The 57,671-nt window shown below is 60.8% G+C and carries 48 protein-coding genes (1 of these 48 running past the window's edge); 27 read left to right on the forward strand and 21 right to left on the reverse strand.

Translation table 11 applies throughout. The features are described from left to right. On the forward strand, positions 1–158 hold the 3' end of the coding sequence (locus tag ACYU70_RS03970) for a competence/damage-inducible protein A (RefSeq protein WP_342296490.1). The gene continues 1,144 nt to the left of window position 1, outside the view; the window shows 158 of its 1,302 coding nt (coding positions 1,145–1,302); its start codon lies beyond the left edge, outside the window; the stop codon is at positions 156–158. A 183-nt stretch (positions 159–341) separates the two neighbouring features. Here ACYU70_RS03970 and ACYU70_RS03975 read toward each other — a convergent pair whose 3' ends face one another. From ACYU70_RS03975 to dnaG, 6 genes are all read right to left on the reverse strand, one after another. After that, a complete protein-coding gene (locus tag ACYU70_RS03975; protein WP_342296489.1) occupies positions 342–1,094 on the reverse strand; it encodes a hypothetical protein in 753 nt (250 codons plus the stop codon). A gap of 262 nt (positions 1,095–1,356) precedes the next feature. After that, on the reverse strand, positions 1,357–2,583 hold the full coding sequence (locus tag ACYU70_RS03980) for a bifunctional 3,4-dihydroxy-2-butanone-4-phosphate synthase/GTP cyclohydrolase II (protein WP_342296488.1): 1,227 nt from the start codon (positions 2,581–2,583) through the stop codon (positions 1,357–1,359). 44 nt (positions 2,584–2,627) lie between these two features. Then, positions 2,628–3,818: a glycosyltransferase gene (locus tag ACYU70_RS03985; protein ID WP_342296487.1), complete on the reverse strand. Its 1,191-nt coding sequence runs from the start codon at positions 3,816–3,818 to the stop codon at positions 2,628–2,630. Beyond that, a complete protein-coding gene (locus ACYU70_RS03990; protein WP_342296486.1) occupies positions 3,815–5,071 on the reverse strand; it encodes a glycosyltransferase family 4 protein in 1,257 nt (418 codons plus the stop codon). Before ACYU70_RS03990 ends, ACYU70_RS03985 begins: the two co-directional genes overlap by 4 nt. A gap of 98 nt (positions 5,072–5,169) precedes the next feature. Next, complete coding sequence (locus ACYU70_RS03995) at positions 5,170–6,225, reverse strand: potassium channel family protein (RefSeq protein WP_342296485.1); 1,056 nt, start codon at positions 6,223–6,225, stop codon at positions 5,170–5,172. Between the two features lie 153 nt (positions 6,226–6,378). Then, positions 6,379–8,469: a DNA primase gene (dnaG, locus tag ACYU70_RS04000; protein ID WP_342296484.1), complete on the reverse strand. Its 2,091-nt coding sequence runs from the start codon at positions 8,467–8,469 to the stop codon at positions 6,379–6,381. Positions 8,470–8,714: 245 nt separating this feature from the next. Here dnaG and ACYU70_RS04005 point away from each other — a divergent pair, with 245 nt between their 5' ends. The 3 genes from ACYU70_RS04005 (at position 8,715) to ACYU70_RS04015 (ending at position 16,309) form a co-directional block, all read left to right on the forward strand. Next, positions 8,715–11,708, forward strand: a complete 2,994-nt coding sequence (locus ACYU70_RS04005; RefSeq protein ID WP_342296483.1) for a leucine--tRNA ligase — start codon at positions 8,715–8,717, stop codon at positions 11,706–11,708. 165 nt (positions 11,709–11,873) lie between these two features. Next, complete coding sequence (locus ACYU70_RS04010) at positions 11,874–13,532, forward strand: T9SS type A sorting domain-containing protein (protein WP_342296482.1); 1,659 nt, start codon at positions 11,874–11,876, stop codon at positions 13,530–13,532. A 161-nt stretch (positions 13,533–13,693) separates the two neighbouring features. Beyond that, complete coding sequence (locus ACYU70_RS04015) at positions 13,694–16,309, forward strand: M14 family metallopeptidase (RefSeq protein WP_342296481.1); 2,616 nt, start codon at positions 13,694–13,696, stop codon at positions 16,307–16,309. A gap of 116 nt (positions 16,310–16,425) precedes the next feature. Here ACYU70_RS04015 and ACYU70_RS04020 read toward each other — a convergent pair whose 3' ends face one another. Next, positions 16,426–16,776, reverse strand: coding sequence for an MmcQ/YjbR family DNA-binding protein (locus ACYU70_RS04020; RefSeq protein WP_342296480.1), 351 nt, complete (start codon positions 16,774–16,776; stop codon positions 16,426–16,428). A gap of 11 nt (positions 16,777–16,787) precedes the next feature. Further along, a complete protein-coding gene (locus ACYU70_RS04025) occupies positions 16,788–16,961 on the reverse strand; it encodes a DUF6728 family protein (RefSeq protein WP_198068543.1) in 174 nt (57 codons plus the stop codon). Positions 16,962–17,067: 106 nt separating this feature from the next. Here ACYU70_RS04025 and ACYU70_RS04030 point away from each other — a divergent pair, with 106 nt between their 5' ends. After that, positions 17,068–17,529, forward strand: a complete 462-nt coding sequence (locus ACYU70_RS04030; protein WP_342296479.1) for a YybH family protein — start codon at positions 17,068–17,070, stop codon at positions 17,527–17,529. A 34-nt stretch (positions 17,530–17,563) separates the two neighbouring features. Here ACYU70_RS04030 and ACYU70_RS04035 read toward each other — a convergent pair whose 3' ends face one another. After that, complete coding sequence (locus tag ACYU70_RS04035; protein WP_342296478.1) at positions 17,564–17,881, reverse strand: hypothetical protein; 318 nt, start codon at positions 17,879–17,881, stop codon at positions 17,564–17,566. Positions 17,882–17,895: 14 nt separating this feature from the next. Further along, on the reverse strand, positions 17,896–19,884 hold the full coding sequence (ispG, locus tag ACYU70_RS04040) for a (E)-4-hydroxy-3-methylbut-2-enyl-diphosphate synthase (protein WP_342296477.1): 1,989 nt from the start codon (positions 19,882–19,884) through the stop codon (positions 17,896–17,898). Between the two features lie 324 nt (positions 19,885–20,208). On the opposite strand from ispG, the gene ACYU70_RS04045 reads away from it, so the two are divergent. The 4 genes from ACYU70_RS04045 (at position 20,209) to ACYU70_RS04060 (ending at position 24,429) form a co-directional block, all read left to right on the forward strand. Next, positions 20,209–21,732 (forward strand): lipase maturation factor family protein, encoded by a 1,524-nt coding sequence (locus ACYU70_RS04045; RefSeq protein WP_342296476.1) that lies wholly within the window; start codon positions 20,209–20,211, stop codon positions 21,730–21,732. A gap of 47 nt (positions 21,733–21,779) precedes the next feature. Continuing rightward, entirely contained in the window at positions 21,780–23,228 is a 1,449-nt protein-coding gene (locus ACYU70_RS04050; protein ID WP_342296475.1) for a phytoene desaturase family protein, read from the forward strand. Positions 23,229–23,298: 70 nt separating this feature from the next. Next, positions 23,299–23,787: a TlpA family protein disulfide reductase gene (locus ACYU70_RS04055; RefSeq protein WP_342296474.1), complete on the forward strand. Its 489-nt coding sequence runs from the start codon at positions 23,299–23,301 to the stop codon at positions 23,785–23,787. A gap of 36 nt (positions 23,788–23,823) precedes the next feature. Then, positions 23,824–24,429 carry a thioredoxin family protein gene (locus ACYU70_RS04060; RefSeq protein WP_342296473.1) on the forward strand — a complete coding sequence of 202 codons (606 nt, stop codon included), beginning with the start codon at positions 23,824–23,826 and terminating at the stop codon, positions 24,427–24,429. A 68-nt stretch (positions 24,430–24,497) separates the two neighbouring features. On the opposite strand, the gene ACYU70_RS04065 is transcribed toward ACYU70_RS04060, so the two are convergent. From ACYU70_RS04065 to ACYU70_RS04075, 3 genes are all read right to left on the reverse strand, one after another. After that, a complete protein-coding gene (locus ACYU70_RS04065) occupies positions 24,498–25,472 on the reverse strand; it encodes an NAD(P)H-quinone oxidoreductase (RefSeq protein WP_342296472.1) in 975 nt (324 codons plus the stop codon). A gap of 112 nt (positions 25,473–25,584) precedes the next feature. Beyond that, entirely contained in the window at positions 25,585–26,112 is a 528-nt protein-coding gene (locus ACYU70_RS04070) for a PAS domain-containing protein (protein WP_342296471.1), read from the reverse strand. Positions 26,113–26,149: 37 nt separating this feature from the next. Further along, positions 26,150–26,515, reverse strand: a complete 366-nt coding sequence (locus ACYU70_RS04075) for a hypothetical protein (protein WP_342296470.1) — start codon at positions 26,513–26,515, stop codon at positions 26,150–26,152. A gap of 187 nt (positions 26,516–26,702) precedes the next feature. On the opposite strand from ACYU70_RS04075, the gene ACYU70_RS04080 reads away from it, so the two are divergent. Next, positions 26,703–27,275, forward strand: coding sequence for a hypothetical protein (locus ACYU70_RS04080; RefSeq protein WP_342296469.1), 573 nt, complete (start codon positions 26,703–26,705; stop codon positions 27,273–27,275). A 136-nt stretch (positions 27,276–27,411) separates the two neighbouring features. Here the strand turns inward: ACYU70_RS04080 and ACYU70_RS04085 are convergent, their stop codons facing one another. Beyond that, on the reverse strand, positions 27,412–29,601 hold the full coding sequence (locus tag ACYU70_RS04085; RefSeq protein ID WP_342296468.1) for a glutamine synthetase III family protein: 2,190 nt from the start codon (positions 29,599–29,601) through the stop codon (positions 27,412–27,414). A gap of 249 nt (positions 29,602–29,850) precedes the next feature. Here ACYU70_RS04085 and ACYU70_RS04090 point away from each other — a divergent pair, with 249 nt between their 5' ends. Both ACYU70_RS04090 and mtaB read left to right on the forward strand, forming a co-directional pair. Next, complete coding sequence (locus ACYU70_RS04090; protein ID WP_342296467.1) at positions 29,851–31,713, forward strand: LTA synthase family protein; 1,863 nt, start codon at positions 29,851–29,853, stop codon at positions 31,711–31,713. Positions 31,714–31,743: 30 nt separating this feature from the next. After that, complete coding sequence (gene mtaB / locus ACYU70_RS04095; protein WP_342296466.1) at positions 31,744–33,078, forward strand: tRNA (N(6)-L-threonylcarbamoyladenosine(37)-C(2))-methylthiotransferase MtaB; 1,335 nt, start codon at positions 31,744–31,746, stop codon at positions 33,076–33,078. Between the two features lie 195 nt (positions 33,079–33,273). On the opposite strand, the gene ACYU70_RS04100 is transcribed toward mtaB, so the two are convergent. From ACYU70_RS04100 to ACYU70_RS04110, 3 genes are all read right to left on the reverse strand, one after another. Further along, positions 33,274–34,104: a hypothetical protein gene (locus ACYU70_RS04100; protein WP_342296465.1), complete on the reverse strand. Its 831-nt coding sequence runs from the start codon at positions 34,102–34,104 to the stop codon at positions 33,274–33,276. Between the two features lie 49 nt (positions 34,105–34,153). Beyond that, complete coding sequence (locus ACYU70_RS04105) at positions 34,154–34,933, reverse strand: hypothetical protein (RefSeq protein ID WP_460615896.1); 780 nt, start codon at positions 34,931–34,933, stop codon at positions 34,154–34,156. 88 nt (positions 34,934–35,021) lie between these two features. Continuing rightward, positions 35,022–36,263 (reverse strand): ABC transporter permease, encoded by a 1,242-nt coding sequence (locus ACYU70_RS04110; protein WP_342296463.1) that lies wholly within the window; start codon positions 36,261–36,263, stop codon positions 35,022–35,024. Positions 36,264–36,440: 177 nt separating this feature from the next. Between ACYU70_RS04110 and ACYU70_RS04115 the strand changes: the two genes are divergently transcribed. Then, positions 36,441–37,706 carry an asparagine synthetase B gene (locus tag ACYU70_RS04115; RefSeq protein WP_342296462.1) on the forward strand — a complete coding sequence of 422 codons (1,266 nt, stop codon included), beginning with the start codon at positions 36,441–36,443 and terminating at the stop codon, positions 37,704–37,706. 227 nt (positions 37,707–37,933) lie between these two features. Beyond that, on the forward strand, positions 37,934–38,731 hold the full coding sequence (locus ACYU70_RS04120; protein WP_342296461.1) for a phosphatase PAP2 family protein: 798 nt from the start codon (positions 37,934–37,936) through the stop codon (positions 38,729–38,731). 192 nt (positions 38,732–38,923) lie between these two features. On the opposite strand, the gene ACYU70_RS04125 is transcribed toward ACYU70_RS04120, so the two are convergent. Further along, positions 38,924–39,232 (reverse strand): hypothetical protein, encoded by a 309-nt coding sequence (locus ACYU70_RS04125; protein WP_342296460.1) that lies wholly within the window; start codon positions 39,230–39,232, stop codon positions 38,924–38,926. 252 nt (positions 39,233–39,484) lie between these two features. On the opposite strand from ACYU70_RS04125, the gene ACYU70_RS04130 reads away from it, so the two are divergent. From ACYU70_RS04130 to fahA, 3 genes are all read left to right on the forward strand, one after another. Then, a complete protein-coding gene (locus ACYU70_RS04130; protein ID WP_342296459.1) occupies positions 39,485–40,588 on the forward strand; it encodes an Mrp/NBP35 family ATP-binding protein in 1,104 nt (367 codons plus the stop codon). Between the two features lie 48 nt (positions 40,589–40,636). Continuing rightward, positions 40,637–40,852 (forward strand): NifU family protein, encoded by a 216-nt coding sequence (locus ACYU70_RS04135; protein ID WP_198069023.1) that lies wholly within the window; start codon positions 40,637–40,639, stop codon positions 40,850–40,852. A 188-nt stretch (positions 40,853–41,040) separates the two neighbouring features. Beyond that, entirely contained in the window at positions 41,041–42,333 is a 1,293-nt protein-coding gene (gene fahA / locus ACYU70_RS04140) for a fumarylacetoacetase (RefSeq protein WP_342296458.1), read from the forward strand. A gap of 175 nt (positions 42,334–42,508) precedes the next feature. Here the strand turns inward: fahA and ACYU70_RS04145 are convergent, their stop codons facing one another. The 3 genes from ACYU70_RS04145 to lpxK all read right to left on the reverse strand — a co-directional run bounded on the left by ACYU70_RS04145 (position 42,509) and on the right by lpxK (position 46,283). Continuing rightward, positions 42,509–43,108: a MiaE family protein gene (locus ACYU70_RS04145; protein WP_425293317.1), complete on the reverse strand. Its 600-nt coding sequence runs from the start codon at positions 43,106–43,108 to the stop codon at positions 42,509–42,511. 7 nt (positions 43,109–43,115) lie between these two features. Beyond that, positions 43,116–45,089 (reverse strand): putative porin, encoded by a 1,974-nt coding sequence (locus ACYU70_RS04150; RefSeq protein WP_342296456.1) that lies wholly within the window; start codon positions 45,087–45,089, stop codon positions 43,116–43,118. Positions 45,090–45,212: 123 nt separating this feature from the next. Continuing rightward, on the reverse strand, positions 45,213–46,283 hold the full coding sequence (lpxK, locus tag ACYU70_RS04155; protein ID WP_342296455.1) for a tetraacyldisaccharide 4'-kinase: 1,071 nt from the start codon (positions 46,281–46,283) through the stop codon (positions 45,213–45,215). 90 nt (positions 46,284–46,373) lie between these two features. On the opposite strand from lpxK, the gene ACYU70_RS04160 reads away from it, so the two are divergent. The 10 genes from ACYU70_RS04160 (at position 46,374) to secG (ending at position 57,666) form a co-directional block, all read left to right on the forward strand. Beyond that, positions 46,374–47,063 (forward strand): uracil-DNA glycosylase family protein, encoded by a 690-nt coding sequence (locus ACYU70_RS04160; protein WP_342296454.1) that lies wholly within the window; start codon positions 46,374–46,376, stop codon positions 47,061–47,063. Between the two features lie 25 nt (positions 47,064–47,088). Further along, a complete protein-coding gene (locus tag ACYU70_RS04165) occupies positions 47,089–48,210 on the forward strand; it encodes a Nif3-like dinuclear metal center hexameric protein (RefSeq protein ID WP_342296453.1) in 1,122 nt (373 codons plus the stop codon). Continuing rightward, on the forward strand, positions 48,200–48,961 hold the full coding sequence (locus tag ACYU70_RS04170) for a zinc ribbon domain-containing protein (protein ID WP_342296452.1): 762 nt from the start codon (positions 48,200–48,202) through the stop codon (positions 48,959–48,961). The genes ACYU70_RS04165 and ACYU70_RS04170 overlap by 11 nt, the downstream gene beginning before the upstream one ends. Positions 48,962–49,067: 106 nt before the next feature. Next, positions 49,068–50,621, forward strand: a complete 1,554-nt coding sequence (locus ACYU70_RS04175) for a DUF3808 domain-containing protein (protein WP_342296451.1) — start codon at positions 49,068–49,070, stop codon at positions 50,619–50,621. A 57-nt stretch (positions 50,622–50,678) separates the two neighbouring features. Further along, positions 50,679–51,953 carry an anthranilate synthase component I family protein gene (locus ACYU70_RS04180; RefSeq protein WP_342296450.1) on the forward strand — a complete coding sequence of 425 codons (1,275 nt, stop codon included), beginning with the start codon at positions 50,679–50,681 and terminating at the stop codon, positions 51,951–51,953. A 155-nt stretch (positions 51,954–52,108) separates the two neighbouring features. Then, positions 52,109–53,545 carry a tRNA (N6-isopentenyl adenosine(37)-C2)-methylthiotransferase MiaB gene (gene miaB / locus ACYU70_RS04185; protein ID WP_342296449.1) on the forward strand — a complete coding sequence of 479 codons (1,437 nt, stop codon included), beginning with the start codon at positions 52,109–52,111 and terminating at the stop codon, positions 53,543–53,545. Positions 53,546–53,604: 59 nt separating this feature from the next. Beyond that, the gene (locus ACYU70_RS04190; protein ID WP_342296448.1) at positions 53,605–54,897 is read left to right on the forward strand and encodes a sigma-54 interaction domain-containing protein; all 1,293 of its coding nucleotides are present in this window, start codon (positions 53,605–53,607) and stop codon (positions 54,895–54,897) included. 31 nt (positions 54,898–54,928) lie between these two features. Continuing rightward, entirely contained in the window at positions 54,929–55,414 is a 486-nt protein-coding gene (locus tag ACYU70_RS04195; protein ID WP_342296447.1) for an LptE family protein, read from the forward strand. A gap of 215 nt (positions 55,415–55,629) precedes the next feature. Further along, positions 55,630–57,240 carry a hypothetical protein gene (locus ACYU70_RS04200; protein ID WP_342296446.1) on the forward strand — a complete coding sequence of 537 codons (1,611 nt, stop codon included), beginning with the start codon at positions 55,630–55,632 and terminating at the stop codon, positions 57,238–57,240. 27 nt (positions 57,241–57,267) lie between these two features. Beyond that, positions 57,268–57,666: a preprotein translocase subunit SecG gene (secG, locus tag ACYU70_RS04205; protein WP_342296445.1), complete on the forward strand. Its 399-nt coding sequence runs from the start codon at positions 57,268–57,270 to the stop codon at positions 57,664–57,666. Positions 57,667–57,671 lie beyond the last annotated feature (5 nt).

The raw sequence follows: 57,671 nt of genomic DNA on the forward strand, positions 1-57,671 counted from the left end.
CCGAAACCAAGAAAGTGGGGACCGTGTGCCTCGCCTACGCCGACGCCACCCACACCATCAGCCGCGAGTACGTGCTGGACCGGGGCCGCGCCCTGAACACGGAATACGCCGCCCAATCGATGCTCACGATGCTGCGGCAGCAGCTGGCGCTGGGGTAGCGGTTGTCATTGCGAGGAGGCACGACGAAGCAATCCGTCCTGTTCTCAGTGACCAGCCCTGAGATGAGACAAGCCCCGGCACCGCAATGGTGCCGGGGCTTGTCTCATTTTACACTTGCCGGGCCTTTGTAACGACTTGTTGCCAGCGCCCGGCCAGCGCCCGCCGGGCCGGGCGGCCACCACCTACGGCTTCGCCGCACTGGCCAACGAATTGGCGTAGCTCACCAGCTCATGCAGCTCCCGGGCGGTGGCAAACCCCAGGCCCTGCGCCCGGGCGTAGGCCTGTAGCTGCTGCGCCTGCTCGGGGAAAGCCGCCAGCAGGTCTTTCCGGGGGTTGCGCAGCGCCCTGATTTCGCCGGTGGGCCAGGCCAGGTAAAAAACATCCTGCAGCTCGTTCACCGTGCGGAACTGCACCGGCGCGATGTCCACCACGGGCAGCTTGCCCGGGGCCACGGGCAGGCTCCGGCTCAGGCCGCCGCCGTGCGCCGGCCCGGCCATATTCAGGGCCACTTGGCGCGGCACCAGAAACTGCCGCCGCAACAGCAGCACGGGGCCTTCGGCCAGCTGCTCGAAGAAGTAGGGCTCCGGCCGCTGGTCCGGGTGCTCGCCGTTCCAGGGCAGGGTGCGAAACAGCCGCAGCACCGTGGGGTCGGCGGCCCGGGCCACCCGGTAGCGCCCCTGCCCCGTGGCAAACTTTTCGCCCTGCACCGCAAAGGCCGCCACCATGCCGGGCACCAGGTTGCGCACCGTGCCATCGGGCTGCGCCAGATACAGCACATCGGTCGCGTAGTGCATCGCCACCGGCCCCGCCAACGTGTCGCCGTTGGCCAGCACAATGCGGCTGAACTGAAAATCCAACCGCACTCCGGTGTTGGCTTGGCCGTGCGCCGTGCCCCGCGCCAAAAGCAGCAGGTAGGCTAAAAACCGAATGTTCATCGTGTTTAGAGGAGGGGTGAATCCAATGACGCACAAGGTATCAAATCCTGCTGATTCCTATTTGTAAATGATAAAGGCGGGCTTTTTTGAGAATGATGTCGGGGCGGGGCTGGCCCCTGTCTGGATGTTCGCACAAAACCACCGATTCCGTTCAACGACCGGGCGGGGGCCAGCCCCGCCCCTACAGCATTCACCGACCCCGCTTCCACCAAAAAAGGCCAGCCCGGTGGGCTGGCCTTTTTGGCAAACAGGCGCTGGAGGCTTACGCCGCCGGCGTTTCCGCCGGCACCACGTTCATGATGGTATGCCCCATTTTGTCGCGCTTGGTAGTCAAATACGCCTCATTGTGAGGGTTCGAGTCGATTTCGATGGGCAGCGTGTCCACGATTTCGAGGCCGTAGCCGATGAGGCCGGTGCGCTTGCGGGGGTTGTTGGTGAGCAGGCGCATCTGGCGCACCCCGAGGTCGCGCAGGATGCTGGCGCCCACACCGTAGTCGCGCTCGTCGCCCTTAAAGCCCAGGTCTTCGTTGGCCTGCACCGTGTCGCGGCCCTGCTCCTGGAGCTTGTAGGCCTTGAGCTTGTTGAGCAGGCCGATGCCCCGGCCCTCCTGGTTCATATAAACGATAACGCCGCGGCCTTCGCGCTCAATCTGGCGCATGGCCTGGCGCAGCTGCGGGCCGCAGTCGCAGCGGCACGAGCCGAAGATGTCGCCCGTCACGCAGGAGCTGTGCACGCGCACCAGCACCGGCTCGGGGCCGCTGATGTCGCCCTTCACCAGGGCCAGGTGCTTGGCCCCGTTCGAGTTTTGGGTGAAGGCGTAGAGGTCGAAATCCCCGTCCTCAGTGGGCATCCGCACCGAGATTTCGCGGGTAATCAGGCTTTCCGTGGCGAGGCGGTACTTGATGAGGTCCTGCACCGAAACCAGCTTCAGGCCCCACTTTTTGGCCACGATTTCGAGGTCGGGCAGGCGGGCCATTTCGCCGTCTTCCTTCAGGATTTCGACCAGCACCCCGGCCGGGGCCAGCCCCGCCAGGCGGGCCAAATCCACGGCCGCTTCGGTGTGGCCGGCGCGGCGCAGCACGCCTTCCTTGCGGGCCTTGAGGGGGAAAATGTGGCCGGGCTTGCCCAGTTCCTCGGGCTTGGTGGTGGGGTCGATGAGGGCCAGAATGGTCTTGCTGCGGTCGGAGGCCGAGATGCCGGTGGTCACGCCGTTCTTCAGCAAATCGACCGACACCGTGAACGGTGTGGCGTGCAGGGCCGTGTTGTGGCCCACCATCAGGTCGAGGCCCAGGGCCTCACAACGCTCCTCGGGCAGCGAGGCACACACCAGCCCCCGGCCGTGGGTGGCCATGAAGTTGATGATTTCGGGGGTGGCGCAGGCGGCGGCGCAGATAAAGTCGCCCTCGTTTTCACGGTCTTCGTCGTCAACGACGATGACCACTTTGCCAGCCCGGATGTCGGCAATGGCGGATTCGATGGAGTCAAGCATGGGGTGGAGTATTTCGGCCCATAACAACGAGGGCGAGCGCAAAGTTAGCGCCGGCTGGCCGCGCCCTCCCCAAACCGCGCTTCGAGCCGCGCCGTGGCCCCGGCCCAGGTGTAGCGCGCCGTCACAAAGGCCTGTCCGCGCGCGGCCAGCGCCCGGGCCTCAGCCTCATCTTCCAGCAGGTGGCTGATGGCCTGGGCCAGCTCGGCCGCCGTGCCGGCCACACGCACCTGTTCGCCGTCGGTAGCGCCCAGGGCATTGTTGGCCAGCGGCGTGGTCACGCAGGGCAGCGCCATGGCCATGGCCTCCAGCAGCTTGTTTTGCAGGCCCGTGCCCACCCGCATGGGCGCGGCAAACACCCGCGCCGACGCATACGCCGCCCGGATATCCGGCACCCAGCCGCTGATTTCGACGTGGGCCGAAGCCAGCGCCTGCACCCGGGGCGCGGGCGTAGTGCCCGCCACCAGCAGGCGGGCCGTAGGGTGCCGCTGGCGCACCAAGGGCATTATTTCTTCGGCCAGAAAGCAGGCGGCATCCACGTTGGGGTGGTAGCTCATGTTGCCGCAAAACAGCACGTCGCAGGTCTTGGCGGCCTCGGGCCGGGGCTGAAAAAAATCGGTATCGATGCCATTGAGCACGATATCAATCTCGGCCCGCCGGGGGTGCTGGATGAGCTGCCGGTCCTGGTCGCTGATAATGGTGTGGTGCTGAAACCAGTCGAAAGCCGCCGCTTCGTAGGCCAACAGGCGCTGGGCTTCGAGAGCCAGCACGGACCGCTGCCAGCGCGGAGCCTGCGTGGCCCGCCGCGCCACCCCGGCCGAAAACACGTCCATATAATCGAGCGTCATCGGCACGCGCCCGGCGTGGGGCCGCAGGTATTCGGCCATGCGGATGAGCTGGCAATACACGTGGTCGGGCCGAAAATCGCGCAGCAACTCATCCACCAGGCGCTGGGCGGCCGGGTCGTAGAAATAGCCCACTTGCAAGGGCCTGCCGGTGGCCAGCGCCCAGGTCATGTTGCGGGCAATGCCGGGCCGACGCAGGCGGCGGACCACCAGGCCGCCACGGCACAGCGGGCGCACTGCCGCATAGGCTTCGTCCGAAACATCCTCATCAGAAAGGGCAAACAGGCAGATTTCATGATGCCCCGCCAGGTAGCGGAGCTGGTGGAAGGCGCGCAGCTTGTCGCCCTTATCGAGCGGGTACGGGAAGCGCGAGAGCAGAACGAGCAGCTTCATGCGGGCGGCGAATGAGCGGGCGTGCCGGCCGGCGCGGGCACGAGTAATTGGGCATACAAATCGACGAAGCGCTGCACCACCCGGCGGTTGTCGTAGAGGTCGGAGGCGGTGCGGGCGGCTTCGGCCCCGAGCCGGGACGTGGGCAAGGTGCCCCGGGCCCAGGCGCGCAGGGCCTCCAGCCAGGCGGCGGGCGTATCGCGCAGCACAATGTCGTGGCCGTCGCGCACGGCAATGCCCTCGGCCCCGAGACTGGTGCTGAGAATGGCCTTGCCCAGGGCCATGCCCTCAATGATTTTCACGCGCATGCCGCCGCCGCTGAGCAGCGGCACCAGCATCAAATCATACGCCTGCATAAACGCCGGGGCCGACTCCACGAAGCCGTGCATAAACACGTTGTCGGCCCGCAGATTGAGCAGGTGCGCGGGGGCGTTGCGCCCGGCAATGTGCAGCTCCACATCGGGGAATTCGGCGTGAAAAGTGGGCCACACCTCGCGCAGCAGCCACTCCACCCCTTCCTGGTTAGGCAGCCAGTCGAGCGAGCCAATCATGAACAAAGTGCGCGGCTTGGGCTGAATTTCCGGATTGGCCTGCACGCGGTCCAGCTCCACCCCGGCCGGGATGAACACCACCGGCTCGGGGCAATGCAAGGCCCGCAGACGGTCGGCATCGGCCTCGGTGATGGCCGCCACGGCATCGAACTGCCGCAGGTAGCGCCGCTCGAATTTCTCCAGGCGGCGGGCCATGGTTTGCAGAAATACGCGCTTGAGCGGGTTGCCCTCGCGGCGGGCCAGCATGTGCCAGATGGTGTTTTCGAGGTTGTGCGCCCGCAGCACCAGCGGCGGCACCCGGAAATCCTGGCGGTGCTGGCGGCCCAGCAGTTCGGCGTACCAGGCCACGAAGGTGCCCTCCATCTGCACGATATCGACCTGCTCAGTGCGCAGGATTTCGAGCAGTTTCTCGCCCACCGCCGGGCTGATGAACCGCTCCACATTATAAGGCTGGCGGCTGAAAAGCAGGTTTTTCAGGGCCTTCCCGGCCGAAATATCGGTATCCACGTCCACCAGCACCAGCCGCAGGTTGGGGCCGAGGTGGGCCAGCGCATCGGCCGGCTGGCGGTGCTTGGGCGTGTTGATGGCCAGCAGCGTGACGCGGTGCCCGGCCCGCACGAGGCCAGCGGCCACGTCGTACATGGCAATGGCCCCGCCGTCGTGGGGCGGAAACGGAACGCGGGGGCAGAGTTGCAGGATGTGCATTTCGTTGAATTATGAATTATGAATTATGAGTTTTGAATTATTGGAGGAACGGCTGACGAGCCAATTCATAATTTCTAATTCACAATTCATAATTACCCTTACAGTTGCCGGAAGCGCACTTCGAAGTTTTCAATCTGCTCCTCGCTGCCGAGCACCAACAACACGTCGCCGGGAATGGGCACGTAGTCCACGGGCGGGCTCACCAGCAGGGAGCCATCGGCCTGGCGCAGGCCGATGATGGTGGCCCCGGTGATGGAGCGCACGTCGAGCTCGCGGATGCTACGGCCGTGCAAATCGCGGCGGATTTGCTGGAACGTCATTTCTTCGAGGCGCAGTTTATCGGCGCTGAGGCCCGAAATCAGGTCCAGAAAGCGGATGACTTCGGGGCGCACCACCAGCTTGGCCATGTGCGAGCCGCCGATTTCGTCGGGCATCACCACCGAGTCGGCCCCGGCCGAGATGAGCTTGCTTTCCGAAGTTTTGAGCGAGGCGCGGGCGATGATTTTCAGGCGCGGATTGAGGGCGCGGGCCGAGAGGGCCACGAACACGTTGTCGGCATCCTTGGGCAGCGAGGTGATGAGGGCGGAGGCCCGTTCCACGCCGGCCTGCTTGAGCACGAGGTCGGTAGTGGCATCGCCGAAGACGGTGAAAATGTTGCCGCCGGGTACGCCGTCGCCATCATAATCCTCGCCGGTGTGGCCTTCGGTGATGTTTTTCATCAGCTCCTGGTTCGACTCCACTACCACCACGCGGGCCCCGCTGGCCCGCAGCTCCTGGTAGGCGCGGCGGCCGTTGCGGCCAAAGCCGCACACGATAACGTGGCCGCTGAAACGCTTTATCTCCTGGTCGGTTCGAATCATCTTGTAAATTTTGCGCAGCTCGCCGTCAAAGATAAAGGAAGAGAAAACCGACACGAGGTAGGCCACCACCACCAGGTTGTAGAGAATATAGATGGAAACGAACAGCCGGCCCGCCTCCGAAAACGTGTGAATCTCGCCAAAGCCCACCGTGGCAATGGTCGTCACCGTCATGTAAAACGCATCGATGGGGCCGTAGTGCTCGATGTAAGTGAAGCCGCTCATGCCAATGACCAGGCTGGCCACGGTGAGCACGACGGCCAGAATCAGGCGGTTGATGTTGAGGCGTTGGAGCATTCTAGGTAAAATGGGTTCGCAAGAACGTCATGCTGAGCGCAGCCGAAGCATTTCTACTGCGCAACTAATTCCAATCAGAAGGAATAGTGTTGCGCAGTAGAGATGCTTCGGCTGCGCTCTGCATGACCGTGCTTTTTCATTCGTGACGACTACTCAGGTGCCCCGCGCCACCACCGTGCCCAGCAGCGCGGCCAGCTCATTATCCAGCTCCTTCAGCCGCTTGATGTCGCCCAGGATTTCAAACATCTCGGCATCTTCCAGCGGGTGGCGCAGCTTTTCGAGGCACTGGTCGAGCTCGCGCTGGACGTGGACTTTGTTGAGGCGCAGCACGGCGTTGTCGCAGGCCAGCTGGGGCAGGTCGACTTCGTTGAAGACGTAGATTTCCTTGGTGCGCCAGTTGGGGCTGATTTCATAGCGCTCAGTGGCCAGGTCGGTGATGAGCTGGCGGATGTCCTCGCGCTCGTTCTGGGCCAGCAAGCGGGCATCGGGGAAGCGTCCGGCCAGGAGCTCCTGTCGGCAGATTTCCCACATCTCGGCGAAGAGCGGCTTCTGGAGCGGGTACTCGCCGAGCTGGCCCATGAGGTAGCCGGCCACGCTTACTTCGGGCTCGATTTCGCGACCGGAATAGAGCACCAGCAGGCGCAGCACCTCGCGCTCACAGACATGAAGCATGTCGGGCGTTTCTTCCTCTTCGGCAGCCTTCTTGGGGGCTGACGTGAACGAGGTGCCCAGCGACTCGGCCGCTTCGGCCCCGCCATACATCAGCATTTCGGCCTCTTCCTCGTCGCTCATCGGGCGCGGGGCCGGGGCCGAGCGCGGGTTGGAGCTGGGTGGGTAGCCGGTATTGGCGCTGCCCGCGCCGTTGCCATAGTTGCCGCGGTTGTCGGATTGGCCGCCGGGCTTGCTCTGCTGGCCAGGTGACTTCACCAGCTTATTATACTCCGTGATGAGTACCTGCTCATCGATGCCGAACGTGGCCGAGGTCTGCTGCAAAAACACCTGCCGCTTGATGGCATCGGGCACCTTGGCGATGCTGTGGAGCACGTCGCGGATGGCCTCGGCCTTCTTCACGGGGTCGTTGCTGGCCTCGCGGGCCACGAGCGTGGTTTTGAAGGTGATGAAGTCCTGGCTCTTGGTTTCGATGTACTCGGTGAAGCGCTGGTCGCCCACTTTGCGGATGTAGCTGTCGGGGTCGTCGCCGTCTGGAAACAACACCACGCGCACGTTCAGGCCGCCTTCGAGCAGCAAATCCGTCCCGCGCAGCGAGGCTTTGATGCCGGCCGCGTCGCCGTCGTAGAGTACCGTCACGTTATCCGAATACCGCTTGATGAGTCGAATCTGGCCCTCGGTGAGCGAGGTGCCGGATGAGGCCACCACGTTTTTAATCCCACCCTGATAAAGGCTTAACACATCGAGGTAGCCTTCCACCAAATAGCAAACCTCCTGCGTCCGAATGGCCTGCCGGGCCTGGAACAGGCCATACAGCACGTCCGACTTATGGTAAATCTCCGACTCGGGCGAGTTCAGGTACTTCGCCATCTTGTCGTCGCGCTTCAGGGTGCGCGCCCCGAAGCCCACCACCCGGCCGCTGATGTTGTGAATCGGGAACATCACGCGGCCCCGGAACCGGTCGTAGCGCCGGCCGGTGTCTTTGCCCTGGTCGTCGGTGCGGATGACGGTGAGGCCGGTTTTTTCGAGGTACTTCTTGTCGAAGCCGGCCGTTTCGGCGGCTTTCATCAGGTCGTCCCAGCTGTCGAGCGAGTAACCCAGTTCGAAGGTCTGGATGGTGCTCAGGTTGAGGCCGCGCTCCTTGAGGTAGCCGTAGCCGATGCTCATGCCCTCCTCGGAATTGAGCAGCAGGCGGTGGAAGTGGTTTTTGGCGAAGTCGGAAACGATGAACTGGGAATCCCGCTCGTTCTGCTCCAGCTGCTGCTGGGGCGTTTTTTCCTCCTCCTGAATCTCGATGGCGTACTTCTTGGCCAAGTATTTCAGGGCCTCCACGTAGCTGGTGCCCTCCACATCCATCACGAACTGCACCACGCCGCCGGCCTTGCCGCAGCCGAAGCATTTATAGAGCGACTTGGCCGGGTTTACGGAGAACGAAGGGGACTTTTCGTTGTGGAACGGGCACGGTGCCCACAGATTCTGGCCCTTGCGCTTGAGCTGCACGAAGTCGCCGACGACTTCCACGATGTCGGCGGTCTGGATGATGTGGTCAACTAATTCTTTGGGGATGCGGGCCATGGGTGGCTATTCGGGGGCAAATGGGGGCGGAAGCGGCTAATAACAGAGCGTCATGCTGAGCGCAGCCGAAGCATCTCGCGTGCCACCACTAACTCAATCGTTCTGCGGTTTTGATTACTACCACACGCGAGATGCTTCGACTACGCTCAGTATGACGTTCTGGTAGTGCGGCAGTACGTGATACAACAAATTTCGCCCTACTTTCTCCTACGTCCTACCTTTGCCCGGAATAAACTCCGCGCAAGATGCCCGCATACCGTCCCGAAGAAATTGAAAAGAAGTGGCAGGCCCACTGGAAAGCGCACAGCACTTTCCGCACCGAGAACCACTCCGATAAGCCCAAGTACTACGTGCTCGACATGTTCCCCTACCCCTCCGGGGCGGGCCTGCACGTGGGGCACCCCCTGGGCTACATTGCCTCCGACATCGTGACGCGGTACAAGCGCCTGCGCGGCTTCAACGTGCTGCATCCCATGGGTTTCGACTCCTTCGGCCTGCCCGCCGAGCAGTACGCCATCCAGACCGGCCAGCACCCGGCGCTCACCACCGAGAAGAACATTGAAACCTACGTGCAGCAGCTCAGCAGCCTCGGTTTCAGCTACGACTGGAGCCGCGAAGTGCGCACGTCGGATGCCTCGTACTACAAGTGGACGCAGTGGATTTTCCTCAAGCTGTTCAACTCCTGGTACAACCTCGACACCGACCGCGCCGAGCCCCTCACCGAGCTCACCGCCCGCTTTGCCGCCAGCGGCAGCGAGGGCATCCGCGCCGCCGGCGACGACGGCGACCGCCTCAGCTTCTCGGCCGGCCAGTGGGCTTTGTTCAGCGAAAAGCAGAAGCTGGCCGCCGTACTCCCCTACCGCCTCGCCTACCAGCAGGATACCTACGTGAACTGGTGCCCCGGCCTGGGCACGGTGCTCTCGAACGATGAGGTGAAGGACGGCTTGAGCGAGCGCGGCGGCTTCCCCGTCGAGCGCCGCCTCATGCCCCAGTGGAACCTGCGCATCACCGCCTACGCCGACCGCCTCCTGCAAGGCCTCGACCAGCTCGACTGGCCCGATGCCGTTAAGGAAATGCAGCGCAACTGGATTGGCAAGAGCATCGGGGCCGAGGTCACCTTCCCGGTGCAGGGCTCCGAAAACGCCCAAATCAAGGTCTACACCACCCGCGTCGACACCATTTACGGGGCCACCTTCCTGGTGCTGGCTCCCGAGCACGAGCTGGTGGACGAGCTCACCACGCCCGGCCAGCGCGCCGCCGTGGACGAGTATATCGCCGCCACCAAGCGCCGCTCGGAGCGCGACCGCATGACCGACGTGAAGGCCGTATCTGGTGTGTTCACCGGCGCGTATGCCCTGAACCCGGTGAACGGAGCCCCCGTGCCCATCTGGCTGGCCGACTACGTGCTGGCCGGCTACGGCACCGGCGCCGTGATGGCCGTGCCCAGCGGCGACCAGCGCGACTACCTCTTCGCCAAGCACTTCAACCTGCCCATCCCCGCCATTTCCGATGCCCAGCAGGGCCTCGACCAGCAGGCCGACCCCACCAAGGAAGGCCACTACATCAACTCCGGCATCATCAACGGCCTTACTTACAAGGAGGCCACGCAGAAGCTTATCGCCTTCCTCGAAGAGAAGGGCTTGGGCAAAGGCAAGGTGAATTTCCGCCAGCGCGACGCTATTTTCGGCCGCCAGCGCTACTGGGGCGAGCCCATTCCGATTTACTACAAGGACGGCACCGCCTACGGCATCGCCGAAAGCGACCTGCCGCTGGTGCTGCCCGAAATCGACGAATACAAGCCCACCGAAACCGGCGAGCCGCCCCTCGGCCGCGCGTCAGATTGGCTCTACAAAGGCAAATACCCCTACGAGCTGAGCACCATGCCCGGCTGGGCGGGCTCGTCGTGGTACTACCTCCGCTACATGGACCCCACCAACGAAGCCCGCTTCGTCTCGGAGGAAGCCGAGCAGTACTGGGGCAGCGTGGACCTCTACATGGGCGGGGCCGAGCACGCGACAGGACACCTGTTGTATGCGCGCTTCTGGTATTTGTTTTTGAAGGATTTGGGCCTCGTCAGCAGCGGCGAGCCGTTCCAGAAACTGATTAATCAGGGGATGATTCTGGGGCGGTCGAACTTCGTGTATCGAGTTAATATGCGTTGGGTTCAAACTGGTCCGACTACTGCCGGACATGAGGCTTTTGAACCGTTACCGTTTAGTCCACCGGTAATCTTAATTTCCAAAAGCAAAAAGGACGCTATTGATGCAGCTCAAGGAATGGCTTTTGAGCATACTGGAGAATTGGCTAAATCAGCTTATCAGCAAATAGGCGCGGTTACGAAGCGTTATTCCGACCAATTCAACGCGAATCATCCAGAAGCAGATTTGGCAGCTTTGGATTTTGAAAGCTTTACTCCGCTTCACGCCGATGTTAATCTAGTAGACAATGACATACTAGATGTTGAAGCTTTCAAGAACTGGCGTGAAGAATACGCTGATGCCGAGTTTATTCTTGAAGACAACGGCACTTATATCTGCGGTACAGAAGTCGAGAAAATGTCGAAGTCGAAATACAATGTTGTTAACCCCAACATTCTAATCGACAAATACGGCGCGGACGCGCTGCGCCTCTACGAAATGTTCCTCGGCCCGCTGGAGCAGTACAAGCCCTGGAACACCAACGGCATCAGCGGCGTGGGCGGCTTCCTCAAGAAGTTCTGGCGCCTCTTCCACCCCGAAGACGGGCCCCTTGCCCTCACCGACGAGCCGGCCACGCCCGCCGAGCTCAAGGTGCTGCACCGCGCCATCCAGAAGGTGCAGGAAGACATCGAGAAGTTCAGCTTCAACACCTCCGTCAGTTTGTTCATGATTACCGTGAACGAACTCACGGCCCTCAAGTGCCACAAGCGCGCTATCCTGGAGCCGCTGGTGCTGCTGGTGTCGCCCTACGCCCCGCACCTCGCCGAGGAGTTGTGGCAGGAACTGGGCCACGAGGCCGGCAGCATCAGCCACGCCGCCTACCCCGAGTTCCGCGAGGAATTCCTGGTGGAGGACACCGTGGTGTACCCGCTGGCCATCAACGGCAAGGTGCGCGAGCAGATGCAGTTTGCCGCCGCCGCCACCGCCGCCGAGATTGAAGCCGCCGTCCTGGCGTCGGATTTCCTGGCCAAGCACGGCGAAGGCAAAGCGGCCAAGAAGGTGATTGTGGTGCCCGGCCGCATGGTGAACGTGGTGGTGTAAATTCGAAAATTAATTCGCCATAAAAAAAGCCCGCTGGTAATTCCAGCGGGCTTTTTTTATGGCGAATTAATCCACTTGAAAAATGCTGGAATTTTATTTTTTAGCATAGCTGGCGGGTGAATGCTGCGGGTATCTTTGTCCGTATTTTATTCACCAACTTTTTTCATGAAAAAACTATTACCCTTTCTCTTGAGTGCCTTCTCCCTGGGTGCTCAAGCCCAAACGGCCCCGGCCTGGACCTGGGCAAAAATGCTCGCCAGCAGCAACCTGACCAGTGCCGGCACCATGACCACCGATGCCGCTGGCAATACCTACCTGGCGGGCAGTTTCAGCCAGCCGCTCACGCTGGCCCCCGGCACGGTCCTCACCACCAGTTCCGGCCAGGATGGTTTCGTGGCCAAGTATGATGCGACGGGCGCGCTGCTGTGGTCGCGGCAGCTGGCCGGTTTTTTCAACGATGGATTTCAGAAAGTCCTGATTGACGGCACCGGCAAAGTGACGCTGGTGGGCATGTCGAGCGATGGGGCGCTGCTGGGCAACACCACGTTTGCCAGCAACAGCTTCGGGCCGGTGGTGGTGCTCACCCAGCTCGATGCCCAGGGGGCGGTGCTTTCCATGACGGAGGTGGGCAGCGGTTCCCCCCTCATCCTGGCCGACCTGGCCCTGGATGCGGCCGGCAACAGCTACATCAGCGGGACGTTTGGCCTCAGTGCCACGTTTGGCAGCTTCACGCTCACCACGCCCGTGGTGGGCACCAGCGTGGCTTTCGACCAGTTTCTGGTCAAAATCTCGCCGCAGGGCACCCCGCTGTGGGCCCAGCAGGGCGGCCGGTCAGCAGCGCCGACCGGCACCGGCACCAATTTTTACTACAGCAGCCTGGCCGTAGAGCCCGGCGGCAACGTGTACCTCACCTGGACCTGCAATGCCAACGCCGCCGGCTTTGGCAACCTAACCATGCCCACCGGCTACGGCGACGCCGACATTGTGGTGGTGAAATACAACCCCCAGGGCACGCCGCAATGGTTGCAGCGGGCCGGCAGCGCCGGCCTCGACTATGCCGGCAACACCGCCCTCGACGCCAGCGGCCGGCTGGTAGTGCCGGGTTTCGTGGCAGGAAACGGCACCTTCGGCAGCCAGGCCCTGACCAGCCCGGCGGGCGTGCCCATCGGCTACGTGTGGGCGCTGACTCCGGCCACCGGAGCCAGCAGCTGGGTGCGCGGCTTGAGCGGCACCGTGGGCGCCGCCTACCGGGGCGTGACGGCCGATGCAGCCGGCAACATCTACGCCGCCGGGCAGTTCAGCGGCCAGGGCACTCTGGGTGCCGCTACGATGGCCAACGCCGGCGGCCTCGATGGGTTGATTGTGAGCTACTCCGCCGCCGGCAACGTGCAGTGGTCGGCTAAAACCGGCGGTGTCGGCGACGAATCGCCGCTGTACGTATCGCTCGATGGCACCAACCGCCTAGCGGTGGCCGGTATCCTGAACGGGGCCGGCTTGTTTGGCACCACCGCCCTCACCGGCCAAAATGCTCCCGTTGGAAATCTTTTCGTGGCTCACCTGGGCACGGTGGTCACGGCCACGCGCGGGGCGCAGCCGGTGGCTCCGCTGGCCCTCTACCCCAACCCCGCCACGGCCACCGAATCGGTCAATTTGCCGCAGTTGCCGGCCGGCACTTCCCTCACCCTCACCGATGCGCTGGGCCGGGTGGTGCGGCAGCCAGCGGGTGCCAGCTTGTTATTGGCGGGCCTGGCAACGGGCGTGTACGTGGTGCAAGCCACGGCTCCCAACGGCCAGCAGTGGACCAATCGCCTCGTGGTGAAGTAAGGCTGTTTATTTCTCCTAATAAAAAAAGGGACTACCGAATTCGGTAGTCCCTTTTTTTTATGGGAAACAATGGGGGCCGGTGTTTATTTTCTGAGGTAGCGTGGCAGCCTCTTTTCACAGGCAAGCAGTAGGTTTGTTATCCAATAATTTCTCGTTTGTAAATGACTAATTTTTCCTGGCTGCATTTCATATTCCTTCGCATCTGGCGACAGGTTTTCGGAGCAATGGCCACCGGGCTGGCGGTGTTGCTGAGTTTTGGCAGCGCCGCCCAGAACCTGAATGCCCCTGACGCCGGACCGCTGCTCACGCCCGAGCAATTCCTGGGCTATAAGCTGGGTGCGCAGTTCACGCCCCACGCCGAGCTGCTACGCTACGTGGCCCACATCACCGCCCACACGCCCGGCCGCATGAAGCTGGTGCGCTACGGCAGCACCTACGAGAAGCGCCCGCTGGAAGTGGTGCAGATTGCCAGCGCGGAAACCTTTGGCCGGCTCGAAGACGTGCGCCATAACAACCTGCGCCTCGCCGGCCTCGAAAGCGGCAGCGCCCAGCGCCAACTGCCCGGCGTGTGCTGGCTAAGCTACAACGTACACGGCAACGAAGCGGTGAGCTCCGAAGCCGTGATGCAGGTGCTCTACGACCTGGCTAACCCGCAGGACCAGCAGATGCAGGACTGGCTAAAAAACACCGTCGTTGTAGTCGACCCCTGCATCAACCCCGACGGCCACGACCGGTACGTGAACTGGTACAACCGCGTGCGCAACCAGTCCATCAACGCTGCCCCCGATTCCTGGGAGCACCATGAGCCCTGGCCCGGTGGCCGCTACAATCACTACTACTTCGACCTGAACCGCGACTGGGCCTGGCAAACCCAGCAGGAAACCCGCCAGCGCATTGCCCTCTACAACCAGTGGCTGCCCGAGGTCCACGCCGATTTCCACGAAATGGGCCCGAACAACACCTACTACTTCTCCCCCGCCGCCAAGCCCTACCACGCCGACCTCACGGCCTGGCAGCGCAAGTTCCAGGGCGTGCTGGGCGACTACAACAAGGTAGCCTTCGACAAGAATAACTGGCTGTACTTCACCCGCGAAGTCTATGACCTCTACGCGCCCACCTACGGCGACACTTGGCCTAGCTTCAACGGTGCCATCGGCATGACCTATGAGCAGGGCGGCGGCGGCCCTGCCGGCGTTGCCTACGCCCGCCTCGACGGCGACACCCTGACGCTGGCCCAGCGCATTGCGCACCACCACGCCGCCAGCCGCGCCACCATCCAGGCCACCGCCGAGCGGCACGATGACCTGGTGCGTGAGTTCCAGAGCTACTTCGCCAACGCCGCCAGCAAGCCCCAGGGCGAGTTCAAAAGCTACGTGATGGCGGCCGGCAACGACCCCGGCCAGCTCCGCGCCTTCACCCAGTACCTCGACCGCAATCAGATTCGCTACGGCTACGCCCCGAAGCGCACCAAAACTCGCGGCTTCAACTACACCACTGGCAAAACCGGCGACGTCACCATTGAGCCCCGTGACGTGGTTATCAGCATGTACCAGCCCAAATCGACGCTGGTGAAGGTGCTGTTTGAGCCAAAATCACAGCTTGAAGATTCTCTTACCTACGACATCACGTCCTGGGCCCTGCCTTACGCCTTCGGTCTGAAATCTTACGCCGTAGCCGGCCGCCTCGACGCCTCAGCCAGCGTGCCCGCCACGGCCAGCGTGAAGGGCAGCGCCGCCACCGCCGACCGTCCCTACGCCTACCTCGCCCGCTGGAATAGCCTGCAGGACGTGCGCTTCCTCAGCCGCCTGCTGCAACAGAAGGTGAAGGTGCGCTACGCCGAAAAAGCCTTCGAGTCAGAAGGCCAGCAGTACGCCCCCGGTACTCTCATCATCACCCGCACCGGCAACGAGGGCCTCGGGGCGCGGTTCGACCAGTTGGTGCGCGCCCAGGCCGACTCGGCCGGCACCACCGTCATGGCCGTGAAATCGGGCTTTTCAACCTCGGGGCGTGATTTGGGCTCCAGTTCGGTACACTTCGTGAAGCAGCCGAACGTGGCCGTAGTGGCCGGCCCCGGCGTGGATGCCACCGCCTTTGGTGAGGTCTGGCACTTCTTCGAGCAGCAGCTTGGCTACCCGCTCACGGTGCTCGGCACCGACTACCTCAGCCGCGTGTCGCTGAATAAGTACGACGTCCTCATCCTGCCCAATGGCGGCTACGCCGACGTGTACAACGACCGCAACCTCGAAAGCCTGAAAGCCTGGGTGCGCGACGGCGGCCGCCTCATCGCCCTCGAAGGTGCGGCCAAATTCCTATCCAGCAAAAAGGACTTCCTGCTAAAACCCAAAACCACCGATTCCACCGCCATTAAAAAAGACCTGAAGGCCAACCCCTACCGCCTGCTACGCCGCTACGGCGACGCCGAGCGCGAGGAAGCCGAAGACGCCGTGCAGGGCAGCATCTACCGCGTGCAACTCGACAATACTCACCCGCTGGCCTTCGGCTACGGCGACACCTACTTCGCCCTGGTGCGCAACCCGCTCAACTACAACTTCCTGGGCAAAGGCGGCTGGAACGTAGGCGTCATCAAAAAGGACAGTTATTCAGCCGGTTTCACCGGCACCAAGGCCCGCAAGGAGCTTGCTGATACGTTTGTAGTCGGCACCCAGGATTTGGGCCGCGGCTCGGTAGTGTATCTGGGTGACAACCCGTTGTTCCGCGCCTTCTGGCAGAGCGGGAAACTGATGTTTGGCAACGCCGTTTTCTTGGTCGGGCAGTAACACACGTAGCTTGGACTCTGCGAGTCCGAGCCGCGAGCAGAGCGAGCATCTCGCGTCTGAATTTATTCGGTTCCAGATGCTCGCTACGCTTGCGGCTCGGACTCGCAGAGTCCAAGCTACATTTCCAGCGTCGCCTTTACGGCCTTCGGCAACGAGGCCCGCACCAGGTCATATGAGTGGTCAATCAACTCGCGCAGTTGACTTTCTGGGGCTCCCGTGCCGATGAGCACCGTGTTCCAATGCTTCTTGTTCATGTGGTAGCCGGGCCGCACGTAGTCGTGCGCTTCGCGTAGCTCCTCGGCGCGCTCGGGGTCGCATTTCAGGTTGATGCTGCCGAATGTGTCGATATCAGTCAGGGCAAACACTTTGCCGCCGACTTTAAACACCAGCGTTTCGGGGCCGAAGGGCGTTTCTTCGGTCACGCCGGCTTTCAGCAGGCAGTAGTCGCGGAAATCCTCAATATTCATCCTACCCTGGACTACAGCACGTAACGGAACAGCATCACCACCAGGCACACCAGAAACATAGCCAAGCTGAGCTTATTGATGAAGTGCATGGTCTTCAGGTTGAAGTTGTTCTTGCGGTTGGGGTCGTTTTTCCGGAAATAGTAGCCGAGGACCGGGCCGAAATTGAAGAGGTTTTTGCCGTTCATATCAAAGCAAGTTTGGGAGTAGCTAAGGTAACACCCGCCGCGCCAGAAAGATTTGCAATGCGGCCGGCTTTCCCTCGTCGTTGAGCATCCTTAAACCTCGAAACGCATGAAGTTTTTTCCGCTCCTGTTGCTGCTGGTGGCCGCTGCGCCCGCCGCCCACGCCCAAAAAGCCCTCTCCGAAACCGAGGCCGTGAAGCAAATCGTCACTGCCTTTTTCGACGGTATGCGGCGCGGCGACAGCACCGCCGTGCGCCGCACGCTGGCCCCGGCGGCGGTATTCCACGGTTTTAGCGGCAAGCCGGGCCAGCCGCCCACGCTGGAAATCGAAGCCATCAACGGCTTCCTGAAAGCCGTGGGCACGCCCCACCCCGAAATATGGGACGAGCGGGTGCAATTCGAGCGGGTGCTAATTGATGCCAATCTGGCCAGCGTGTGGGCTCCCTACGAGTTCTACCTAGGCAGCAAATTCAGCCACTGCGGCTACGACTCGTTCCAGTTGGTGAAGCTAGCCGACGGCTGGAAAATCGCGCATATTATCGATACGCGGCGCAAGGAGAAGTGTAAGTAGCTTATTGATTCAACTATCCGCAGCATGTTAATTATCATCGAATTATGCTCATAATGCGCTGATTGAGGCCACAGAATTCTACGCTAATTTCACTATACTCTTCAACATCGGTAAGACAAATACCTCCGTCGCATTCAAGAATTTCACCAAGTGAAAAAAGCCCTGTTAATTCTAAATCTGCTAATGCCTGCCAATCGGGCGCTTGCGTATTTGCGCGGAAAAAGGACTGGAAATCCGAGAAATAAGCCGGCGAAGGCTGAAGTATTCCCCCGACTATACCCATTGAGTCATCAATAATTTTTGAATCAACTATTCCCAGCTTGATTGAGCCTGCAAAAAGCTGGATTTCCATGCTGAGGAAAATAATTACGCCCCCACCGGCTCGCCCAACACCTCCTTCTCAATCCAGCGCCCGTCCTCGCGCATGAGCTCAATCAGGTCGTCCACGGCTCGTTCCTCGGGCACCGATTTCTTGATGACTTCCTGGCCACGGTAGAGGGAAATTTTGCCCTTGCCCACGCCCACGTAGCCGTAGTCGGCATCGGCCATTTCGCCAGGGCCGTTCACGATGCAGCCCATGATGCCGATTTTGATGCCCTTGAGGTGGTCGGTGCGCTTGCGAATCATGGCCGTGGTTTCCTGCAAATCGAACAGGGTGCGGCCGCAGCTGGGGCAACTGATGTATTCGGTTTTGCTCATGCGGGTGCGGGCCGCCTGCAGGATGCCGAACGAGAGCTGGTTGAGGCCGCTCACCGTATCGAGCCATTCCTCCTGCGAGCGGTTGCTCAGCAGCTCCACGCCCAGCACCACGCCATCGCCCAGGCCATCGATGAGCAGGCCGCCCACGTCGGTGGCCGCGTCGAGCTGGGTTTGCTCCACAGGTTGGTCAGGAAACGAGCGGGCGATGACCACCGGGCAGGTTACTTCGTGCTTCATCAGCTCGAAGAAGGCCCGGCGCAGTTCCGGCATGGCGTGGGCGTTGGTGGTGTGCAGCACCAGCACCACGGTCGTATCCTGCCGCAGCTGTTGTAGCATGGCCGCATCAAGCGCATCGAGGCTGATGAGCAGGAAATTGAGCTGCGGATGCCGCGGCCCATCCTCCACGTAGCGGTCGGCGGTGAGCACCGGGAAGTGGTGCGGGCGGCTGCCCGCATCGCGCCAGGCCGAGTACGTCACGATTTCCTTGAGACCGTTGGGGAGCATAAACGGCACCGGACGTTCGCCGCTGAACACGTAGTCGGCCCCGTGGTCGGCCATCTGAAACTTGTCCAGAAACGGCGAATACAAATGGCCCACGGCGCTCAGGTCGGCATACTCCACGCGGGGCAGGCGGGCAATGCTCACGATGACGCGCGGCACATTCTGCCCTCCAAAATTGGCCACCTCGTGCGTGTGGCGGCGGAAATACTGGAACGGATTTATCGGCACCTCCCCTTCCAGCGGCTTAATGGGCTGGGCCTGCGCGGCGCGGCCGATGTAGCGGTCAATCAGCATGCGGGCCACCGGGGCTTCGGCCTCGGGCGCTTCGGTGAGCGACACGCGGACGGTATCGCCGAGGCCATCTTCCAGAAGGGTGCCGATGCCCACGGCACTCTTGATGCGGCCGTCTTCGGCCTCGCCGGCTTCGGTCACGCCCAGGTGCAGCGGGTAGGGTTGCAGGCCTTCCTCATCGAGCTTCTGCACCAGCAGGCGGTAGGCCTGCACCATCACCTGGGTGTTGCTGGCTTTCATGCTTAGCACCACGTCGTAGTAGTTTTCTTCCTCGCAGAGGCGCAGGAATTCCAGCGCCGACTCCACCATGCCGAGCGGGGTGTCGCCGTAGCGGCTCAGAATGCGGTCACTCAGCGAGCCGTGGTTGGTGCCGATGCGCATGGCCGTGCCGTGCTGCTTGCAAATCTGGACCAGCGGCCGGAACCGCTCGCGGATGCGTTCAACCTCGGCCGCGTAGGTGGCATCGGTGTATTCAATCTCCTCAAATTTCTTTTTATCGGCATAGTTACCGGGATTCACGCGCACTTTCTCCACGATGCGGGCGGCCAGCTCGGCGGCATTGGGCGTGAAGTGGATGTCGGCGATGAGGGGCACGTTGCAGCCGCGCTTGCGCAGCTCTTTCTTGATTTCCAGCAGGTTCTGGGCCTCCTTCATGCTGGGCGCGGTAATGCGCACGTATTCGCAGCCGGCTTCCACCATGCGCAGCGTCTGCTCCACCGAGCCCATGGTGTCCATCGTATCCACGGTGGTCATGCTCTGCACGCGAATGGGGTAGTCGCCGCCCATCGGCACGCCGCCAATGTTGACCACGCGCGATACGCGGCGCTTGTATTCGGTGAGGCTGGGGCAATACGTCTTATTCATGAGGCAAAAACTAGGGTCGGCAGGCGAAAGTTGCGCGGTAGCGCAAAGGTAAAGCGGTAACGGGCGGCCGCGTGGCGCACATGCGCAATGTCGGGGAGCGGAAGAAGCTTGCGAGCCGGCCTGATTTCCGTTTGAAGCGTTGGCCGCCATCGCCCCAGACGGCCGCCGGGCCTGCCTCAACGGTAAGCAGATTTAGCTCCTAACGTTTTTCATATTAGGTATTTGCAGATAATCCACCCCCAACCGCAGCGCAAAAAACGGGTATATAGTAAAATGCAGCGAGCTGCCTGCTGAGCTGTTCCCGTTCCATTGGTGCGCATCAACATGGAAACCGAGGCTTCCACTACGCCGCCCGCGCCGACCTACTGGCTCACGCGCTTCGTCATTTTGCGCCTATTGGGCTCATTGTATGCGGTGGCATTTCTGGTGGCCATCAATCAGATTGTGCCGCTAATTGGGGAACATGGGCTGCTGCCGGTGGGGCTTTTTCTGAAGCGAGCAAGCGTAGTGCTGGGGTCGGCGGGTGCGGGCTTTGTGCGGCTGCCGTCCATTTTCTGGCTCGGCCATTCCGATGCGGCTTTGCTGACGGCGGCTTGGCTGGGATTCGGGCTTTCCTGCATTGTCGCGGCCGGCTATGCCAACGCGCTGCTACTGGCGGTGCTGTGGGGGCTGTACATGTCCTTCGTGCACGTGGGGCAGGAATGGTATAGCTACGGCTGGGAAATTCAGCTGACCGAAACCGGGTTTCTGGCCATTTTTCTGTGCCCTTTGCTCGATGGGCGGCCTTTTCCGAAGTATGCTCCACCCATGCCCATCATCGTGCTGTTTCGCTGGGTGGTGGTGCGCGTCATGCTCGGGGCCGGGCTCATCAAGGTGCGCGGCGATGACGTCTGGCGCAACAGCACCGCGCTTTACTACCACTTCGAAACCCAGCCCATACCCGGCCCGCTGAGCCGGTGGTTCCACTTTTTGCCACGCGCGGCCCTGCGACTGGGCGTGTGGTTCAACTGGCTGGCCGAGTTGCTGGCACCCTGTTTTGCTTTCGGACCGCGCGTGGCCCGGCATGCGGCTGGCGTAGTCATGATACTGTTTCAGACAACCCTAATTCTGAGCGGCAACCTGTCATTTTTGAACTGGCTGACCATCGTGCCGGCCCTCGCTTGTTTCGACGACGGCTTCTGGGCCAAGTTGCTGCCCCAGCCGCTGGTACGCCGGGCTGCGGCTGCGGCGGCGCAGGCCGAGGAATCGCGCCCCATGCGCACCACGGCCTGGGTGGTCACGGCGATTGTCACCCTGCTCAGCATCCGGCCGGCGCTGAACATGGTTTCGCCGGGCCAAATCATGAACACCTCTTTCGACCCGCTGGATTTGGTGAACACCTACGGAGCCTTCGGCACAGTGGGCCGGGAGCGGCTGAACGTGGTATTTGAAGGCACCCGCGACACCATTCCCAACGACAGCGCCACCTGGCAGCCCTACCCCTACAAAGGCCTCCCTGTGGCCCTTGACCAACGCCCGCCCCAAATCGCGCCCTACCAACTGCGGCTCGACTGGCAGATGTGGTTTGCCGCTATGGCCTCGCCTGCCGATTATCCTTGGACGGTAAATCTGGTGTCGAAACTCCTGCACAACGACCCCAACGCGGTCAGTTTATTTGCCCGCAACCCGTTTCCCGGCCAGCCGCCGCGCTATATTCGGGCCGTGCGGTACCGCTACAAGTTTGCCCGGCCCGATAACCCGCAGGGCCAGTGGTGGCAGCGGGAACGGGTTGATATGTGGCTGGTGCCGCTGTCGGCCGATGACCCGCGTTTGGTTGAGTTCCTGCGACGGTCGGGCTGGGGACCTTAAGCCGGGAAACCTCTCGCTCCTTTGCCTCAAACCCAATCCCGTACTGCATGAGCACGCCCACCTATGATGCCGTCGTCGTCGGTTCCGGCCCCAACGGGCTGGCGGCGGCCATCGTGCTACAGCAAGCGGGGTTGTCGGTATTGCTGCTCGAAGGCAAAAAGAAAATCGGCGGCGGCCTGCGCACGGCCGAACTGACGCTGCCCGGTTTTCACCACGATATCTGCTCGGCCATTCACCCGCTGGCGGCGGCTTCGCCCTTTTTTCAGACGCTGCCGCTGGCGCGCTACGGGCTCAAGTACATTACGCCGCCCGTGGCCGCCGCGCACCCGTTCGACGACGGCACTGCTGCCATTGCGGCTTCTCTGACCGATACCGCCCGTAGCCTCGGCTCTGATGCCGCTGCTTATGAGCGCCTGCTCGGCCCGTTTGTAGCCCAGTGGCCCAACATTGCCAACGACGTGCTGGCCCCGCTGCATTTCCCCCGGCACCCGCTCGATATGGCTCGTTTTGGCCTCTCGGCGCTGCTACCGGCCACGATGCTGGCGCGACGCTTCACGGGTGAAAAAGCCAAAGGCTTGCTGGCCGGCATGGCCGCCCACGCCATCCAGCCATTGAGCAACCTGACCACTTCCGCCATTGCGTTGGTGCTGCTGATTGCGGCCCACCGCGGCGGCTGGCCAATGCCCAAAGGCGGCTCCCAAGCAATTGCCGATGCGCTGGTGGCGCATTTCGTGGCCCTGGGCGGACGGGTTGAAACCGGCACGTCTGTGCGTTCACTGGCGCAGCTGCCGTCGGCGCGGGCCGTGCTTTTTGATGTGACCCCAGCGCAGCTGCTTCAGATTGCCGGGCATAGCCTGTCGAGTATTTACCAGTGGCAGTTGCGGCGCTACCGCTACGGCATGGGGGTCTTCAAAATCGACTGGGCACTGGCCGAACCAATTCCCTTCACCGCGCCTGAATGTGCCCGGGCCGGCACTATCCATTTGGGCAATACGCTGGCCGAAATCGCCGCCAGCGAACAAGCCACCTCACGCGGCCAGCACTCAGAAAAGCCCTTTGTGCTGCTGGCCCAGCAAAGCCTCTTCGACGCCACTCGCGCTCCGGCCGGGCGGCACACCGCCTGGGCCTACTGCCACGTCCCCAACGGCTCGCGCCAGAACATGACCGCCGCCATCGAGCGCCAAGTCGAACGCTTTGCACCCGGCTTTCGGGAGCGCATTCTGGCCCGCCACACTTTCGACACCGCCCAGATGGAGGAATACAACCCCAACTATGTGGGCGGCGACATCAACGGCGGACGATTGGACATCAGCCAGTTATTCACGCGCCCGGCGCTACGGGCATCGCCCTACCGCACCTCGCAACGCGGGCTATATTTGTGTTCCTCGGCCACACCACCCGGCGGGGGCGTGCACGGCATGTGCGGCTATTACGCCGCCCGCCGCGCCCTGCGCGATGTATTTCGGCTGCCCGCGCCGCCGCTGTATGGGGCGTAAATCAGGGCCGGGCGCAACTTCCGGCCGCACTTGCCTGTCTGTGGAGGAACGCCCCCGCTGCTCATATTTAATGCGTCTGATAAAAATCCTTGTTCTGGGCGGCAGCTTGCTCTGCTCCGCCTCTGCATTTGCCCAGCAGATAACTGTCATCCGATTTCCGGAGCTGCAAAAGCGCCTGGCACGGCCTACGGACACGACCTACGTGGTGAATTTCTGGGCTACCTGGTGCGCGCCCTGTGTGAAAGAATTGCCCAATTTCGAGCAGCTGCGCGTGGCTAATGCTACCAAAAAAGTAAAAATCCTGCTCGTAAGCTTGGACTACGCTTCGCAACTCGACAAGAAGGTGAAACCCTTCGTGAAGCAGCGCGGCCTGAAATCGGAGGTGCTGCTACTGAACGAGCCCGACCCCAACGAATGGATTTCCAAAGTGGACGTCAAATGGTCAGGTGCGCTACCCTTTACCCTGATTTTCAACAACAAGACCAAACGCCGCGCCACCTTCGAGCGCGAGCTGTCAGCCGCCGAGCTCCAGGCAGCCCTGAAAAACATTCAGCAATAACTATCTTTAAAGAACACCCCGCAATCTCTTTGAGCCATGAAAAAAGCCCTGACATTCCTCGCCCTCTGCTTCATATTACTGAGCAGCTTCGTGTTGCGCCCACTGGCCGACGGATACAAAGTCGGAGATAAAGCCGCCGATTTCAAGCTAAAAAACATCGACGGCAAAATGGTGTCGCTGGCTGATAACAAAGCTGCCAAAGGCTACATTGTGGTATTCACCTGCAACACCTGCCCTTTCGCCAAAGCCTACGAAAGCCGCATCATCGACTTGAACACCAAATATGCGCCGCTGGGCTACCCCGTGGTAGCCATCAACCCCAACGACCCGGCCGTGGCCCCCAGCGACTCCTACGCTGCCATGCAAAGCAAGAAATACGCCTTCCCCTACCTGCAGGACGAGTCGCAGCAAGTGGCCAAAACCTACGGTGCCACGCGCACGCCGCACCTCTTCGTGCTCACCCGTAAGGGGACGGATTTTGTGGTGTCCTACATCGGGGCCATCGACGATAATTCGGAAGACGCTAAACTGGCGAAAACCAAGTACGTGGAAAATGCCATGACGGAAATTCTGGCCGTCAAGCCCGCCACTACCAGCGAAACCAAGGCCATCGGCTGCGGCATTAAATGGAAGCGGGCGTAAGCGTTTAGCTTTTCATTAAAGCAAAAAGGCCCGTTCCAAACGATATGGAACGGGCCTTTTTGCTTGAACTACACACCTACTTCCAGCACAATTTTGCCGATATGGGCACTGCTTTCCATTAATTCATGCGCAGCAGCAGCCTCCGCAAGCGGAAAAGTTTTGTAGATAACCGGCCGGAACTTGCCGGCCGCAATCAGCGGCCACACGTGCTGCTCGACGGCTGCTGCCAGCGCGGCTTTAAATTCGGCTGAGCGGGGCCGCAGCGTGCTGCCCGTGATGCTCAGCCGCCGCCGCATCACCTCCAGCGCGTTGAATTCGCCCTTGCCGCCTTGCATGGCATTCACGAACACCAAGCGGCCGTCGTCCTTCAGCAGGCGCAGGTTTTTGGCGATGTAGTCGCCGCCAATCATGTCGAGAATCACATCGACGCCGGCCTCGTTCAGTACCGCCTCAAAATCCTGGGTTTTGTAGTTGATGGCCCAGTCGGCCCCCAGCTCCAGACAAGCCGAGCATTTGGCATCATCGCCGGCCGTGATGGCCACGTGGCTGCCCAACGCCCGCGCCAGCTGAATGGCCGTGGTGCCAATGCCGCTGCTGCCGCCGTGCACCAGCAGCGTTTCGCCGGGCTGCAGGCCGCCGCGCTGAAACACGTTGTGCCACACTGTAAACACGGTTTCGGGCAGCGCAGCGGCCTCTACCATGCTCAGGCCGGCGGGCACGGGCAGGCAGTGGCGAGCATCCACCACGGCGTATTCGGCATAGCCACCAGCGGGCAGCAGGGCGCACACGGCATCGCCGGGCTGCCAGCGGGTCACATCGGCCCCACTGGATTCTATGGTGCCGGCTATTTCCAGGCCGGGCACCAAGCCGGTTACGTCGCCGCTACCGGCATACTTGCCCTGGCGCATCAGTACATCCGGCCGGTTTACACCGGCGGCGTGCACGCGGATGAGCACTTCGTGCGCCGCTGGCTGCGGCTTGGACTGCTGTTGCAAGTGGAGAACTTCCGGCCCGCCGGGCTGCTGGATAACGATGGCATTCATAGGAAACAGGAAAATGGGCGACCCAAGCGGGTCAACGGATAAGCAGATGATACCGCTACTAACGCAAAACGGCTCCGAAGAGCCGTTTTGAACAATGCTTATTCGCTAAAGCCTATTTGCCCGCCGCTTCGCGCAGTTGTTTTACTTCCCGCTCCAAATCCAGCGTGCGGAACATTACCTTGGCTTCGAGGTCCGAGTACGCGGCTTCGAGCTGGTCACGCATCTGGCGCTGCTCCTGGATGTCGGTGCAGGTGCCAAACCAGGCGATAATCTCGCCATTCTCGCCCCGGCGCGGCAGGGCTTGGCCCAGAAACCAGCGGTACGAGCCATCCTTGGCTTTGAAGCGGTATTCGATATTGTAGTTATCGCCGGTGGCCAGCGAGTGGCCCCATACGTCACGGGCGCGGGCACGGTCGTCGGGGTGCAGCAGGTTGTTCCACATATCCGGCCCCACGCTGTCGGCCAGCACATAGCCCGTGAAATTGGTCCAGCGCTGGTTGAAATAGGTGTGAAACCCATTCTGGTCAGTAATCCAGACCAATTGCGGAATCATATCGGCCAGGAAAGTGAACTGCTCAGGCCCTACGAGCCCATTCTGGGCGATGGCGGGCAACGGGGTAACTTCTTGCGGTGTGCTCACGAATCAGAAAAGCTTAAAAACCGAAATAAAAGTACGCTTAGGCGCGGTCGAGCTGCATTTCCATGCCCGACGCGAAATACAGATTCAATTGACTGCGCAAGCCATCGGCCGAGCGGCGCATGCGTGTGACCAAGGCGCGGGTAGCCTCGTTGGGCAGCTCGAAGTTGAGGTAGGGCCGGTTCATGAGCTCGTCGCGCATCACAGCCCAGTTGCCGGTTTGGCTGGGGCCGGGCGGCGTGGGCTTGGCCTCTACCTTACCCGGCCGGAGCACCAGCCGGTCGGCCAGTGCCAGTGGACTAGCGGGGTCATTGTGGTTCAGCACCCGGCTGGCCACCTGCCATTCCCCGCCGAAATAGTCATCGGGCAGATGTTGTAAATTTATATCCAGCAGCAAATCAGACATACAGAAGAAAAAGCGCCACCCTTAGGTGGAAAATTAACAAGCAAATGGCAGATGGGTTACCACATTTTTGGGCCAATCCCCAATTTTCAGTAGTTCCCGCAAACCATTGCTTACCGCAGCGCCTAACCCCTTTGGGCGTTGCTGCGTTCCTTACGCAGCCCATTAGGGCCGATATTCGTTGCAATCCATGAAAAAACCACGCTTCCTGCCCACCCTTCTCGGTGCCGCCCGCTTCACCGGCCTCGCGGCCTGGCAAACAGGCCGCCTGTTTCGCCAGCTGGCCGGCCGTGCCCTCGACAGCGTGCAGGACGTGCTCCGGGCCGAAGTAGAGAAAGGCAACCTCAAGCTGGTCGCCGATTTCCTGGCCGATAAAGCGCTGCCCGCCGCACGCGTCCTGCTCATCGAGCAAATGACCGTGCGTCTGCTGCTCCGCCTGGGCTTGCGCGGTGCGCTGGCCTCCAACGTGGTGGGCTGGGTGCTGCCCTTCGTGATTGAAAAGCTGATTGTCGTGGGCAACAAAAGCGGCTTGTTTGATAAGCTAAAGGCCAATCCCACAGTCAGCGACGCCTTGGAAAAGCTAGACGAGCTGCGCAGTGCTACCTGGAAAATGCTGGTACCCGACCCTGGCAGCAGCGCCGAAGTAGTGGTTGATGAAGCCGAAGATGCCCTAACGCCCCGCCTGCCCTTGCTACTAGCCGCACCCGCGCCTAAAGCCAGAAAAACCGCCAAGCCTCGTCAGGCAGACACAATTCCAGAATAAGTCAAAAGCAAACCCCACTGCAAACGATTGCGGCCGCTTACCAAAAAAAGCCATCTCACCCGAGATGGCTCTTTCAAAACCGGGGCGCGGCGAGAATTCCCACCCAACACCGGACCCGATTCCGTCCGCTGACGAATTACCGGCTGAACAATAGTTCGCGGTACTTCACCAGAGGCCAGTCCTCGTCGGCCACCATCTGCTCCAGTTTATCAACGGCGCGGCGGATGGGGTCGAATTTTGGTTTTACTTCTTCGCAGTACGCTACGGCCAGGGCGCGGGCGTCTCCGATTTTGTTAGCTTTTTTACGCGCCTCCGTCATGGCGTCGGCGTTGGTTTTGATGGTCGAAACGTAGCGGGAAATGGCTTTAATCATTTCCAGCGTTACCTGGCTGTGCTCGTCGTCGAGGCCGAGCTCGCGCAGGCCGCGCACGTTGTTCACCAGCTTGGTCTGATACGAAAGCGCGGTCGGGATGATGTGGTTGATGGCCAAATCGCCCATTACGCGGCTTTCAATCTGGATTTTCTTCATGTACTCCTCCAGCAAAATCTCGTGGCGGGCGTGCAGCTCAATTTCCGAGAAGATGCCGTGACGGGCAAACAGGTCAGCCGCATCATCGCGAACAAGAGCATCCAAGGCCTGGGGCGTGGTGGCAATGTTGCTGAGGCCACGCTTTTCGGCTTCTTCTTTCCATTCGTCGGAGTAGCCGTTGCCCTCGAAACGAATATTCTTCGAAGATATTACATACTCGCGGAGAATTTCCACGATGGCCACTTCTTTTTTCTTGCCCTGCTCGATGAGGCTGTCAACCGACTCCTTGAAGTCGATGAGCTGGTCGGCAACGATGGTGTTGAGTACCGTCATGGCCGAGGAGCAGTTGGCCGACGAACCCACGGCACGCAGCTCGAACTTGTTGCCGGTGAAGGCGAAGGGCGAGGTACGGTTGCGGTCGGTGTTGTCGAGCAGGATGGCTGGAATCTTGTCGATGCCCAGCTTCAGGTAAATGTTGTCGCCTTTGTCAAGCGGCAGCTTGGCGGTGCGCTCCAACTCGTCGAGCACGCCGTCCAGCATCGAACCCAGGAACACCGACATGATGGCCGGCGGGGCCTCGTTGGCACCCAGACGGTGGTCGTTGCTGGCCGAGGCGATGCTCGAACGCAGCAAATCAGCGTAGCGGTGCACCGCTTTGATGGTGGTGATGAGGAAGGCCAAGAATTGCAGGTTCTCCTTGGGACGACGGCCGGGGGCGAGCAGGTTTACACCGGTGTCGGTGCTCATTGCCCAGTTGTTGTGCTTGCCGCTACCGTTCACGCCGGCGAAGGGCTTCTCGTGCAGCAGCACTTTGAAGTTGTGACGCTCGCCTACGCGGGCCATCACGTCCATCAGCAACTGGTTGTGGTCAACGGCCAAGTTAGCGTCCTCAAACGTGGGGGCACACTCAAACTGGTTGGGAGCCACCTCGTTGTGACGGGTGCGCAACGGAATACCGAGCAGGTTAGCTTCTTCCTCAAACTCCAGCATGAAGCCGTGCACACGGGCCGGAATCGAGCCGAAATAATGGTCATCGAGCTGCTGGCCTTTGGCCGGCGTGTGCCCAAACAGGGTACGGCCGGTCATCACCAGGTCGGGGCGGGCGTCGTACAGCGCCTTGTCAACCAGGAAATACTCCTGCTCGATGCCGAGCGTGGTGTTCACGCGGCTCACGTCTTTGTCGAAGTAGTGGCAAACGTCGAGGGCCGACTTTTCCAGCAGGGCCAGCGACTTCAGCAGCGGGGCTTTGTAGTCGAGGGCTTCGCCGGTGTAAGCCACGAAAATCGTGGGGATGCACAGCGTTTTGGCACCTACGGTTTCGATGATGAAGGCGGGCGAAGTGGGGTCCCAGGCGGTGTAGCCACGGGCCTCGAAGGTGTTACGGATGCCGCCGTTGGGGAACGACGAGGCATCGGGCTCCTGCTGCACGAGGGCCGAACCTTTGAAGTTTTCAATTGGCCGACCGTCGGAGTTCAGGTCGAAGAACGAGTCGTGCTTTTCAGCGGTGGCGCCGGTCAGGGGCTGGAACCAGTGGGTGTAGTGGGTAGCACCCTTGGCCATGGCCCAGGTTTTCATGGCCGAGGCCACGGCGTCGGCCACGTTGCGCTCCACGGTAGCGCCCTGCTTGATGGCGGCCTGGAGCTTTTTGAAATAATCGCCGGGCATGGTGGCCCGCATGGCTTCCAGATTGAACACGCTTTGCCCAAAGCTGTCGGAGCGACGGGCGGCGGCGGGCTCCACGGTAATGGGGCGGCGCAGATTAACGAGTTCTAAAGCTTTAAAGCGGAGGATGGCCATAAGAATTGACTACCAAACGGGGAAAGAGTGAAGCGGATGAGTTCGTATTCTGAGGGCAAAGATAAAACATGAATCACAAATCATAGCGAGTCGCCCTGAATTCTTAAGTCTTTTTCTCGTTTTGCGCCTCTTTTTACTGTTACACCCTTTCATTTTTGCCCTCTTTTCGAAAATTAAGCCGGCTTCCTAGTTGAGCTTGTTAGGAGACTAATGTTTTTGGGGCGCAACGGTGGCGTCTATCTTTAGGGCGTGAAAAACCGCTTTGCGTTCCAGCCGCGCTACTTTTTTTTCTGGCTGGTGTTTTTTGAGCTATGCCGGGGCCTTTTTCTGGGATATCAGCACAAGGCAACGGCTCAGTTGTCGGTGGCGCAGGTGCTGGGTAGTCTGGGACATGGCCTGCGGCTGGATGCTTCGGCGGCGGCTTATGTGTGCCTGATTCCTTTTCTCCTATTTGTGATTGGCAGCCTATTTCCCCGGTTCCACTTGCAGCGGCTGCTAACGGGCTATTCGGCCATCATCGGCATCGTGCTGGCGGTGCTAGTCACGGCTGACCTGGAGCTGTACCGTGCGTGGGGCTTCCGGCTCGATGACACGCCTATCCAGTACCTGAATTCGCCGCAGGAAATGGCGGCCTCGGCCGGCAGCGCGCCCATTGCCCTGCTGGTGCTGCTGCTGCTGGGCCTGGTGGGCGCGGGCACCTACCTATATAAGGTAATGGTGGGACGGCTTGCGCCACTGCCGGCGTGGTTTGGGCGCGGGCGGGCGGCGCTGGCCAGCCTGCTCTACGCCGCGCTGCTGGTAGTGCCGCTGCGCGGAGGCACCCAGCAGATTCCGGTGAACCAAAGCGACGTGTATTTCTCCAACGTGGCCTTTGCCAACCACGCGGCCCTCAATGCGCCGTGGAACATGATAAGCGCGCTGGTGCTGCGGGCGGCCGAGCAGCCCATCCAGCCCTTCATGCCCGACAGCACGGCCCGCCGTCTGGTGGCAGGACTGTACCCACTGGCTGTGGGTGCGCCGGCCCGGCCCGATTCGTCGGCGCTGGTGCTGAGCGAAGCGCGGCCCAACGTGCTGTTCATCATTCTCGAAAGCTTCACTTCGAAGTTTGTGGGCAGCGTGGGCGGCGAAAAGGGCGTGACGCCCACCCTCGACAGCCTGGCCCGAACCGGGATTCTGTTCAACAACATCTTCGCGGCCGGCGACCGCAGCCAGAAGGGCCTGGTTTCGCTGCTTTCGGGCTACCCCAATCAGCCTACTACCAGCATCATCAAGTTCCCCCGCAAAACGGAGCGCCTCCCTCATTTGGGCCGGTCGCTGGCGGCGGTGGGCTACCGCTCGCACTATTATTATGGGGGTGAGCTGGCGTTTGCCAACATGAGAAGCTACCTGCAAGCGGGTGGCTACGAGAAATTTACGGAGCGAAATGATTTTGCTGCGGCCGACCAGAACTCGAAGTGGGGGGCACATGATGGGGTGCTGTTCAACCGTATTCTGGGCGACCTGCGCCAGCAGCAGCAGCCGTTCTTCGTCACGGCCTTCACGCTCAGCAGTCACGAGCCTTTTGAGGTGCCGATGAAACCGCATTTCCGCGGCACCGATGAGGTGGCGCTGTTCCGCAATTCCGTTTATTATACGGATTATACGCTGGGCAAATTTCTAAAAGAGGCCAAAAAGCAGCCCTGGTACGCCCATACCCTAATCGTTCTGGTGGCCGACCATGGCCACCAACAGCCCGGCAACTCCTCAAACCAAAGCCCCGACAAATTCCGGATTCCGCTGTTGCTGGCCGGCGGCGCGTTGCGGCCCGAAGCCCGGGGCCGGGTGGTGAGCGCCCTGGGTTCGCAAACGGACGTGGCCACTACGCTGCTGCACCAGTTGCAGCTGCCGGCCACCGCCTTCGTCTGGAGCCGCGACCTGCTGGCTCCGCACAACCCGCCCTTTGTGTATTACTGCTTTAATAACGGTTTCGGGGCTGTTTCGCCTCAAGGCACCATCACCTTTGATAACGTGGGCAGCCACGTTATCGACCGCGACGCCGGCACCCCCGACAGCCAGTTGAAACTGGGCCAGGCCATGGAGCAGGTATCAATGGAAGACTTTGCGCACAAGTAGAACGCGCCCGGGCCGTACCTTTGCGGGACTATGCCTACCCCCCAATCCGTTGCTTTTTATACCCTCGGCTGCAAGCTGAACTTCTCCGAAACATCGGCTATCGGCCGGCAGTTTGAGGAAAAAGGCTTCCAGAAAATCCCTTTTGAGGCCGGGGCCGACCTCTATGTTATCAATACCTGCTCGGTGACAGACCACGCCGACCGCAAGTGCCGCAAGGTGGTGCAGCAGGCCCTGAAGCACAATCCGGATGCGTTTGTGGCCATCGTGGGCTGCTACGCGCAGCTTAAGCCGCAGGAAATCGCGGCCATTCCCGGCGTGAGCGCCGTGCTGGGTGCGGCCGAGAAGTTTATGCTCGTGGATATCCTGGCCGATTTCAAGAAGCCCGCCGTCGGGCAGCCCGGCGCGGTGCACGCCTCGCCCATCTCGGAAGCCACCGAATTTGTGGCCGCGCACTCCTTCGGTGACCGCACCCGCACCTTCCTCAAAGTGCAGGACGGCTGCGACTATTCCTGCTCGTTCTGCACCATCCCGCTGGCGCGGGGCGGCAGCCGCTCGGGCAGCGTAGCCAGCGTGGTGGAGCGCGTGGAGAAACTGGCCGAAACCGGTGTAAAGGAAATCGTGCTCACCGGCGTCAATCTTGGCGATTTCGGCCTGCAAGGCCCCGAGCGCGAGCGCCGCGAAGATTTCACCCAACTGGTACAGGCATTGGACCAGGTAGCCGGCATCCGCCGCTTCCGCATCAGCAGCTGCGAGCCCAATCTTCTCACCGATGAGATTCTGACCACCGTGGCCGCGTCGGAACGATTCATGCCGCACTTCCACATCCCGCTGCAAAGCGGCTCGGATAAAATTCTGGGCCTGATGCGCCGCCGCTACCGCCGGGCGCTCTACGCCCAGCGCGTGGCCCGCATCAAGGAACTCATGCCGCACGCCTGCATCGGCGTCGATGTCATCGTGGGCTTTCCCGGCGAAACGGACGCGGATTTTTTAGACACCTATAATTTTCTGAACGAGCTGCCCATTAGCTATCTGCACGTTTTTCCGTACTCGGAGCGGGCCGATACGCTGGCTCCCACCCTGCCCGGCCGCGTGCAGGACCGGGTGCGGCACGAGCGCACCACCCAGCTGCGCAGCCTTTCGGAGAAGAAAAAGCGGTTTTTCTACGAAGAACACCTCGGCCTCGAAACCGAAGTGCTGTTTGAAGACGACGTGACCAATGGCCAAATGGAGGGCTTCACGCCCAACTACATCCGCGTAGCCGCGAAATACGACCCGCTGCTGGTGGGCGAAATGAAGCCGCTGCGCCTCACAAGCGTGAATGCTGCCGGGCTGATGGAGGCCGAAGAAATGGGCATATTCGCCTAATCCCCGGACCATGGATTCGCTCAAATTTTTCGGATTTCCCGGATTTTGTGAACGGTACACACAGTTAAGAACCAAACGTCGCTTAAAAAGTAAAAAGGCCACTTTCGGAGTGGACTTTTTACTTTTTATCTGATATAAAGTCGTCGACAAAATCCGGGGAATCCGAAAAATCCGAGCGAATCCGTGGTCCGGGGATTAGACCATGCTCTGCCGGGCCATAGCCAGCATTTCGCGCAGCATCTGTTGCTGCTCCAGCAGGTGCTGGTTGCGCATTTCGGAAAGGGCCAACTGGTGCTGCAAGTGCTGAGCGTGCAGAGCAGCAGCCACATAAACTTCAGGCGAGGGCGTGCTTGGAGGCAATATTGCCGGGGCGGATATGGGCTGAGACTGTGCGGCAGCCGCCATCGGTACGGGCTCCGGCATCTGTGGCACGCTCGGTGCGGCCGGGGCTTGAGCAGTCGGCGTAACGGGTGTAACCTGGGCTTCGGGAGTAGCAGGTGCTTCAATTGCGACGGGCGTTTCAACTACAGCGGGGGTAGCTGAAACCGGCGCGGACTGGGGCATTTCAATCTCAGTGGGTGCTGACGCCCCAACGGCGCGCACGGGCTGATTGGCCGCGGCAGCTAGCGCCAACGTAGCCGCAATTTCGGCGGGCTGGAGCCGGGAGCCGGCCACGCCCGGCCCGGCCCGGCGGGCAGCGTGAACTTCCACATCGGATAAATCGATGGGTTCAAGCGGCGCTTCCGGTGAGATTGCGGCGGGTGGTGCGACGGCTTTAGGGGCATGTTCGCCGCTCACCAGCATGGGGCCCCGGCCCAGCAAAAGCCAGTCTCTGGACACATTTGGATAAATCTCAAATACTTTGCACAGCAGGTCGTAGCCGGGCTTGTTGCGGCCGTCGATGAGGTGCTGAACAACGCTGGCCGTCTTGCCCAGGGAGATGGCAAAGCTGTTTTTGGTCAACCCAAACTGCTGAATGAGTTGCGCAAAGCGCTGGTCGATAGGAACGGAAACGGGCACAGCCATACACTTACACAAATGAGTAGTTGTGCAAATGTATAACATTCGGCCATGTTTACTTTAGTTTGACCTGCGTGGCTTTTGCAGCTACTGGCACCAGCAGCCCGCGCGGCTGGACCCGGGCGTATGGAAAATGATAGGTGTTGTCGGGCTCGAAATTCAGGATGACGTGCGGCAGCATCCGTTCGTAGTACAGCCGCACCTCGTGCGGCGTGAGAGCAAAGCTTTCTAAATCCGGTTCGGAAGCGCGGGCTTCTTCGGCGGGCCCAGCGTCTGACTGAAATCGCACGCGCTTAGCGGTCCAATCCCAGCTGAAACGCTCGGCCACGGTAGTAATGACGGCTGAATCTGCTTCGTTGCCCATACCGGCCAGGGTTTCGCCAAAGCGGCGGCTGATGGCACCGTGCATCCGGCGCGTCAGTTGCGCGGGCGGGTCGGCTAAGAGGTCGGCCAGGGCCAGCTGACGGCCAGTGCGCAGGTCGAAGGTGACGTGCAGGGCCTGCTCCCACGAATAGGCCCCAGTGAATTCCTGCGAGTATTCTATGGATAGCAGACCTTGCTGATTTAGCAGCACGCTATAGTCACAGCCCGTCAGGCCCTGCCCGACCGTCTGCCAGCCCCGGCCGCCTTCCGCATCGAAACAACACGTCCGCTCGGCTTGGCGCAGTTGCTGGCGCACGCTCAGCCTGGAGTCGGTTTCCCCACTAAGCACCAGCGCCACGATGCGGCGGTTGATGCGTCCGGCCACGGCGGAATCGGCTAGTTGCACCTGCGGCACTTTAAATCGATTGGCCTGCCGGCCTTCCGTAACCGTAACGACGCGTGCCGGGGCCACCCCAGCCCCGGCTTGTGCCAAGCCAGGTGTGGCCCCAGCTAAAAACCAGGCACATAAAACCCAATTACATAGCCTGTTCACAACTATGTTATTCGTAGCGCAGCGAATCAATCGGGTCCAGCGCGGCGGCTTTGCTGGCCGGGTAGTAGCCCGAGGCCATACCCACGCCCACGCAGATAACCAGGCCCGCCGCCATCCAGCCCCACGGCACCAGGAAGGACCCCGAACCCACGAACTTGGCCACTAGGTTGCCGCCAAGCACGCCCAGCAGAATGCCCATGCCGCCGCCCAGCAGGCAAATCACAATGGCCTCCATCAGAAACTGAAACCGGATTTGGCGGGCCGTGGCACCCAGTGCCTTGCGAATGCCGATTTCGCGGGTGCGCTCCGTTACCGACACCAGCATGATGTTCATGAGGGCAATGCTGGCCCCGAGCAGCGTTACGAAGGCAATGATGCTACCACCGGCCTTCATTTTGCCCGAAATCGAATCCAGGTCATTGGCCAGCGACTCGCTGCTTTCGACCACGAAACTTTCTTCCTGGCCCAACTTGTCGTGCCGCACGGCGCGCATGATGCCGGTGGCCTGGCCCATGATGAAGTTTAGGGTGGCGTGGTTGTCGGTGGCCGTTTTCACGTCGTAGGTGAGGGCGCGCTGGCGAGGCATCTGGTTGCCGGTTTCGAGGGGCAGCAGGGCGATGCGGTCGGCCCCGCCGCCCCCACCGGCTCCGCTGCCGCTCTTTTCGAGCAGGCCCACAATCAGGAAGCGGCGGCCCATAGCGGCCACGTATTTGCCCACCGGGCTTTGCTTCGGGAATAGTTTGGAGCGGATTTCGTCGCCCACAATCATCACGTTGGCCCCGCTGTTGAGCTCGGATTGTGAGAAGGTGCGGCCGCCGGCCAGGTTGTAGCCTTCGATTTTCAGGTAGTTTTCGTCGCCGGCCACCACTTGCATGTTGGGGTTGGTTTTGGTACCGTTGGCTTTCATCTCCACAGCCCCGGCGATGAAGGCCGAAATGCCAACTTTGGCATTGTCGCCGATGGCCTTTTTGTACTGCTTGGCTTGCAGGAAGTTGATGGGCGGATATTGCTTGGCCTGCACGCCGCCGCGCCGCCCGCGGTTGCTGTAGCCTTTGGCGTGCAGCTCAAATGAGTTGGCTCCGAGGCTGGCAAAGGTTTCGGACAGCGAATTTTTCATCGCATCGATGCCCGTGAGGATGCCCACCAGCGCAAACAGCCCGATGCTGAGAATAAGCGCCGTGAGAATGGTGCGCAGTAGGTTGGCGCGGATGGAACGGAAGGCTTCGCGGACGTTTTCGAAAGGGCTCATGGGCAGGGACTTTGGCCGGCAGGGTTGGCGTTGCCGAGGAAATGGACGTGCCTGCAGCGGGTTGCTACGGGGGCCACACGGCAGCGCAAGGACGCCAAAGTTCGGCGGCCGACGCTTAACTTGAACCACTGGCGCCGCAACCTCGTTGGTTTGCTGCGTTTCCTTCTCTCAAAAACTATGCTGCTCAAGCGTTTTTTGTTGCTTTTGCTCGTGGCCGTGGCCCCGCTGGCGGCCCGCGCCAACCATGTGTTCATCCCAATGGATAACACCCAGAAAGAGTGCCTGAAGGCCTACGGCGTGGCTTTCTGGCTGCTTCAGCGCGAAGTACCCGTCGACTGGTTACTTAATTATCGGGGCGGCTCTTTTGCCTTCGAGAGCACTCCGGGGGCCGAGAATGAGCTGGCCGTGCGCGGCGTCAGCTTTCAGGTAATCAGCGAGGCGCAGTACACCAGCATACTCCAGGAAATAGCTGACCCCAACGCCAACATGGACGTGATGAAGCTGGAGAAAGTGCCCAAAATCGCGGTCTACACGCCCAAAGGCAAGCAGCCTTGGGACGATGCCGTGACCATGGTGCTCACCTACGCCGAAATCCCCTACACCCAGATTTACGACGACGAGGTGCTGAAGGGCGAGCTGCCCAAGTACGACTGGCTGCACCTGCACCACGAAGATTTCACCGGCGAGTACGGCAAGTTCTACGCCACCTACCGCAACTACCCGTGGTACCAGCAGCAGGTGCGCGATGCCGAAGCCGCCGCCAAGCGCAACGGCTTTGCCAAAGTGAGTGTGATGAAAGGCGCGGTGGCCACCAAAATGCAGGAATTCATAGCAGGCGGTGGCTTCCTGTTCGCCATGTGCTCGGCCACCGACAGCTACGACATTGCGCTGGCGGGCTTGGGCATCGACATCGTAGAAAGCATGTACGACGGCGACCCAGCCGACCCCAATGCCCAATCCAAGCTGAATTTCAACCGCTGCCTGGCCTTCCAGAACTTCCAGCTGGTGCGCGACCCGTATTTCTACGAGTATTCCAACATCGACATGCAGCCCAATGAGCGTGGCCTAGGCGAGCAGAACGACTATTTCTCGCTCTTCACCTACTCGGCCAAGTACGACCCGGTGCCCACCATGCTCTGCCAGAACCACGACAAAACCATCCACGGCTTCATGGGCCAGACTACGGCCTTCCGCAAAAGCCTCATCAAGCCCGACGTCATCGTGATGGGCGAAACCAAGCAAACCGGCGAGGCCCGCTACATCCACGGCACGCTGGGCAAAGGCACCTGGACCTTTTACGGCGGCCACGACCCCGAAGACTACCAGCACCTCGTGGGCGAAGAGCCGACCGACCTGGCGCTGCACCCCAACTCGCCCGGCTACCGATTGATATTGAACAACATTCTCTTCCCGGCGGCCAAGAAGAAGAAGCAGAAAACCTAAGCCGCACGGCTCTACATCCCCAAGCCCCAACTTTCACCGGTTGGGGCTTTTTTATTGACTGGAATTTTTAGCCGGCAGGCATTATTCCTTTTCGCAGCGCCCGGCATTTTGCCTTGACGGGAATTTCCCGGCTGTTCGCACCGCGTAGCGTGCCATTCGCCGGGTTCAGTCCCGTGGCAGGGCTACTTGTGGCTTAATTTTAAGGACCACATTTATATGCCTTTGATTTGCTTTTACGCTTAAGCCTATTCCTGTTTGCGTTGGGCAGCTTGACTGCTAGTCCGGCCCACGCCCAGCAACTCCCGGCTTTGCCGGCTGATTCGGCCATTCAGGCCCCACGGCCTGTCAATAAGGTCCGGGCCGTGGCCCTGCGCATTGCCGTACCCTCGGCGCTGGTTGCGGTGGGTGTGATGGCCCACAGTCCCACTTACAGCACGGTGCTTTGCCAGGCCAAACAGGACATGCAGGCCGAAACGCAGGAGGTTTTCAGGGGCTTCGATTCGTATGGCATCGACGACTATTCGCGTCACGCGCCCTTAGCCTTGGCTTACGGCCTGATGGCCACCGGCCACCGGGGCGAGCGCTCGGCCGTGGGCTTCACCCTCATCTACCTGGCCGCCCACGAGCTCGACGAAGGCATCGTGAGCAACCTCAAGCGCATCACCGCCGAGCCGCGCCCCTACAACGCCCAGGATTTGAGCTCTTTTCCGTCGTCGCACACGGCGCAGGCCTTTCTCACGGCCACGCTGCTGCACGAGCAGTACGGCCGCCAGTACCCGTGGGTGAGCGTGAGCGGCTACGCCGTGGCCACCGCCACCGGGGCCATGCGCCTGATGGGCAACAAGCACTGGGCCACCGATGTGCTGGCCGGGGCCGCCATCGGTTTCCTCTCGGCCGAAACCGTGTGGCACCTGTATCCCGCCTTCACCAAAATGCTGCCGCCGCGCCTGACGCACAAGCTGCTGCTGGTGCCCACCTACGTGCCCGGCGCGGGGGCCGGGGCCGCACTGGCCTTCCGGCCGTAGCGCCAACAGCATTCACCCAGGAATTGCACCTCCGCCCCTTTGCCGGCAACGTGTCCACTCAACCAATATCGAGGACGAACATAACGACTTGCTCGCCCCGCACACCGGCGCGCTCAGCATATCCGCCGGCCTGCTAACTGCCCGCCAGCCCGCACCTGAAACTTGTGCATGGCCTTTGCCAGCGCCAGCGGCTTACCGCTGGCTTGTGGGAAAGCTTGTTGAGGCCGCCGCAGTGAGGGTTGCCGTCATGTACCAGCCCGCCTGCGTGGCGGTATTGCTGGCCAGTAGCTGCACATATAACTTGCCCGGCGCGGTGGTCGTAACCGAATTCTCCCGTAAGGTCAACGGGCCAATTTCCGGCTGTAGGCGTGGCAAAGCCACTTTAGCGGCCTTGGGCACAATCAACTCAAATACGACCAGTTGCTCCAGTTCTTCTTCACATTGGGCACAGCATAAAGGGAGCAGACCGCCGGGTCCAGCATCTTGGTCACGATGTTGCATAAAGGTTGCACGAGAAAGGTGAGTTAAATGACACGCCGGAAAGAAAGGAAAATGTTTTTTTCGTAAATATGACATCTGTCATCCGGACAACCACAATTTAAAAAAATAATTTTAATTATTTTTTTTATTATCATAATCATATAAACCAACAACCTCAACAGTAGCAAGCAGCCAATACCGCGCTGCCGAACCGTGCCGGCCCTTCCGGGGTTATCTTTGCAGTACGCTGCCATTTGGCGCATTGCCTTATCCATGACCATAACCAAAGAAGCCGTTCTCAAAGCCCTGGGCTACGTGGAAGAGCCCGACCTGGGCCAGGACCTCGTGACGCTCAACATGATTGAGAACATTGCCATTGACGGCCTTACCGTCGCGTTTACCGTAGTGCTCACCACGCCCGCCTGCCCGCTCAAGCAGCTCATTCACGATGCCTGTGAACGCGCCATCCACACGATGGTGGACAAGGACGCCAACGTGGTGATTACCATGGATTCGCGCGTGACCACCGGCCGCCACAACCGCGGCGACCTGCTGCCCGGCGTCAAAAACATCATCGCCATTGCCTCGGGCAAGGGCGGCGTGGGCAAAAGCACCGTCACGGCCAACCTGGCGGTGGCCCTTGCCGCTACCGGGGCCAAAGTTGGTCTGGTCGATGCCGACATTTCGGGCCCCAGCATGCCCGTCATGTTCAACGTAGAGAACGAAGCGCCGCACGTTTTCCAGGGCCCGAACGGTAAGAACCTGATTCAGCCCATCGAAAAATACGGCGTGAAGCTGATGAGCATCGGCTTCCTGGCCCCGGCCGAGAGCGCCATTGTGTGGCGCGGGCCGATGGCTTCGTCGGCCCTCAAGCAATTCATCACTGAAGTGGATTGGGGAGAGTTGGACTATCTGCTGCTCGACCTGCCGCCCGGCACTTCCGACATTCACCTCACGCTGGTGCAAACCGTGCCCGTGACCGGGGCCGTCATCGTGACCACGCCCCAAAAAGTGGCGCTGGCCGATGCCCAGAAGGGTTTGCAGATGTTCCGCCAGCCCCAAATCAATGTGCCTGTGTTGGGCGTGGTGGAGAACATGGCCTGGTTTACTCCCGCCGAGCTGCCCAACAACAAATACTTCATCTTCGGCGAAAACGGCGGCCAACGCCTGGCCGCGCAGCACGACGTACCCCTGCTGGGCCAACTGCCGCTGGTACAGAGCATCCGCGAAAACGGCGACCAGGGCCAGCCGGCCGTGCTCGACCCGGAATCGGTGGTGGGCAAGATGTTCGCTGATTTGGCCGAGGCCGTGGCCCGCCAGGTGAGTATCCGCAACAACGTGGCCCCCAAAACGGCCGTCGTGCAAATGAATTCCTAACTACCCGTGGAAACAACAACCTCCCCTCCCGCCTTCGACCATCCGCTGATGCCCCGCATCGAAGCGGCCCTCAACACTCTGCGCCCCTACCTGGCCACTGATGGCGGCAACGTGCGCGTGGCCAACATCACCCCCGAGGGCGTGCTGCAACTGGAGTGGGAAGGGGCCTGCGGGGCCTGCCCCATGTCGCCGATGACCCGCGCCGGCTTGGAAGACACGGTGAAAAAAGCCGTACCCGAAATCACGGCCGTGGAGGCGCGGTAGGCCTTTTTCTACTTATTGAAACCCCATAGAACGTCATGCTGAGCGAAGCCGAAGCATCTCTACCGCGCAAGTAATTATTTGCTTCTGCGGTAGAGATGCTTCGGCTTCGCTCAGCATGACGTTCTGTTTATTGCGAGCTTCCCGCGCAGTCCACCCTAATTTTACCGCCCGAACTTCACCACACTCACATGCCCAACGCCCTTAACTCGCCCGCACTCCGTTCCTGGATTGATATTCGCCCCGAAAGTGACTTCCCCATCCAGAACCTGCCCTTTGGCGTGTTTGAAACCGATGAGCGCGGGCCGCATCTGTGCGTGGCCATTGGCGGCTATATCTTTGATTTATATGCCGCCAGCCAGTTTGGTTTTTTTGAGGATTTGGATGAGTTGGGCGATGCCCAGCCGAAAGTGTTCCGGCGGAAGTCGCTCAATGCATTTCTGCGGCTGGGCCGGCCGGCCTGGCGCGCCGTGCGCCAGCGCGTGAGCGAGCTGCTGCGCCACGACGAGCCCCGCCTGCGCGACAACGAGCTGGCCGTGCGCGACTGCCTCCTGCGCCAGACCGAAGTACGCATGCTGCGCCCCGTGAAGCCCGCCAACTACACCGATTTCTACAGCAGCATCGAGCACGCCACCAACGTGGGCACCATGTTCCGCGACCCGGCCAACGCCCTGCTGCCCAACTGGCGGCACCTGCCCATCGGCTACCACGGGCGCACCAGCAGCATCGTGGCCTCGGGCACGCCCATTCGCCGGCCCAACGGCCAGCGCAAGGCTCCGACCGAGGACGCGCCCACCTTCGGCCCTAGCCGCCAGCTCGATTTTGAGCTGGAAATGGCCTTTGTGGTCGGCACCGGCACCGAGCTAGGCACGACGGTGCCCATCGGCGAAGCCGAAGACCACATCTTCGGCCTCTGCCTGTTCAACGACTGGAGCGCCCGCGACCTGCAAAGCTGGGAATACGTGCCGCTGGGGCCGTTTCTGGGCAAAAACTTCGGCAGCAGCGTGGCCCCGTGGGTGGTGACGCTGGATGCGCTGGAGCCCTTCCGCGTGGCCGGCCCGGTGCAGGAGCCCGCGCCTCTGCCCTACCTGAGCCAAAGCGGCGCGCACAACTTCGACGTGCACCTCGAAGTTGCCCTGGCCCCCGCCAACGGCCCCGAAACCACCATCAGCCGCGCCAATTTCGGGCTGATGTACTGGAGTATGGCCCAGCAGCTCACCCACCACGCCTCCAACGGCTGCAACCTCGAAGCCGGCGACCTCTACGCCTCCGGCACCATCTCGGGCCCCACGCCCGATTCGCTGGGCTCCATGCTGGAGCTGTCGTGGCGCGGCACCCGGCCCGTGCCCCTGGCCGATGGCTCGGAGCGGAGCTTCCTGCTCGATGGCGATACCGTGACCATGCGCGGCTACGCGGAGAAGGACGGTATTCGCATTGGCTTTGGCGAAGTGCGCGGCACGGTGCTGCCGGCGCTGTCATTGTAGTCGCCTGTCATTGCGAGGAGGCACAACGAAGCAATCCGTCCTGTCAAAACCAGATTCTTTATTAAGCGACAAGCCCCGGCACTGTGCAGTACCGGGGCTTGTTACATTTCAGGGTTTATCACATTGCAAAGGACGGATTGCCACGCTCCACTGCGTTCCGCTCGCAATGACAAAATCAATGCATTCGGTCGTCGCGCACGGGCAAATTCGTCACGATTTCACCTTCAATTACCAGTAATTCCTGCAACCGTTCTTCGACTAATTTCGGGTCGCAATATTCTTTGGCCAAATCGACGTAGCTCACGAAATGCGCGGCTTCGGAAACCATTAATTCGTAATAGAATTTACTTAATTCCTGGTCGGCGATATTTTGCCAGAGCAATTTAAAACGCTCGCAGCTGCGGGCTTCAATTAGCGCCGAAACCAGGAGTTGGTCCATGAGCTGGCGCTCGCGGGCACCACCTTTGCGCACGTGGGCCAGCAGCTGCACCACGTACTCGTCTTTGCGCGGGCGGCCCAGGGCAAAACCGCGCTTGCGTAGCTCCAGCAGCACTCTTTCGAAGTGGCTCCACTCCTCGGCCACTAGGTCGGTGAGCTCGTCCACGAGGCGGGTTTTCTCGGGGTAATGGATAATCATGCTGATGCCGGTGCTGGCGGCTTTCTGCTCGCACCAGGCATGGTCGACCAGAATATCTTCGATATTTTTCTCCGCAATATTTACCCAGCGCGGGTCGGTATTGAGTTTTAATTTGAGGATGGTTTTTTCTTTCATCATCATATTTCTAATTGAAGAAATTCCACTTCAAACCGAACTGAAACCGACGCGGATAGCCAGTATAAAAAGGCGAAGCGTAATAGCCGTTGTAACTACCGGCCAAGCCCTGGTTGACGTAAGCCATTTTCAGAAATAGCGAAACGGCTTTGATATCGGCCACAAAAAACACGTCGGCAACGGCGTGGGCCCCGATGGTGAAATGGTCCTGCTGGTAGAATTGCTGAGTGCTGGGGCTGTAGTCGTAGCCCCGGAAAGCGTACTGATAATAGACTTCGGCGCCAATCTGGTTGAACAGCGCTTTGCGGAAAATATAGCTTTCGTAAAACACTCGCGAATTGGTGACCAGGCTGGGGATTCGCAGGCCTTCGGTGTCGTTGTCGCCCTTGGTGTAGGTGGCCTGATTGTCGAAGCCCACCCGGCCCAGCATGGTGCGGTGCCGGGCGAAGGCGATGACCAAATTACGGTTGGTGCCGAGCTGCTGGGGCACGCCGGTGGTGCCGTAATACACCAAATTAGCGATATTGACGACGCTCGCGCTGGCCTCAAAGCGCTGCCCGGTGAGGAGGCCCAGGCTGGGTAATTTCAGCTGCAGGCGGCCCGTGAGCTGCCGGGTACTGGTATTGTTTTTGAATTTTTCATCCAGGGCATTGGTAGCCGGGTTGATGAAGCTGCCACCTTCCCAATGGCTCCAGTTGTAGTGGTTGCCGACGAACTCCTGCTGGGTGAGTGTGGGCGAGTAGGAATTGACTAATGCCTCGCCCGACAGTGGGCCGGTGCGGACAATGCCCCGCAGCCAATATTCGGGCTTGAAATTATCGGTACTCAGGCCGGTGAGGGGCAGCAGGTACAGTTCACCAGCCGTTTCGATGGCGTAAATCGTGCGGTAGTTAAACGCCGCCGTACCACCCACAAACACTTGGTTAAACTGCCGTTCCGGCGCAGCTGGCCGTAGCAGCAGGTTGGAGGTGGTGGAGCCCGGCGCCAGCGTCCTGCTCACCACCGAGGCGCTACGGTCGCGGGCGTAGAGGCGGTATTCGACGGCTTTGGTGCGGCCTAGCACGCCGAAGGTGTTCTCAACCTGTCGGTACTCGGCCCGGTCGATGGTGGCCGTGGCACTGTTTATTATTCGGGGGAAGAACGAGCCCTCCAGGGTAAGGTCGGTACGGGCCTTGGTCAGGTTCAAATCGGCGAAACTGTTGTACTGGCGCTTAGCGTCGAAGGTGTGGTAGACGGTGAGGCCACGCCCGAGCAGGCGGTAAGTGTGGGTGAGGTAGAATTCGTCACGGTCCTCGTTGTTGGCCGCCTGGGTCAGCCACACCTGTTGCTCGCGGTAATTGAAGAGGTCCTGCGGGGTCTTTTCGTCCGGGAGCAGCGGCTTGATGCCCCCCTGCTCTAGGGCCCGGTGGCGCACGTTACTGAAGTTGAACAGCAGGTGGTACCGCTCGTTCTCGTTCTGGTAGCGGCCGAAAAACAACAGGTTGGAGTGCTCCACCAAGCCATCGCGGGAGCCCGCAGGTGCAAGGACCTTGTTTGAGGCAATGCGCTCGTAGGCCATGCCCACGCTGAAGTTCTTTTTCAGGCTGCGGCTGTAGCTGATTTCAAACACCTGCTCGCCCGTGCCCGACTGTATCACCCGAAAAAATGAATAGGGCGAGCGGGAATCATAGTACGGCACCGTGCGGGAATCGCGGGCGTACTTGTCGAATACGTTGCGCCCGAAACGGGCTCCCAGCTCCAGATTGGGCTGATAAAGCAACGGCCTCGAAGCCGAGCCCACCGTGCCCAAGTCCTGCTGGAAAGTGGTGTCGTGAAACCAGAACCGCGCCTGCGGCGCTTTGGTAAGCGTGGTATCGAGCGGCGTGCCGGAGGTGGAATCGCGCAGCACCTCGGCCTCGTAGATGAGGCGCGTGGTTTTGGGGCCATACAGCACCTTGGTCGAGTCGTCGACCACCTGTGCCCGCGCCGTGGACGCGGCCAGCATCAGTAGCAGACAGGCAAGGAGCCACAGGCGCGGCCAAGAAAGTAAAAAAGGGAATTGCAGAGCCTTCAAGGAGGAAACGAAATAGGTCGGAGCGCACCGGCGCGCCGGCCAAGTCAATATAAATCAAGCATTCGTAGCGAGCGCAGGCGGTAGCAACTGGCGCAGAACCACGCCACCATCACCCAGAAACGCCACCCGCACCGGAATGGTATAGAGCGGCAGCCCCGCCCGGGCGGCCCGCAATTCGGGAGCCAGCAGGCGCGTGGCGTCCTTTTCCGTCGTAAAAATAGGCCAGCCCGGCTGCCAATGCGCCCGCAGCGCCGCCACATCTTCCGGCGTGAAGGCGTGATGGTCGGGAAACCGGGCGTGGTATTGGATTTTATACCCTTGTTTCTCAAGCTCCTCCCGCAACGGGCCGGGCTGGGCAATGCCCGTCAGCAACACGGCCGGGCCGGCGGTGGAAGCAACGGGCAAACTCGTGGCAGCTGCATCCGGTAGCACCTGGGGGACGGCATATTGGTAAGCGGAGAAAAGCACGGGCACCTCCGACCGGCTGTAGCGGCGAATATGCTGCACAACGGCCTGCTGGTCAGCTTCTGAAAGATTGGGCGGGCATTTGGTCACGATGACGACATCGGCCCGGGCGGCTCCGGCGCGGCTTTCGCGCAGGCGGCCGGCGGGCAGCACGTAGTCCTCATAAAAAGGCCGGGCCAGCTCCGTGAGCAGAATATTGAGCGTGGGCTGCACAGCACGGTGCTGGTAGGCATCATCGAGCACGATGACGGTGATTTCCGGGTGTTCGCGGAGCAGTAAATGGGCGCCCAGCCGGCGCTCCTCGGCCACGGCCACCACCACCTTGCGGGCCGCGAATTGCTCGAAATACTGCCAGGGCTCATCGCCCACCGTCGCGGCCGAATCGGCAGGGCCGGCCAGACGCGGGCCGGTGGTCTGGCGGCCATAGCCCCGGCTGAGGATGGCCGGGCGTTGGCCCTGGCGCAGCAACTCCTCCACCAGCCAGATGACGTGGGGCGTTTTGCCGGTGCCGCCCACCCGCAGGTTGCCCACGTTGAGCAGCGGCACGGCGAAGGTTTCGGCACGTTTCCAGCGTACATCGTACAGCCAGTTGCGCACAGCCAGCACGGCGGCGTAGAGCCAGGAAAAAGGCAGCAGCAAAAAAGCCAATCCAGACGGCATACGCGAAAATGTGCGGTAACAAGCGCCTACAAAAGTACGGTGCGGGTCCGCCCGGCACACCGTAGCTTCTTTCCTTTCCAACACTCATTTATGCCCTCTTTTTCCGACCAGCTACTGGATTTTCTCCGAAATTTCCCCCTGCCCGCCGCATTGCCTGATGGTGTGGAGGCCCAAAGCCCCTTCCGCGAGCCGGCCGTATTCGACTTGCTGAGCCAGTTTGCGCATAAATTCTATCCCGACGCTCCGCCCCGCGTGGCCGTGCTGGGCATCAATCCCGGCCGGCTGGGCATGGGCCGCACCGGCGTTGCCTTCACCGACCCGGGTACGCTGACCGAATTTTGTGGCATCGAACACGATTTACCCCGGCAACGGCCCGAAACGTCCACCCAATTCGTGTACAAAGTCATCGAAGCAATGGGCGGCCCGGCGGCTTTTTATCAGCACTTTTATATGGGGTCGCTGTACCCATTGGTGCTGCTGAAAGGCGGGCTGAACTATAATTACTACGACTCGCCTGTCCTTACTAAAGCCTTGTGGCCTGATATACAGCTTTCGCTGCGCCAACAGGTGGAAGCATTAGGTTTGCGGCGCGATGTGGCCGTGAGCCTGGGCAAGCGCAACGGCGAATTTTTCAAGCGCCTCAACGCCGAGTTGGGCTTGTTCGATGAAATCGTCGTGCTGGACCACCCGCGCTACCTCATGCAATACAAAAGCCGCGACACGGCCGCCAACGTAGCGCATTATGTAAAAGCACTGGGCCAACTCCTGCCCAATTCATAATTCAAAACTCATAATTCAAATACAAGTGCCCACCGTTCAAGACCTCGCCCGCCTGCTGGAAGCCGCCGCGCCCCTCGCCTATCAGGAAAGCTACGACAACGCCGGCCTGCAATGCGGTGACCCACAGGCCGAAATCACCGGCGTGCTCATCACGCTGGACTGCACCCCGGCCGTGGTTGCCGAAGCCGTGCGGCGCGGCTGCAACGTGGTGGTGGCCCACCACCCGGTCATTTTCCGGCCCCTCAAGCGCCTCACCGGGGCCAATGAAGTGGAGCAAACCATCATCGCCGCCCTGAAGAACGACGTGGCCATCTACGCCGCCCACACCAACCTCGACAACGTGCGCGGCGGTGTAAATGACAAGCTCGCCGAAAAACTTGGTCTGCTAAAAACCCGCGTACTGGCCCCGCAAAGTGGCACTCTGGCCCGTCTCATCACCTACGTTCCCAACCGGCCCGAAGACCAGCAAACCGACCTCGCCGGCCATGTACTGGCCGCCCTCTACGCCGCCGGAGCCGGCCAGGTGGGCCAGTATTCCGACTGCAGCTTCCGCACCGAAGGCACCGGCACCTTCACGCCCGGCAACGGCACCCAACCCGCCATCGGCACCCAAAACCAGGCTGAAACGGTAGCCGAATTGCGCCTCGAAGTGCTGCTGCCACTGCACCGACAGGTAGCGGTGTTGCGGGCATTGCGGGCCGCGCATCCTTATGAAGAGATTGCTTATGAATTGATTAAACTGGAAAACGTGCACCAGGAAATAGGTGCGGGCCTGGTGGGCGAACTGCACGAAGCGCTGGCCCCGGCCGAGTTCCGGCAGTTGCTGAAGCGGCAGCTACTGGTGCCCGTGGTGCGCCATACGGCGTTCGAAAAACCCATCAAAACGGTGGCCATCTGCGGCGGGGCGGGCGCGTTTCTCATCGGCGCGGCGCGGGCCTCCGGGGCCGATGCCTACGTGACCGGCGATGTGAAATACCATGAGTTTTTTGGAGCCGAGGGCCAACTGATGCTCTGCGACGTGGGCCATTTTGAGAGCGAACAGTTCACCGGCGAAGTGTTCCGGGATTTGCTAACGGCCGGATTTGAACGTACTTTTGCGGTCTTAATCGCTGAAACCCCTACGAACCCCGTTCAATATGACTGCTAAAAGTGCCGCCGTGGCTCCCGCCGACGTTCCCGTAGCCGCTAAGCTCGAAGCCCTGCTCACCCTGCAGCACCTCGATTCGCAGCTCGACGAAATCCGGCGCGTGCGGGGCGATTTGCCCGAGGAAGTGAGCGACCTCGAAGACGAAATTGCTGGCTACGAGGTGCGTGTGAAGAAATTCGACGAGGACATTCAGGGCCTGAACGACTTCATCAAGAGCCGCAAGCAAGCCAGCAAGGATGCCGAAACGCTCATCAAAAAGTACGACGAGCAGCAGCAGAACGTGCGCAATAACCGCGAGTTCGAAGCCATTGCCAAGGAAATTGAATTGCAGCGCCTGGAAATCCAGATTGCCGACAAGAAAATCAAGGAGTCGCAGTACCAGATTGACGTGAAAAACGCCGAAATCAGCGGTACGAAGTCGAAACTGGACGAGCGCCGCAAGGACCTCGACACCAAGAAAAGCGAACTCGACACCATCATTTCGGAAAACGAAGAGGAAGAGCGCGCCATCATGGCCCAGCGCGAGGAAGCCACCAAGCCGGTGGAAGACCGCCTGCTGACGGCCTACACCCGCATTCGCGGTAACGTGCGCAACGGTCTGGCCGTGGTGCTGGTGCGCCGCGACGCCTGTGGCGGCTGCTTCAACACGGTGCCGCCCCAGCGCCAGGCTGACATCATTTCGCACAAGAAAATCATCGTGTGCGAGCACTGCGGCCGGATTCTGGCCGATGTGGAAGCTCGTATTTCGTAGTTTTCGCTTGCTTTGAACTGAAAAAGGAACGGCACTGCCGTTCCTTTTTTGTTGCCGGACTTTTGGTCTTCGTTTGTTCATGTTTGGTTGTGCTTTCTCCGTTGCTGTGTTTCGCACCCGTGCCCGTCGGGCGGGGGTGCTGCTGGCGTTGGTGAGTGGGCCGCTGCAGGCGCAGGCCCGGTGGGTGCAGCCAGTTCAGGCCGTCGAAACCCAACAGTTGGCTGCTAATGCCGAACAGCCCGCGAGCCAAAAGCCTGAATCACTTACCACCAACAGCCGCCGAGCTTACGCCGAAGTCTTCAAGCTTCGTCTTGACGCGGCCCGTGCCTTATTGCGTCCCGAGTTAGCCAGCACGCCCACGGCCCCCGCTCCTCTGCTGGTGGCCAATTGCGCCGACTTCGTGGAGCTGCTCATTACCCAGGATGCCAGCCGTTACGATGCACTCACGGACTCGCAGGAAGCTCGCTTAGATGCGTTGGATGATGCCCCGGCCAGCGCTTTGCGCGACTACGCCCGGGCCGAAATCACGCTACATCTGGGCCTGAGCCAACTGCTTTTCAAGCACGTGGTGATGGGCGGCTATCACCTGCGTAGCGGCTACCACCAGATGCAGGACGTGGTGAAGCATTACCCCAACTTCTTACCGGCGCGCAAAACATTGGGCGTGTGCGAGTTTGCCGTAGGCTCCCTGCCCGAAGGCTACCACTGGCTGCTGCGCCTGCTGGGCCTCACGGCCAACTCCGATACTGGTCTGCAACGCCTGGCGCAGGCCGCCGCGCAGCCGAACGATTTCCAGCTCGAAAGCCAGATTTTCCTGGCTCTGATTCGGGAGAGCTACTATAAAAAGCCGGCCGAAGCTCTGCGTCTGGCCGAGCAGCTCACCACCCAACAGCCCGACAACCTGCTTTTTGCCTACCTACGCACCAGCGTGGAAAAGCGCCAGCACCACGGCGCGGCGGCCCTGGCTACCTACCGCGCCCGCCCCACCGGCCCCGGCTACCTGCCCACCGCCTACCTGCACCACATGGCCGCCGACTTGCTGCTATACCGTGGCGAATATGCGGCTTCGGAACGCGAAAACCTGACGTTTCTGCACGAGTTCCATGGCCAGCACTACCGCAAGGATGCGGCTTTCAAGCTCTACCTGGCGGCGTGGCTGAGCGGCCAGCCGGCGGCCGCGGCGAAGTACCGCGCGCTCATCAACCAGCCCGGCCCGGCCGATGTGGAGGAGGACGTGTACGCCCAGCATTACTACCAGGAAGCCGTGGCCCTCAATCCCATTCTAACCAAGGCCCGGCTACAATCCGATGGCGGCTACGACCGCGAGGCACTGAGTACGCTACGGGCATTCCACGCCACTCAGGCCACTCTCTGGCGCGACCGCATTGAGGCCCCCTACCGCCGTGCCCGCGCCTATCAGGGCCTGGGCCGGCTCGATTCGGCCTGGTTTTACTTTGAGCAGACCCAGACCGAGGCCGGCCCCAAAGCGCCCTATTACTACGCCCCCCAGGCCGCCCTGCAACAGGGCTACATGGCCCAAAGCGTGGGCAATAAGCCCACCGCGCGCCTCTACTTCCGGCGGGCGCTGAATTATCCCTGGCACGAATACAAAAACAGCACCGATGCCAAAGCCAAATTGGCCCTGCGGGAGTTGAAGTAGCCCGACCTTTGCAGCCGGTGCCCGCTGCTTCGGTTGCCATTCCTGTCTATTTCTGCTGTGTCTGCTACTGCCCCCGTAACCGTTCCGCTGCACGAGTTGCCCGCCGATTTTCGGACACGGGCGCTACACTGGGGCGCGGCCTTTCCGAATTGCACCTACTTCGAGCCCAATGACCTGTCCTACCCGCAGGGTGCTTTCGAGCGCCTGCTGGCGGTAGCGCCGGCCGGAGGCGAAAATGCCCATTCGCTGGCTGATTTATCCGGGCATGTGGCGGTGGGGCCGCGCTTCGGCTTCCTGACTTACGATTTAAAAAACGACATCGAGGCGCTGCAAAGCGAAAATTTCAGCGGTTTTGCTTGGCCGCGCCTGCATTCCTTCACCCCGGAAACCTGGCTGGTGTGGCGGGCCGACACCATGGAAATCCATGGGCGAACAGACGGGATTTTAGACCAGATTCTGGCGCAGTCAGTGCCGCCCGCTGTGGCGCTAGCCGTGCCCGCAGTGCGCCCACGCCTACCCAAAGCAGACTATTTACGGTCGGTAGAAGCCATTCGGGAGGATATCCTAAATGGCGAAGTATACGAACTGAACCTCTGCCAGGAATTCTATGCCGAGAACGTAGCGCTGAACCCCGTGGAGGTTTTCTGGCAGCTCATGCAGGCATCGCCCGCGCCGTTTGCGGGCTTTGTGCGCTGGCACGACCATTTCCTGCTCTGCGCCTCGCCCGAGCGGTTTCTGGCGAGCCGCTCCGGCCAGCTGATTTCCCAGCCCATCAAAGGCACCATCCGGCGCGGAGCCACACCGGCGGCCGATGAGCAACAGCGCCAAACCCTGCTGCACGACGAAAAAGAGCGCGCCGAAAACCTCATGATTGTGGACCTCGTGCGCAACGACCTCGCCCGCGTGGCCCGCACCGGCACCGTGCGCGTGCCCGAGCTTTTCGGCCTCTACCCCTTTCGCCACCTCTGGCAGATGATTTCGACCGTCACCGCCGACCTGCGCCCCGGCACCGACTTGGCCGAAATCCTCCGCGCTACCTTCCCCATGGGTTCGATGACCGGCGCCCCGAAAATCCGCGCCATGCAACTCATCGAACACTATGAAAGCAGTCGGCGCGGCCTCTATAGCGGCAGCATCGGCTACGTGGGGGCCGATGGAAATTTCGATTTCAACGTCGTCATCCGCTCCCTGCAATACCGCCAGGATACCGGCTACCTCAGCTTCCAGGTTGGCTCCGCCATTACGTATGACTCCGACCCGGAGCGTGAATATGAGGAGTGCCTGCTGAAAGCCAAGGCTTTGCTGGAAGTATTGAAGAGCAATATTGAGTAGGGTGCGGGGCTTGTCCCCGCCCGTCGTTGAACGATTAGCAAACGAGCCGTTCAACGACGGGCGGGGACAAGCCCCGCACCCTACAATATTCTGCCATTCTGTCATTTTACCACTGGTTGCCGTATCTTTGTGCCCCGCCGAAACGCGCTTAGAATATGGCCCAACCCCTCTTAACCCTTGATTTTTTAGATAAAGCCGCTCCCACCGCCGAGGCTACGCCCAGCGGCGAGGTGCGCGTGACGGCCGCTACCCGTACCGGCCGCCAGCGTAAGCTCTACATCGAGAGCTACGGCTGCCAGATGAATTTCTCGGACTCCGAAATCGTGTCAAGCATTCTGTTCGACGAAGGTTTCGATACCACCGACGACCTAGCCAACGCCGACCTCGTCCTGCTTAACACATGCTCCATCCGCGAGAAGGCCGAGCAGACGGTGCGCATGCGCCTGTCGCAAATCAACTCGCACAAAAAGCGCAAGCCCGGCATGCTCGTGGGCGTGCTCGGCTGCATGGCCGAGCGCCTGAAAAGCAAGTTTCTGGAAGAAGAGAAAATCGTGGACCTCGTAGTCGGCCCCGATGCTTACCGGGATTTGCCCGGCCTCATCAGCCAGGTTGATGGCGGCCAGAAAGGCGTGAACGTGCTGCTGAGCCGCGAGGAAACCTACGCCGACATCACGCCCGTGCGCCTGAATTCCAACGGTGTGGCGGCCTTCATCAGCATCATGCGCGGCTGCGATAACATGTGCTCGTTCTGCGTGGTGCCCTTCACCCGGGGCCGCGAGCGCAGCCGCGATGCCCACAGCATCATCCAGGAAGCCAACGACCTAGTGGCGGCCGGCTACAAGGAAGTGACCCTGCTGGGCCAGAACGTGGACTCCTACAAATGGGCCTCGGCCGATGGCACCGAACACGTCAACTTCGCCCAGTTGCTGGAGCGCGTGGCCCTCATCAGCCCTGAGCTGCGGGTGCGCTTCTCGACTTCGCACCCCAAGGACATCACCGACGAGGTGCTGCACACCATGGCGCGCCACGAAAACATCTGCAAATACATTCACCTGCCGGCCCAGAGTGGCAACTCGCGCATTCTCAACCTGATGAACCGGACTTACGACCGGCCCTGGTACGAGGAGCGGGTAAACAAAATCCGTGAGATTCTGGGCGAAGACTGCGCCATCTCGACCGATATGATTGCCGGTTTTTGCTCCGAAACCGAGGAGGAGCACGAGGACACCAAGAGCCTGATTCACTTCGTGAAGTATGACATGGCCTATCAGTTCTTCTACTCGGAGCGCCCCGGCACGCTGGCCGCCCGCAAATTGGCCGATGATGTTCCACTCGAAACCAAGAAGCGTCGCTTGCAGGAATTGATTGACATTCAGCAAGTCTACAGCGCCGAGCGCAACGCCCGCGCCGTGGGCCAGGTGCACAGAGTGCTGGTTGAGAATTTCTCTAAACGCTCGAAAGACGACCTGAGCGGCCGCAACAGCCAGAACCAGGTTATCATCTTCCCCAAGCAAAATTTCAAGAAAGGCGACTACGTGAATGTGCTGGTGCACAGCAGTTCCGCAAGCACTTTGCTGGGCACGGCTGTTTAGTTGGGGTTTCGACCTTGTAACTGCCGCTGCCTCATCCTACTCACGAATCAACTTTCGCCTTGACAACGCAAGAAATCCAATCCATCAAGCTCCGGTTCGGCATCATCGGCAATGCGCCGGCGCTGAACTACGCCATTCAGGTGGCCGCGCAGGTCGCGCCCACTGATATGACGGTGCTCATCACCGGCGAAAGCGGGTCGGGCAAGGAGTCTTTTTCCAAGATTATCCATGCCTTGTCGCCGCGCAAGCACGGGCAGTTTATTGCCATCAACTGCGGCGCTATTCCTGAAGGCACCATTGATTCCGAGTTATTTGGTCACGAAAAGGGCTCCTTCACCGGTGCCAACGAAGCCCGCAAAGGCTATTTCGAGGTAACCAACGGCGGCACCATTTTCCTGGACGAAATCGGCGAAATGCCGCTGGGCACCCAGGCCCGCCTGCTGCGCGTGCTGGAGAATGGCGAGTTTATCCGGGTGGGTTCCAGCAAGGTGCAGAAGACCGATGTGCGCGTGGTGGCCGCCACCAACGTGAACCTGCTCGACCGCGTGCAGGCCGGCACCTTCCGCGAAGACCTATATTACCGCCTCAACACGGTGCCCATCACGGTGCCGCCTTTGCGTGAGCGCGGCGAGGATATCTACCTGCTGTTCCGCAAGTTTGCTTCGGATGCGGCGGAGCGGTACCGCACCCGGCCCATCACGCTGCTGCCCGATGCCGTGCCGGTGCTCACGCGCTTCCGCTTCCCCGGCAACATTCGCCAGCTGAAGAATATCGCCGAGCAGATGTCGGTGCTTGAAACCGAGCGCGACGTGGATGCCCGTCGCCTTGCGCCCTACCTGCCGCAGGACCAAGCCAGCCGCCTGCCCATGCTGCTGGGGCCGGGCGCACCCGACGGGGCCACCGCCGGCTACTCCGAGCGCGATTTGCTCTACAAAATCCTGTTCGACATGCGCCGCGACATGACGGACCTCAAGAAAATGGTGCTGGAGTTGGCCACCGGCCAGCGCCCTCAAGAGGCCCAGGAATTGCTGCGCCAGAATAGTCACCTCTTCAGCAATACGGCACCTTCCGGCGCGTTTGACAGCAGCCAGGCCGCCGAATATTTCCTACCCGCGGCCCCAAACACTTACAACAACGAGCCGGCCACGAGCTACGACGACGAAACCCCGGTGGAGGACATTCCGCACGAAACCGAGGAGGAGACGCTTTCGCTCGACATCAAGGAACGCGAGATGATTCTCAAGGCGTTGAAGAAACACAACAACAAGCGCAAGTACGCCGCCCACGACTTGGGCATCTCGGAACGCACCCTGTACCGCAAACTCAAGCAATATGACCTGGAGCAAGTGTAAAGCCGCTTTTTATTCGATAGCTGCCCTTTGCATGGTATTGGGACTGAGCAGCTGCGGCATCTACTCGTTCAACGGCACCAACATCGACCCGGCGGTGCGCACGATTTCCATTGCCACCATCCAGAATAATTCGCCCTCGGGACCGGCTTTTCTGACGCAGCGTTTCACGGAAGATTTGAAAGATTACTTCCAGCGCAACACCAACCTGAAACTCGTGCCGCGCGACGGCGACTTGCAATTCGACGGCAACATCGTGGCCTACGACTTTGCGCCGGCCTCCATTCAGCAGGTTAATGGCGTGTCGCAAGCCGGCTCGAACCGCCTCACCATCCAGGTCAAAATCCGCTTCACCAACACCAAGGACGACAAGCAGAGCTTCGAGCAGGTGTTCCAGAACTTTGATGACTACGCGGCCAACCGCAACATCTCGACCATCAACAACGACCCATCCGCCGTGCGCACCACCACGGATAAAATCATTACCGACATTTTCAATAAGTCGGTAGCTAACTGGTAGGCGGCGAATAAATTGGGTTCTACTCAGGTCCGTTAGCGGGAAAATCAAGCGTCAAACTCCACGGGAAATATCCATTAACTGTACCATAGCAGCAAGGGTATCTGCGTAAATTAGCGTAATGTTGCACCCCCATTAATGGGTCCGGGACGCTGGTTTACGGCTTTGCTCCGAAAATCCGTCGTTTCTATTTACCGCCTCCACCGCCTGCTTCATCCGTGACCCGCGCTACGCTCCTGCACGTTCTCGACCGCCCCACCGCGCTGGGTCCGGCCGAAGTGCGCGAGCTTGAGCAGCTGGCCCAGGCCTTCCCCTACTGCCAAACGGCGCACCTGCTGCTGGCCAAAGCCGCCCACGACCAGGGCACTATGCTGGCCGGCCAGCGCCTGCGCCGCGCCGCCACCTACGCCGCCGACCGCAGCCTGCTGCGCCGCCTCATCGAGCAGGTAGAGCCGCTCCCCGTAGCTATTCCGGTTTCCGAGGCTGAGCCCGCCATTGAAGTCCCAGTCTTAGCCGTAATCGAGCCGGCCTCGGCTGCCGAAGCTGCACCATTACTCACCCCGGAACCGGTAGCGCCCGCCACCGAAATCCCTGCGCCACCACTGGCAGCCGTGGTAATTGAGGCGATACCTGAGCCGGTTGCAGCTGTTGCGGAGCCCCAGCCAGTAGCAATAACTCCGATAGTTCCGCCAACTTCTGTTGAAATAGAACAGGTTTTACCGCCTGCGGTGGCTGCTCAGTTGCCCACAGAACAGGCAGCCGCTTCTGCGCCTATTATTGAAGCCCTGCCTGAAGCAGTTCCAACGGCCGAGCCAATAGCTCCAGCGCCCACTGTTACGGAAGTATCGGTGGTGTTGCCGGAAGTAGCACCCGTAGCGGTAGAAGTGCTGGTAGCGCTACTGCCTTCGCATGAGTTGCCTCCGATAACTGCTGAACCGCAAGCAGTAGAACTAGTAGCAGAGCCTGCGCCAGTGGATTCGCTCATCCTGGTTGACCAGGAACAGGCCGCCATTACACCTGACAGCCTGCCCGAAACACTAGAAATAACTCCTGCGCCAGCCGCTGAAGCGCCTCAAGCAACTCTAGTCGCTGACGAATTACCCGCTCAGGCCCCTGCCATTCGGCCACCGGTAGAGGTGGGCGAAGCCCGGTTTGAGTTTGGCTTGGCCGATGCGGCCCCGGCCATCGTGCCGACTTACGAACTGCCCGGCCTGATTGATGAATGGGCCGCCTCGGCCGTTACGCGCAGCCTGGGTAGCTCCGGCGCATTTGCTCTGCCAAGCCCGGCCCCAGCCGCTCCCGTTTTCACCCCGGCCGCCTTCACCGGCGATGCCGTGGTAGGCTACTCCTTCGGCGAAAGCAGCCGTCTGGGTTTGTCCATGCAGTTATTGGACTTACTGATTGCCAAAGCCGAAGCCGCCGAAACGGCCACGGCCGTGGTGGCCGCCGCCCAGCCGCCGGCCGTGCCGCTCCCGCCCACCGGCACCTTCTTCGAGCCCGACCCTTTGTTACTCGACCACTGGGCCACGCACTGCCCCGCGCCGCCCGAACTGCCCTCCACGGTCGACCTTATCAATAACTTCCTTAAGCGGCAGCCGCGCCTCACGCGGCCCGGCATGCTACCGCCCTCGCCCGGCGGCCAGCCCGATTTGAGCGTGCGCAGCACCCGCGCCGAACCCGACCTCGTTTCCGAAAATCTGGCCCGCATCTTCGTGCGGCAGGGCAAAACGGCCCGCGCCATTGAGATTTATGAAAAGCTCATGGTGAAGCAGCCGGAAAAAATGGCGTACTTTGCACTCCAAATTCAATCATTGCAACCTTCAGCGTAATTTGCTTTTTCAGCTTCTTTACCCCTCATGTACACTGCTCTAATCATCCTCATTCTCCTGGTGTGTTTCCTGCTGGCCCTCGTAGTGCTGGCCCAAAACCCCAAAGGGGGCGGAATTTCCAGCCAGTTTAGCGCCGGCGGCGCGGCCAGCATGATGGGCGTGAAACGCACCGGCGACCTGCTCGAAAAACTCACCTGGGGCTTCGCCATTGGTCTGGTGGTGCTGTCGCTCGGCTCGCACATGCTCACCTCCACCGGCGGTGGCCCGGTGCGCAGCGTGAACCAGCAGCGTGCCCTCGAAACCAAGCTGCCTGCGCCTACTGCCCCGAGCGCTCCGGCCCCGACGGCTCCTGCCCCTGATGCAACCGCTCCGGCTACTGCTCCCACTGGCACCACTACGCCAGCTCCGGCAAACAAGCCTCAGTAATCGCG

Source organism: Hymenobacter segetis, from assembly GCF_054776495.1.

Coding starts and splice junctions, on each gene's coding strand:
- ACYU70_RS04150 (WP_342296456.1), bottom strand. CDS start 45,089: ATGCTGGCCGCGTCCACGGCGCGGGCACAGGTGGTCGACGACTCGACC.
- dnaG (WP_342296484.1), bottom strand. CDS start 8,469: ATGGCCCGCATCCCCAAAGAATTAGTTGACCACATCATCCAGACCGCC.
- ACYU70_RS04100 (WP_342296465.1), bottom strand. CDS start 34,104: ATGGCTGTGCCCGTTTCCGTTCCTATCGACCAGCGCTTTGCGCAACTC.
- miaB (WP_342296449.1), top strand. CDS start 52,109: ATGGCCCAACCCCTCTTAACCCTTGATTTTTTAGATAAAGCCGCTCCC.
- secG (WP_342296445.1), top strand. CDS start 57,268: ATGTACACTGCTCTAATCATCCTCATTCTCCTGGTGTGTTTCCTGCTG.
- ACYU70_RS04010 (WP_342296482.1), top strand. CDS start 11,874: ATGAAAAAACTATTACCCTTTCTCTTGAGTGCCTTCTCCCTGGGTGCT.
- ACYU70_RS04015 (WP_342296481.1), top strand. CDS start 13,694: ATGACTAATTTTTCCTGGCTGCATTTCATATTCCTTCGCATCTGGCGA.
- ACYU70_RS04080 (WP_342296469.1), top strand. CDS start 26,703: ATGAAAAAACCACGCTTCCTGCCCACCCTTCTCGGTGCCGCCCGCTTC.
- lpxK (WP_342296455.1), bottom strand. CDS start 46,283: ATGCCGTCTGGATTGGCTTTTTTGCTGCTGCCTTTTTCCTGGCTCTAC.
- ACYU70_RS04160 (WP_342296454.1), top strand. CDS start 46,374: ATGCCCTCTTTTTCCGACCAGCTACTGGATTTTCTCCGAAATTTCCCC.
- ACYU70_RS03980 (WP_342296488.1), bottom strand. CDS start 2,583: ATGCTTGACTCCATCGAATCCGCCATTGCCGACATCCGGGCTGGCAAA.
- ACYU70_RS04115 (WP_342296462.1), top strand. CDS start 36,441: ATGCTGCTCAAGCGTTTTTTGTTGCTTTTGCTCGTGGCCGTGGCCCCG.
- ACYU70_RS04020 (WP_342296480.1), bottom strand. CDS start 16,776: ATGAATATTGAGGATTTCCGCGACTACTGCCTGCTGAAAGCCGGCGTG.
- ACYU70_RS04075 (WP_342296470.1), bottom strand. CDS start 26,515: ATGTCTGATTTGCTGCTGGATATAAATTTACAACATCTGCCCGATGAC.
- ACYU70_RS04045 (WP_342296476.1), top strand. CDS start 20,209: ATGGAAACCGAGGCTTCCACTACGCCGCCCGCGCCGACCTACTGGCTC.
- ACYU70_RS04025 (WP_198068543.1), bottom strand. CDS start 16,961: ATGAACGGCAAAAACCTCTTCAATTTCGGCCCGGTCCTCGGCTACTAT.
- ACYU70_RS04085 (WP_342296468.1), bottom strand. CDS start 29,601: ATGGCCATCCTCCGCTTTAAAGCTTTAGAACTCGTTAATCTGCGCCGC.
- ACYU70_RS04065 (WP_342296472.1), bottom strand. CDS start 25,472: ATGAATGCCATCGTTATCCAGCAGCCCGGCGGGCCGGAAGTTCTCCAC.
- ACYU70_RS04125 (WP_342296460.1), bottom strand. CDS start 39,232: ATGCAACATCGTGACCAAGATGCTGGACCCGGCGGTCTGCTCCCTTTA.
- ACYU70_RS03990 (WP_342296486.1), bottom strand. CDS start 5,071: ATGCACATCCTGCAACTCTGCCCCCGCGTTCCGTTTCCGCCCCACGAC.
- ACYU70_RS04145 (WP_425293317.1), bottom strand. CDS start 43,108: ATGATGAAAGAAAAAACCATCCTCAAATTAAAACTCAATACCGACCCG.
- ACYU70_RS04130 (WP_342296459.1), top strand. CDS start 39,485: ATGACCATAACCAAAGAAGCCGTTCTCAAAGCCCTGGGCTACGTGGAA.
- ACYU70_RS03985 (WP_342296487.1), bottom strand. CDS start 3,818: ATGAAGCTGCTCGTTCTGCTCTCGCGCTTCCCGTACCCGCTCGATAAG.
- mtaB (WP_342296466.1), top strand. CDS start 31,744: ATGCCTACCCCCCAATCCGTTGCTTTTTATACCCTCGGCTGCAAGCTG.
- ACYU70_RS04005 (WP_342296483.1), top strand. CDS start 8,715: ATGCCCGCATACCGTCCCGAAGAAATTGAAAAGAAGTGGCAGGCCCAC.
- ACYU70_RS04195 (WP_342296447.1), top strand. CDS start 54,929: ATGGTATTGGGACTGAGCAGCTGCGGCATCTACTCGTTCAACGGCACC.
- ACYU70_RS04110 (WP_342296463.1), bottom strand. CDS start 36,263: ATGAGCCCTTTCGAAAACGTCCGCGAAGCCTTCCGTTCCATCCGCGCC.
- ACYU70_RS03995 (WP_342296485.1), bottom strand. CDS start 6,225: ATGCTCCAACGCCTCAACATCAACCGCCTGATTCTGGCCGTCGTGCTC.
- ACYU70_RS04135 (WP_198069023.1), top strand. CDS start 40,637: ATGCCCCGCATCGAAGCGGCCCTCAACACTCTGCGCCCCTACCTGGCC.
- ACYU70_RS04030 (WP_342296479.1), top strand. CDS start 17,068: ATGAAGTTTTTTCCGCTCCTGTTGCTGCTGGTGGCCGCTGCGCCCGCC.
- ACYU70_RS03975 (WP_342296489.1), bottom strand. CDS start 1,094: ATGAACATTCGGTTTTTAGCCTACCTGCTGCTTTTGGCGCGGGGCACG.
- ACYU70_RS04050 (WP_342296475.1), top strand. CDS start 21,780: ATGAGCACGCCCACCTATGATGCCGTCGTCGTCGGTTCCGGCCCCAAC.
- ispG (WP_342296477.1), bottom strand. CDS start 19,884: ATGAATAAGACGTATTGCCCCAGCCTCACCGAATACAAGCGCCGCGTA.
- ACYU70_RS04055 (WP_342296474.1), top strand. CDS start 23,299: ATGCGTCTGATAAAAATCCTTGTTCTGGGCGGCAGCTTGCTCTGCTCC.
- ACYU70_RS04035 (WP_342296478.1), bottom strand. CDS start 17,881: ATGGAAATCCAGCTTTTTGCAGGCTCAATCAAGCTGGGAATAGTTGAT.
- ACYU70_RS04170 (WP_342296452.1), top strand. CDS start 48,200: ATGACTGCTAAAAGTGCCGCCGTGGCTCCCGCCGACGTTCCCGTAGCC.
- ACYU70_RS04060 (WP_342296473.1), top strand. CDS start 23,824: ATGAAAAAAGCCCTGACATTCCTCGCCCTCTGCTTCATATTACTGAGC.
- fahA (WP_342296458.1), top strand. CDS start 41,041: ATGCCCAACGCCCTTAACTCGCCCGCACTCCGTTCCTGGATTGATATT.